This window comes from Archangium sp., from assembly GCF_036277355.1.
Taxonomy (GTDB): domain Bacteria; phylum Myxococcota; class Myxococcia; order Myxococcales; family Myxococcaceae; genus Archangium.
On sequence record NZ_DASUNC010000096.1, the window covers coordinates 1 to 57,671 of the forward strand.

At 69.5% G+C, this 57,671-nt stretch carries 41 protein-coding genes and 1 pseudogene (1 of these 42 running past the window's edge); 16 read left to right on the top strand and 26 right to left on the bottom strand.

Translation table 11 applies throughout. The features are described 5' to 3' along the window. The 3 genes and pseudogenes from VFZ09_RS24735 to VFZ09_RS24745 form a co-directional block, all read right to left on the bottom strand. A pseudogene (locus VFZ09_RS24735) lies at positions 1-891 on the bottom strand (DUF2380 domain-containing protein); the annotation flags it as partial. Positions 892-1,195: 304 nt separating this feature from the next. Then, entirely contained in the window at positions 1,196-1,690 is a 495-nt protein-coding gene (locus VFZ09_RS24740; protein WP_414640739.1) for a CinA family protein, read from the bottom strand. 189 nt (positions 1,691-1,879) lie between these two features. Continuing rightward, entirely contained in the window at positions 1,880-2,107 is a 228-nt protein-coding gene (locus tag VFZ09_RS24745; protein ID WP_329730110.1) for a DUF3185 family protein, read from the bottom strand. Between the two features lie 74 nt (positions 2,108-2,181). Here VFZ09_RS24745 and VFZ09_RS24750 point away from each other — a divergent pair, with 74 nt between their 5' ends. The 3 genes from VFZ09_RS24750 (at position 2,182) to VFZ09_RS24760 (ending at position 5,740) form a co-directional block, all read left to right on the top strand. Further along, positions 2,182-3,765, top strand: coding sequence for a class I adenylate-forming enzyme family protein (locus VFZ09_RS24750; protein WP_329730111.1), 1,584 nt, complete (start codon positions 2,182-2,184; stop codon positions 3,763-3,765). 92 nt (positions 3,766-3,857) lie between these two features. Further along, on the top strand, positions 3,858-5,387 hold the full coding sequence (locus VFZ09_RS24755) for an RAD55 family ATPase (protein ID WP_414640740.1): 1,530 nt from the start codon (positions 3,858-3,860) through the stop codon (positions 5,385-5,387). Beyond that, positions 5,384-5,740, top strand: a complete 357-nt coding sequence (locus VFZ09_RS24760; protein ID WP_329730113.1) for a response regulator — start codon at positions 5,384-5,386, stop codon at positions 5,738-5,740. The genes VFZ09_RS24755 and VFZ09_RS24760 overlap by 4 nt, the downstream gene beginning before the upstream one ends. A 52-nt stretch (positions 5,741-5,792) precedes the next feature. Here the strand turns inward: VFZ09_RS24760 and orn are convergent, their stop codons facing one another. The 3 genes from orn to VFZ09_RS24775 are packed head-to-tail and all read right to left on the bottom strand — an operon-like array spanning position 5,793 to position 7,792. Beyond that, a complete protein-coding gene (orn, locus tag VFZ09_RS24765; RefSeq protein WP_329730114.1) occupies positions 5,793-6,362 on the bottom strand; it encodes an oligoribonuclease in 570 nt (189 codons plus the stop codon). Positions 6,363-6,414: 52 nt separating this feature from the next. Beyond that, on the bottom strand, positions 6,415-7,089 hold the full coding sequence (locus VFZ09_RS24770) for a dienelactone hydrolase family protein (RefSeq protein WP_329730115.1): 675 nt from the start codon (positions 7,087-7,089) through the stop codon (positions 6,415-6,417). 19 nt (positions 7,090-7,108) lie between these two features. Continuing rightward, complete coding sequence (locus tag VFZ09_RS24775) at positions 7,109-7,792, bottom strand: phosphoribosyltransferase (protein WP_329730116.1); 684 nt, start codon at positions 7,790-7,792, stop codon at positions 7,109-7,111. A gap of 194 nt (positions 7,793-7,986) precedes the next feature. Here VFZ09_RS24775 and VFZ09_RS24780 point away from each other — a divergent pair, with 194 nt between their 5' ends. Beyond that, positions 7,987-8,907: a ribose-phosphate pyrophosphokinase gene (locus tag VFZ09_RS24780; protein ID WP_329730117.1), complete on the top strand. Its 921-nt coding sequence runs from the start codon at positions 7,987-7,989 to the stop codon at positions 8,905-8,907. Positions 8,908-8,930: 23 nt separating this feature from the next. Here VFZ09_RS24780 and VFZ09_RS24785 read toward each other — a convergent pair whose 3' ends face one another. Both VFZ09_RS24785 and VFZ09_RS24790 read right to left on the bottom strand, forming a co-directional pair. Beyond that, positions 8,931-9,146 carry a hypothetical protein gene (locus VFZ09_RS24785; RefSeq protein ID WP_329730118.1) on the bottom strand — a complete coding sequence of 72 codons (216 nt, stop codon included), beginning with the start codon at positions 9,144-9,146 and terminating at the stop codon, positions 8,931-8,933. Continuing rightward, positions 9,125-10,033: an ATP-binding protein gene (locus VFZ09_RS24790; protein WP_329730119.1), complete on the bottom strand. Its 909-nt coding sequence runs from the start codon at positions 10,031-10,033 to the stop codon at positions 9,125-9,127. The genes VFZ09_RS24785 and VFZ09_RS24790 overlap by 22 nt, the downstream gene beginning before the upstream one ends. Before the next feature lie 171 nt (positions 10,034-10,204). On the opposite strand from VFZ09_RS24790, the gene VFZ09_RS24795 reads away from it, so the two are divergent. From VFZ09_RS24795 to VFZ09_RS24805, 3 genes are read left to right on the top strand one after another with little or no spacing between them, the layout of a single operon-like run. Then, a complete protein-coding gene (locus VFZ09_RS24795) occupies positions 10,205-11,938 on the top strand; it encodes a DUF262 domain-containing protein (protein WP_329730120.1) in 1,734 nt (577 codons plus the stop codon). Then, complete coding sequence (locus VFZ09_RS24800; RefSeq protein ID WP_329730121.1) at positions 11,935-13,053, top strand: AAA family ATPase; 1,119 nt, start codon at positions 11,935-11,937, stop codon at positions 13,051-13,053. Before VFZ09_RS24795 ends, VFZ09_RS24800 begins: the two co-directional genes overlap by 4 nt. Further along, the gene (locus VFZ09_RS24805; protein WP_329730122.1) at positions 13,050-13,976 is read left to right on the top strand and encodes a hypothetical protein; all 927 of its coding nucleotides are present in this window, start codon (positions 13,050-13,052) and stop codon (positions 13,974-13,976) included. The genes VFZ09_RS24800 and VFZ09_RS24805 overlap by 4 nt, the downstream gene beginning before the upstream one ends. A gap of 20 nt (positions 13,977-13,996) precedes the next feature. Here the strand turns inward: VFZ09_RS24805 and VFZ09_RS51720 are convergent, their stop codons facing one another. Beyond that, a complete protein-coding gene (locus VFZ09_RS51720; RefSeq protein ID WP_414640741.1) occupies positions 13,997-14,221 on the bottom strand; it encodes a DUF1778 domain-containing protein in 225 nt (74 codons plus the stop codon). A gap of 84 nt (positions 14,222-14,305) precedes the next feature. After that, positions 14,306-15,001: a DUF1361 domain-containing protein gene (locus VFZ09_RS24810; protein ID WP_329730123.1), complete on the bottom strand. Its 696-nt coding sequence runs from the start codon at positions 14,999-15,001 to the stop codon at positions 14,306-14,308. Positions 15,002-15,189: 188 nt separating this feature from the next. Between VFZ09_RS24810 and VFZ09_RS24815 the strand changes: the two genes are divergently transcribed. Continuing rightward, on the top strand, positions 15,190-15,939 hold the full coding sequence (locus tag VFZ09_RS24815; protein WP_329730124.1) for an enoyl-CoA hydratase: 750 nt from the start codon (positions 15,190-15,192) through the stop codon (positions 15,937-15,939). A 24-nt stretch (positions 15,940-15,963) separates the two neighbouring features. On the opposite strand, the gene VFZ09_RS24820 is transcribed toward VFZ09_RS24815, so the two are convergent. Together VFZ09_RS24820 and VFZ09_RS24825 are read right to left on the bottom strand one after the other, a co-directional pair. Next, positions 15,964-16,191, bottom strand: a complete 228-nt coding sequence (locus VFZ09_RS24820; protein ID WP_329730125.1) for a hypothetical protein — start codon at positions 16,189-16,191, stop codon at positions 15,964-15,966. 162 nt (positions 16,192-16,353) lie between these two features. Continuing rightward, positions 16,354-19,098, bottom strand: coding sequence for a M1 family metallopeptidase (locus tag VFZ09_RS24825; protein ID WP_329730126.1), 2,745 nt, complete (start codon positions 19,096-19,098; stop codon positions 16,354-16,356). A 95-nt stretch (positions 19,099-19,193) separates the two neighbouring features. Between VFZ09_RS24825 and VFZ09_RS24830 the strand changes: the two genes are divergently transcribed. Both VFZ09_RS24830 and VFZ09_RS24835 read left to right on the top strand, forming a co-directional pair. Beyond that, positions 19,194-20,186, top strand: a complete 993-nt coding sequence (locus tag VFZ09_RS24830; RefSeq protein ID WP_329730127.1) for a lysophospholipid acyltransferase family protein — start codon at positions 19,194-19,196, stop codon at positions 20,184-20,186. 13 nt (positions 20,187-20,199) lie between these two features. Continuing rightward, positions 20,200-20,871 (top strand): metallophosphoesterase, encoded by a 672-nt coding sequence (locus tag VFZ09_RS24835; RefSeq protein ID WP_329730128.1) that lies wholly within the window; start codon positions 20,200-20,202, stop codon positions 20,869-20,871. Positions 20,872-20,875: 4 nt separating this feature from the next. Here the strand turns inward: VFZ09_RS24835 and VFZ09_RS24840 are convergent, their stop codons facing one another. Further along, a complete protein-coding gene (locus VFZ09_RS24840) occupies positions 20,876-22,177 on the bottom strand; it encodes a universal stress protein (protein WP_329730129.1) in 1,302 nt (433 codons plus the stop codon). A gap of 240 nt (positions 22,178-22,417) precedes the next feature. Between VFZ09_RS24840 and VFZ09_RS24845 the strand changes: the two genes are divergently transcribed. Then, the gene (locus VFZ09_RS24845) at positions 22,418-22,867 is read left to right on the top strand and encodes a thioredoxin family protein (protein ID WP_329730130.1); all 450 of its coding nucleotides are present in this window, start codon (positions 22,418-22,420) and stop codon (positions 22,865-22,867) included. Between the two features lie 150 nt (positions 22,868-23,017). Next, positions 23,018-23,683, top strand: a complete 666-nt coding sequence (locus VFZ09_RS24850; RefSeq protein WP_329730131.1) for a phosphoribosyltransferase — start codon at positions 23,018-23,020, stop codon at positions 23,681-23,683. Positions 23,684-23,695: 12 nt separating this feature from the next. Here VFZ09_RS24850 and VFZ09_RS24855 read toward each other — a convergent pair whose 3' ends face one another. Together VFZ09_RS24855 and VFZ09_RS24860 are read right to left on the bottom strand one after the other, a co-directional pair. Then, entirely contained in the window at positions 23,696-24,460 is a 765-nt protein-coding gene (locus tag VFZ09_RS24855) for an SDR family oxidoreductase (protein ID WP_329730132.1), read from the bottom strand. Positions 24,461-24,463: 3 nt separating this feature from the next. Further along, the gene (locus tag VFZ09_RS24860) at positions 24,464-25,471 is read right to left on the bottom strand and encodes an isoaspartyl peptidase/L-asparaginase family protein (protein ID WP_414640742.1); all 1,008 of its coding nucleotides are present in this window, start codon (positions 25,469-25,471) and stop codon (positions 24,464-24,466) included. Between the two features lie 323 nt (positions 25,472-25,794). Between VFZ09_RS24860 and VFZ09_RS24865 the strand changes: the two genes are divergently transcribed. Further along, positions 25,795-30,048: an OmpA family protein gene (locus VFZ09_RS24865; RefSeq protein ID WP_329730134.1), complete on the top strand. Its 4,254-nt coding sequence runs from the start codon at positions 25,795-25,797 to the stop codon at positions 30,046-30,048. 103 nt (positions 30,049-30,151) lie between these two features. Continuing rightward, complete coding sequence (locus tag VFZ09_RS24870) at positions 30,152-30,631, top strand: GFA family protein (protein WP_329730135.1); 480 nt, start codon at positions 30,152-30,154, stop codon at positions 30,629-30,631. A 14-nt stretch (positions 30,632-30,645) separates the two neighbouring features. Here the strand turns inward: VFZ09_RS24870 and VFZ09_RS24875 are convergent, their stop codons facing one another. Then, complete coding sequence (locus tag VFZ09_RS24875; protein WP_329730136.1) at positions 30,646-31,638, bottom strand: nucleoside hydrolase; 993 nt, start codon at positions 31,636-31,638, stop codon at positions 30,646-30,648. A 345-nt stretch (positions 31,639-31,983) separates the two neighbouring features. Here VFZ09_RS24875 and VFZ09_RS24880 point away from each other — a divergent pair, with 345 nt between their 5' ends. After that, on the top strand, positions 31,984-33,483 hold the full coding sequence (locus tag VFZ09_RS24880) for a hypothetical protein (protein WP_329730137.1): 1,500 nt from the start codon (positions 31,984-31,986) through the stop codon (positions 33,481-33,483). 69 nt (positions 33,484-33,552) lie between these two features. Here the strand turns inward: VFZ09_RS24880 and VFZ09_RS24885 are convergent, their stop codons facing one another. The 8 genes from VFZ09_RS24885 to VFZ09_RS24920 all read right to left on the bottom strand — a co-directional run bounded on the left by VFZ09_RS24885 (position 33,553) and on the right by VFZ09_RS24920 (position 51,778). Continuing rightward, a complete protein-coding gene (locus tag VFZ09_RS24885; RefSeq protein ID WP_329730138.1) occupies positions 33,553-34,509 on the bottom strand; it encodes a hypothetical protein in 957 nt (318 codons plus the stop codon). Positions 34,510-34,668: 159 nt separating this feature from the next. Continuing rightward, the gene (locus VFZ09_RS24890) at positions 34,669-36,378 is read right to left on the bottom strand and encodes an esterase/lipase family protein (RefSeq protein WP_329730139.1); all 1,710 of its coding nucleotides are present in this window, start codon (positions 36,376-36,378) and stop codon (positions 34,669-34,671) included. A 17-nt stretch (positions 36,379-36,395) separates the two neighbouring features. Beyond that, positions 36,396-37,082 carry an FKBP-type peptidyl-prolyl cis-trans isomerase gene (locus VFZ09_RS24895; protein WP_329730140.1) on the bottom strand — a complete coding sequence of 229 codons (687 nt, stop codon included), beginning with the start codon at positions 37,080-37,082 and terminating at the stop codon, positions 36,396-36,398. A 409-nt stretch (positions 37,083-37,491) separates the two neighbouring features. Continuing rightward, on the bottom strand, positions 37,492-44,250 hold the full coding sequence (locus tag VFZ09_RS24900) for a hypothetical protein (protein WP_329730141.1): 6,759 nt from the start codon (positions 44,248-44,250) through the stop codon (positions 37,492-37,494). A gap of 29 nt (positions 44,251-44,279) precedes the next feature. Then, a complete protein-coding gene (locus tag VFZ09_RS24905; protein WP_329730142.1) occupies positions 44,280-49,583 on the bottom strand; it encodes a hypothetical protein in 5,304 nt (1,767 codons plus the stop codon). Further along, on the bottom strand, positions 49,573-50,550 hold the full coding sequence (locus VFZ09_RS24910) for a hypothetical protein (protein ID WP_329730143.1): 978 nt from the start codon (positions 50,548-50,550) through the stop codon (positions 49,573-49,575). Before VFZ09_RS24910 ends, VFZ09_RS24905 begins: the two co-directional genes overlap by 11 nt. Next, complete coding sequence (locus VFZ09_RS24915; RefSeq protein WP_329730144.1) at positions 50,547-51,092, bottom strand: hypothetical protein; 546 nt, start codon at positions 51,090-51,092, stop codon at positions 50,547-50,549. Before VFZ09_RS24915 ends, VFZ09_RS24910 begins: the two co-directional genes overlap by 4 nt. Then, entirely contained in the window at positions 51,089-51,778 is a 690-nt protein-coding gene (locus VFZ09_RS24920; RefSeq protein ID WP_329730145.1) for a hypothetical protein, read from the bottom strand. The genes VFZ09_RS24915 and VFZ09_RS24920 overlap by 4 nt, the downstream gene beginning before the upstream one ends. 294 nt (positions 51,779-52,072) lie before the next feature. On the opposite strand from VFZ09_RS24920, the gene VFZ09_RS24925 reads away from it, so the two are divergent. Further along, a complete protein-coding gene (locus tag VFZ09_RS24925; protein WP_329730146.1) occupies positions 52,073-55,777 on the top strand; it encodes a protein kinase domain-containing protein in 3,705 nt (1,234 codons plus the stop codon). Here VFZ09_RS24925 and VFZ09_RS24930 read toward each other — a convergent pair. Together VFZ09_RS24930 and VFZ09_RS24935 are read right to left on the bottom strand one after the other, a co-directional pair. Then, positions 55,774-56,133: a hypothetical protein gene (locus VFZ09_RS24930; protein ID WP_329730147.1), complete on the bottom strand. Its 360-nt coding sequence runs from the start codon at positions 56,131-56,133 to the stop codon at positions 55,774-55,776. The genes VFZ09_RS24925 and VFZ09_RS24930 overlap by 4 nt on opposite strands. A 186-nt stretch (positions 56,134-56,319) precedes the next feature. Beyond that, positions 56,320-57,671: the 3' portion of a sigma 54-interacting transcriptional regulator gene (locus VFZ09_RS24935; protein WP_329730148.1), read on the bottom strand. The gene runs 289 nt beyond the window's last position; 1,352 of the gene's 1,641 nt are visible here — the last part of the coding sequence; the start codon falls outside the window, past its right edge — the gene reads right to left on this strand; it ends in the stop codon at positions 56,320-56,322.

Consider the following 57,671-nt stretch of genomic DNA (forward strand, 5'->3'; position numbering starts at 1 on the left):
CAGGGTGAACTTCAGCGCCGACACGAGGGTGAGCGCCTCCATGGACTCCTTCAACAGCAGCGCCGCCTCGAGGACCTTCACCCCCTTGTTCATGGTCTCGAGGAGCTCGGCGAGCTCGCGCGTGAGGTGGCCCACCAGGGCAGGCATGTCCCGCGCCGCTGCCTCCACCTGCTCCGGCTCCAACGAGGAGAGCGCCGTCATGGCGGGCTCCAGCATCTTCTGCCAGCCATCCATCCTCATGAAGAGCACCTCCACGCTGTTGAGGCGCCGGGAGAGTGCCGCATCGGTGAGGGTGAGGAAGTCGACCCATACGGCCAGCAGCAGGGAGCCCATCATCGCGGCCTCCAGCCGTGGGCCCGCCATGCGCAGCAGGGCGAGCTGCATGTCCGGGTCCTCCACCTGCGACGCCTCGGCGGCGAGCTTCGTGGCGGCGGCGAGCTCGGCGTCAATCCACCGCAGCTGAGCTTCGCCATGGTCGACGTAGCGGACGAAGATGCCGTTGCCCACGCGGGCAATGCCCGAGTAGCTGGCCTCGAGTCTGGAGAGCTCGCCGGAGAGGCGGCGGGTGGAGCCGGATACCTCGCCCACGCCCTTGCGAAAGGCCAGGTGGGCAGCGAGGGCGCTCCGCCACCCAGTCGCGTCGGAGTTGCCAGGGCCCACCGCCGTCACGGCTTCCCGGGGGCCCCGGCGACGGTGCAGCCGCTCAGGTGTCTCGGAAGCAGGAGAGGGTGGCGCCCCTCCGGCCACTGCGGTCCCGGTGGCGCCGTGCGGGGTGTAGTGCAGGCTCCGCCCCCGCACTGGCGGTGACGTCAGCGACACACAGGCGTTGGACAGCAGGGCCAGGACGAGCAGCAGTCCCGTCCCCCTCGCCCCTGACGAGTCAGCGCGCATGATCCACCTCCAGCCCATGGAAGCCGAAGGAGGCGTGAAGTTCAACGCGGTTTAGAGGAGCGAGCCTACGCGGAGAGCGCTTCCTCGTCCCCGTGGATGAGCCAGCGCCGCGCCGACTGGTCGTCCGTGAAGCGGCGGAGGATCTTGTCCGTCCCGCTCTCGCGCGCCACCCGGGCGGATGCGCCCGTCCAGGACGAGCTCGATGATGGCGTGCTGTTGGTCGACGTCGATCCGATACACGGCCACTCTCCTCGAGCCTAACATTCGTCTCCCGGGAGGTGGGATCTCCCCCCATGCCGGGGAGTCAGCTTCTCTCCAGCAAGGAGAGCAACAGCTCCAACCCTCGCGCCGCCGCCGCCCGGCGGATCTCCTTCCGGTCCCCCGTGAAGACGTGGCGCTCACCCACGTGCGTCCCATCCCGCCGGGCCACCGCGAGGTGGACGAGCCCCACGGGCTTCGCCTCCGTGCCTCCCGAGGGACCGGCGATCCCCGTCTCCGCGAGCGCCAGCGTGGCATGCGAGCGGACCAGCGCCCCCTGTGCAAGCGCCAGGGCCACCTGCTCGCTGACCGCTCCGTGAGCCACCATCAGCTCCACCGGCACGCCGAGCAGCTCCGTCTTCGCCTCGTTCGAGTAGGGCACGAAGCCGCGCTCCACCACGGCCGATGCCCCGGCGATGTCCGTGAGGCTCGCGCACACGAGTCCTCCCGTACTCGCCTCGGCCAGCACCAGCCGCTCACCCGCGCGCCGGCAGGCCTCCAACACCCGCCGCGCCCGCTCCTCCAACGAGGACTCCTCCATGGCTCAGCAGCTCGCTTCCGTCGTGGCGCACAGGACCGTCACCAGCGTCTCCTCCTTGTAGCCCACGCCCACATACCTGTCCTCCCGGGTCTGTACGAGCCCCCGGGTTTCCCGCTTCTTGAAAGGGAATTGAATTCAAGGGATCCGAGCGGGATGGGGGGGCGGGCCGGGAGATGTGACGGAGGTGCGCTAGCGGCGCCGGCGCCCGCCGCCCCCACCGCCGAAGGCGATGAGCAGCACGCCACCCACCACGCCCGCGGCGCCCAGGACCAGGTCCCGCTGGGTGCGCTCGCTGTAGCGGCCGGTGAACGTCTCCACGGCGCGCTCCGACAGCGAGCCGGTGGCACGGTAGGCGGTCACCAGGAAGACGGTACCGGCGACGACGAGCATGAATCCCACGATTCGGGCGATCCCCACGGCGTTTCCCCTCGAAAGTGTTGAGTCACGCAGGTTAGTGCGGAACGGGCTCCCCGGGGGTAGCTTCCGCGCCCATGGCGACCTCCCTCCTCGAGCTCTTCCTCTCCCGCGCCCGTCAGGCTCCCGAGCGGCCCGTCCTGGACTTCGAGCAGCGGCGCTTCACCGCCGGCCCGCTCGCCGGCCAGGTCACCGCCTTCGCCAGCGCCCTCCAGCGCCGGGGGCTGAAGTCCGGCGAGCGCGTGGCCCTCTTCCTGGAGAACAGCCCCGCCTTCGTCATCGCCTACCTGGGCACCCAAGCCGCCGGGGGCGTCGTCGTCCTCGTCAACACGCAGTACCGGCAGGTGGAGCTGGGCCACATCCTCTCCGACTCCGGCGCGCGCGCCTGTGTCACCGGGGCCGCCGGGGCCGCCGAGCTCGCCCCACTCAAGGCGCAGCTGCCCGCGCTGGAGTGGCTCGTCACCGAGCAGCAACCCGACGGGCCGCCGGGCGCGCCCGGGCCCTGGCCCACGGTGGACTTCGACGCGCTGCTCGCCGAGGGAGATGCCCACGCCTCGCTGCCCCTGCCCCGGGGCGAGCAGCTCGCCGTGCTCGGCTACACCTCCGGCACCACCGGCCGCTCCAAGGGCGCCATGCTGCTGCACCGCAACCTGCTCGCCAACGTGCGCGCCGTCGCCGAGGCCTGGCGCTGGACGGAGCACGACAGGCTCCTGCTCACCCTCCCGCTCTTCCACACCCACGGCCTCATGGTGGGCCTGCACGGCACGCTCTACTCCGGTGGCAGCGTGGACCTGCGCCGCCGCTTCGCCGCCCCCGAGGTCCTCTCCGCCCTCCAGGAGGACAGCTCCCTCACGATGTTCTTCGGCGTGCCCACCATGTACGGCCGGCTCGTCGAGGAGGCCCGCCGCACCGGGCTGCGTCCCCGTCCCCTCCGGCTGCTCGTCTCCGGCTCCGCGCCGCTCAGCCCCCAGCTCTTCCACGACGTGGAGGAGACGTTCGGCCAGCGCATCCTCGAGCGCTACGGCATGACGGAGACCCTCATGAACACCACCAACCCCTACGAGGGCGAGCGCCGCCCCGGCACCGTGGGCATGCCCTACCCCGGCCAGGAGGCGCGCGTGGTGGACGTGCGTACCCGCCAGCCGCTCCCGGACGGCGAGACGGGCGAAATCGAGGTGCGCGGCCCCCACGTCTTCGCCGGCTACTGGCAGCGCCCGGACGCCACCGCCGAGTCCTTCGACGCCGAGGGCTGGTTCCGTACCGGCGACCTCGGCCTGCGGGACAGGGACGGCTACTTCCAGATTACGGGCCGCGCGCGCGAGCTCATCATCAGCGGCGGCTTCAACGTGTACCCGCGCGAGGTGGAGGAGGTGCTCGCCACGCACCCGGGCGTCGCCGAGGTGGCGGTGCTCGGCCTGCCGGACCCGGACTTCGGCGAGCAGGTGGTGGCCGTCGTCGTCCCGCGCTCGCCCGCGCCCACGGCCCAGGCGCTGGCCGACTACTGCAAGGACCGGCTCGCCAGCTTCAAGAAGCCCCGCCGCGTCGACTTCGTGGACGCCCTGCCCCGCAACGCGCTCGGCAAGGTGCAGAAGCACCTGCTGCGCGAGCGCCTCCAGACACACGCCGCGCCCTCGAGCGTTCAGAAGCCAACAGAGCCGTGAGCGTTCGGACACAGGCAGACACTCGCAGCGGAATTCTCCTCGGGACGTAAGCGGGGTCAGTAGTGTCCACTGGGCGAGAGGAGATGGGGAGCGTGAGCGAAGCCGAGCAGCCCGAGGAGTCCACGCGGCGGGTGTCCACCGGGTCCCCCGGTCTGGACGCCTTGCTCAGGGGTGGGTGGCTCCACGGGGGCACCTATATGGTCACCGGCGCGCCCGGCACGGGGAAGACCATCCTGGGCAACCAGCTCTGCTTCTCGCACGTGGCCAACGGCGGGCGGGCGGTGTTCGTCACCATGCTGTCCGAGTCCCACGGGCGGATGACGACGCACCTGCGCCGCATGCACTTCTTCCGGCGGGACGTCATCGGCCAGGCGCTGCACTACGTGAGCGGCTACGCCACGCTCAAGGCCGAGGGCCTGGAGGGACTGGCGAAGCTGCTGTACCGCGCGGTGCGCGAGCACGAGGCCACGGTGCTGGTGGTGGACGGGCTGCTGGCGGCGCAGGAGAGCGCCGGCTCGGTGCTGGCCTTCCGCGAGTTCCTCCACGGGCTGGGCGTGCACAACGCGCTGGCCGGCTGCACCACGCTGGTGCTCACCAACCGGCAGGAGAACGCGGCGGACCCGCAGTTCGCCATGGTGGATGGGGTGGTGGTGCTCGAGCTGCAGCAGCGGGGACTGCGGGCGGTGCGCACCGTGGAGGTGACGAAGCTGCGCGGCGAGTCCCAGCTGCTCGGCCGGCACACCTTCGACATCACCGAGCAGGGGCTGAGCGTCTACCCGCGCCTGGAGAGCCTGCACCGCGAGCCACCCCAGGAGGAGCTGGAGTTGGAGCGGCGGCAGGGCTTCGGTCTGCCTCACCTGGACGAGATGATGCAGGGCGGGGTGCGGCCCCACTCGTCCACGCTGTTGCTCGGCTCGCCGGGCAGCGGCAAGACGCTGCTGGGGCTGCACTTCCTGGAGAGCGGCGCGCGCCAGGGCGAGCCCGGCCTCTACTTCGGCTTCATGGAGACGCCCCCCCGGCTGCTGGCGAAGGCCGACGGCGTGGGCCTGCGGCTGCGGCCCTGGGTGGACTCGGGCCGGCTGGTGGTGGAGACACGGGCGGCGGTGGAGACGCTCCCGGACGCGCTGGCGCACGAGCTGCTGGACCTGGTGGAGCGCCACGGCATCCAGCGGCTGGTGCTCGACGGCCTGGAGCCCCTGATGCAGGAGCCGCTGGAGCCCAGCCGGGCCCCGGGCTTCCTCACCGCGCTGCTCAACGTGCTGCGCTCCCGGGGCGTCACCTCGGTGATGACCCAGCAGACCCAGGTGCTCTTCGGCCCCCGGCTGGAAGCAAGGCTGGAGGGCGTGGAAGCCATCGTCGACAACATCGTCTTCCTCCGGTATGTGGAGTTCCGCGCCCAGCTGTACCGGATGCTGTCCATCCTCAAGATGCGCGAGAGCGACTATCAGCCCTCGCTGCGTGAATTCTCCATCTCGACTCGGGGCATCGACGTGGCCGAGACCTTCGAGAGCGCCGAGGCCATCCTCACCGGACTGGCCCGGCCGCTGAATGTGAAGACGAAGCGCTCCCGTCTCAAGAAGGCGGTCCGGCGCCAGCCCTCCCGGAAGCGGAGCCGCGCATGAGCAAGCTCCTCATCGTGGATGACGAGGTGGCCATCCTGGAGGCCCTCACGGACATTCTCTCCGTGGAGGGGTACGAGGTGTCCACCGCCGCCAACGGGGCCGAGGGACTCGACCACGTGCGCAAGGACCGCCCGGACCTCATCCTGCTGGATTTGATGATGCCGGTGATGGACGGGCAGGAGATGCTGCGCCGGCTCAAGGAGGACCCGGAGCTGCGCACCACCCCCGTGGTGGTGATGAGCGCCGGGCGCGTCTCCAAGTCGGAGCTGCAGGGCAGCCGCTTCCTCGCCAAGCCCTTCGAGCTCGATGACCTGCTGGACACCGTGGCCGCCGAGCTGAACAAGGCGCACTGAGGCGCACTCCCTCTCCCCCCGGGCGGGGTGGGGGTCTACACCCCGGGCACCCTCAGGTCCCGCTCCCGCCCGTGGCCGCGCGGAACAGGTGCGTGCGGTAGTGCGTCAGCTCGGCGATGCTCGCGCGCAGGTCCGCCAGCGCCGTGTGCCCCGACGACGTCTTCTTGAGCGGCACCATGTCCGGGAACCACGCGTTGCCCAGCACCTTGATGCTCGTCACGTCCACCTGCCGGTAGTGCAGGTAGCGGTCCAGCATCGGCATGTACTTCGCCAGGAAGCGCCGGTCCGTGTGGATGGAGTTGCCACACAGGATGCCCTCGTTCATCCCACAGTGCTTCATCACCAGCTCGGTGATTTCCCGCTCGGCCACGCGCAGCGACGTCGAGGACTCGCGCACCTTCTTGAGCAGCCCGTTGCGCGTGTGCATCTCCTTCACCACCGGCTCCATCCGGCCCAGCGCCTCGTCCGGCTGCCAGATGACCCGCTCCATCTCCGCCTTCGGCACCAGGTCCGGCCCCGTGATGATGACCCCGATCTCGATGATGACCGATTCATCGGGGTCCAGTCCGGTCATCTCCAGATCGAGCCAGACGAAACACGGGGGCGAGGTCGGTGCGGGCATGGGACGCGCAGTCTACCCCGGGTTTCCAGAACGGGGACGGATACCCGCACCTTCAGGGTCTCGCCTCGACCTCCAGCGTCCCGCCCAGGAAGCGCGTGAACCAGCCCGCCGCCAGCTCCGCCACCCGCTCCAGCGCTCCTCGCTCCTCGAACAGGTGCGTCGCCCCCGGAATCACCTCCAGCGCCTTCGGCGCAATCATCTGCTCCAGCGCCCGCTCGTTCAGGTCCAGCACGATGTCATCCGCCCCTCCCACGATGAGCAGCGTCGGCGCCCTCACCCGCTGCAGCGCGCCCCCCGCCAGGTCCGCCCTCCCTCCCCGCGACACCACCGCGCCGATCGCCTCCGGCTTCTCCGCCGCCGCCACCAGCGCCGCCGCCGCCCCCGTGCTCGAGCCGAAGTAGCCCACCCTCAGCCGGCTCAACTCCGGATTCGCGAACACCCAGTCCGTCACCTGCCCCAACCGCCTCGCCAGGAAGTCGATGTCGAAGCGCAATTCCCCCGTCACCTCGTCCTCCGCTTCCTCGTCCTCCGTCAGCAGGTCGAACAGCAGCGTCCCCAACCCCGCCGTCCTCAGCGTGTACGCCACGTACCGGTTGCGCGGGCTGTGCCGGCTGCTCCCACTGCCGTGCGCGAAGATGACCAGCCCCCGCGCCCCATCCGGCACCGCGAGCGTCCCCCCGAGCCGCGCTCCTCCCGCCACCACCTCGACTTCCCGTTCCACCGCCATGTCGCTCCTCCTCTGAAGCTCACACCCACCACGCATCCCCGGCGTTCATCGCCGACTCGGGCCCCTGCTCCCTCCGCATCCGCGCCAGCACCGCCTGCACCTCCTCGTCCGTCGTCTGCCGGAAGTCGTCGTAGAACTCGCCCACCGAGCTCATGAACTCGGCCGGGTGCACGCACACCACCTCGTCCGCCTCCGCGCTCAGCGCGTCCAGCGACTCCACCGCTCCCACCGGTACCGCGAGGATGATTCTGCGCGGACGCCGCGTCCTCAGCGCCCGGAGGGCCGCTCGCACCGTGCCGCCCGTGGCCACGCCATCGTCCACCAGGATGACCGTGCGGCCCTCGAGCACGGGCGCCGGCCGCACGCCCCGGAACCGGGCAATACGGGCCGCCACCTCCCGCGCCTCCCGCTCGGCCGTCTGCATCACCTCCGTCTCGGAGAAGCCCAGCGAGCGCATCATCTCCCGGTCCAGGAAGAGCGCCCCGCCCTCGGCCACCGCCCCCAGGCCCAGCTCCGGCTGCCCCGGCGCCCCCACCTTGCGCACCACCCATACGTCCAGCGGCGCCCCGAGCGCCCGGGCCACCTCGTTCGCCACCGGAATCCCGCCGCGCGGCAGGCCGAGCACCAGGGGCGACTCGGCCGCGTATCCCGTCAACAGGGCCGCCAGCTGCCGGCCCGCGTCCGTCCTGTCTCGAAAGCGCATGGCTCCTCCCGGGGGCGAGGGTCTCCCCTCTAGGAGAAGCACGGCGCGCGCCATTGGCTCCCGGCACGCCTCCGAGGGCCGGGACGCCCTCTCGGCACGGGTGCGCGAATCCCGCGACCCGGGAGGCCCGGAATGAGGGATGATGCGCCCCACCCGCCCCGGCCAGTCCGGCCCCGCGGGATGCGGAGGGGACCATGGACCTGACCGTCTTCAGCGGCACCGCGAACCGCCCCCTGGGCGAGGCCCTCGCCTGGGCACTCGGCAGCCCCCTCGGCGGCTGCAAGCTCGAGCGCTTCCCGGATGGCGAGCAGCATGTGGAGCTCGGCGAGGACGTGCGCGGGCGCAACGTGTGCATCATCCAGCCCACCGCGCCGCCGGTGGGGGAGAACCTGCTGGAGCTGCTGCTGATGGCGGACGCGTGCTGGCGCGCGGGCGCGGCGCGCATCATGGCGGTACTGCCCTACTTCGGCTACGCGCGGCAGGACCGGCGCACCAACCCCGGCGAGGCGCTCGGCGGCAAGCTGGTGGCGGACCTGCTGGTGCGCGGGCACTTCGACCGGCTGATGGCGGTGAACCTGCACACGGCCTCGCTGGAGGGGTGCTTCACCGTGCCGCTGGAGCACCTCAACGCGGGCACGCTGCTGGCCGAGGCCGTGCGGCCCTACGCGGGCCCGGGCGCGGTGGTGGTGTCCCCGGACCTGGGCGCGGTGAAGCTGGCCGAGCGGTATGCGCGGCAGCTCGGACTGCCCATGGCCATCGTGCACAAGAGCCGGACGAGTGGCTCCGAGGTGAACGTCCGGGGACTGGTGGGCGAGGTGCGCGGACTGCGGCCCATCATCGTGGATGACCTCATCTCCACCGCGGGCACCATCGCGGCGACGGCGGAAGCGGTGCTCGAGGCGGGCAGCGCCGACGACATCACCGTGGTGGCCACACACGCGCTGCTGGTGGGCCCCGCGGTGGAGCGGCTGAGCAAGGTGCCCATCCGCCGCCTCCTCTCCACCGACAGCCTGGTGCCGCCCAAGGGGCTGCCCTTCCAGCACGAGGTGGTGAGCCTCGCCCCGCTGCTCGCCGACGCCATCTGCCGCGTCACGGCCCACGTGCGCCCGCGCTGAGAGAGACCTCCCGGGCGCGCGAGTCAGCAACTGGTCCGATGGTCGGACCAGTTGGCGCCGCTCGCCGCCGGAGGGTGCTCAGGCGCGCAGCACATCTCCCGGTAGAGCGGGTTGGAGAACTCCTGGCCCCCCGCTCGCGCCATGCGCACCAGCCCCAGGTCCTGGACGAAGCGCAGATCATCCTCGGGCACATTACCCAGGGCGAGACCCGCGAGAATCAGATCAAGGATGCAACGCACACGCGGCTTTCGCAGGTGCTGAGCGAGGTGATGAAGGTGGGTGCCCTGGCACTGGAGGAGAATGTTCTTGGCAGCGTCCACATCAGTGGCTGTGAGCGCTTGACTCCGGTCGGGTACCAACTGCTCCACCACAGGGCGTTGACCAGCCAGGGCTGGCCTTGCGTCCAATAGAACGCCCGGTCGATGGCCTCTGGGAGGAACATCTGCCCGGTGTCATCTGTGTGTTGCTGGTACAACTCGGCGACCTCGTCGCGCGTGAAGTTGCGCAGGGTGAGCGACTCCGCCGTGATGTTGAAGAAGCTGGCGGCGCTCATACGGTCTTGAGCCCCGGAGGTCACCTTGTAGTCACGCATCTCATGAAGGCCGCACAAGACAACAGAGGAGGGGAAGGCCACGGGGCGGTCAGGAAAGCCAGCGCGCAACTGGCGCAGCACGCTCAAGAGGCTCAGGCCGCTCAGGGCATCGATTTCGTCGAAGAAGAGCACCAGAGGCCGGGGGCAGGTACGCGCCCAGCTGGAAAGAGCCGAGTCCAGGAGCGTGCTCTCGGGTGCCTTGGGAAAGGGCGGCGGACACAATTCCGCAGGCAGATGGAGTCTGGCTCCGTGGTGTATGCGCGAGAGGATGGCCCGCTGGACCTCGGCGAAATCGTCCCCGGCCACCGCACCCTCATTGAAGGAGACGTAAAGCGCGGCGTAGCAGTTAGAGGCAGTAAGCTCTGCCGCCAACGCCCGCAGCACCGTCGTTTTGCCCACCAACCTCGGGGAATGGAGGACCCAGAAGCACTGCTGCTCGATGAGCCGGTGCACCTCGGGCAAACGCCGCAGTGGCGGCAGCAGGTAATGGGTGGCCGCATGGCACGGGCCATCGGTGTTGAAACAGCGAGGCATGCAGGCACGGTAGCAGGAGCAAGAACATGTTGGGCCATGCACGCCAGAGCAACTCGCTGGCTCCACAGGCCCATTGCCTACGAGCGTTCATCCCGTGGGCTTGACCTTGTTTTCCGAGCCCTACAACGATAGCAGAGTCTTGAACACGACGACGCAAAGACGAGGGACACAGTGGCGCCACCTTTTGAGGGGAACACCCGACAGTTACTGGACACGGTGACGCACCACTTTCTTGAGACCGGCGAACAGATCTCTGGGAAGCGGCTCCGCAAAGCACACCGCATGGAACGTGAACCGTTCAATGCAGCGATGGCGGCGCTTGTTCCGATTTATGTGGAGCAGGTTAATTCGCAGCACAATGACCTGTACTCGCCCACGCTCCGCGGCATGCTTGAGTCCAGCTCTGCGGTCCGCTCGATGCGGCTTGTTGAATCCGTGCTCAAGCGTCTGCGACACGAGTTTGAAGAGGACCCAGACGTACGTTGGTTTACGTGGGCAAAGATGCGGGAAAGTGACGCAACTCTCACAAACGCTGATTACCAAGCGGTCTTGTCACTCCTTAGCTGTGCTCGTCTGAGCAACGGAATTAATTCAGATGCCCCATCTAGGGCTTTCAGATGCCACGTACCCAACGACATCGAAGACCTTGTCAAACTCGACACCGCAAGGTTGCTCGCTTCTCGTATCCAAGAGTTAGAGCGCAAACATCTAAGCGATGTACCAAATCTGCCGCTCCCCACGGTGTTATTGCGCAATGACATCCCGGAAAAGGACAAGCCAGCAGCCCCGCACTCGGGCCTTCTCGAATCCGCTCCACAACCTCTCGACGATGACGACACCAGCACACTCGACCTCATCGAGCCCTTCGACCCAGCGAAGATCCGCATCGAAACGAAGGTGATGACCGTCGATCTACTGCTCAAGCGTTTGAAGGAGCAGGAAATCGACCTCATGCCCGACTTTCAGCGAGAGGGAGGTCTGTGGAAGGAACGAGAGCAGAGCCGCCTTATCGAGTCGCTACTCGTGCGCATTCCGATTCCAGCATTCTACATGGATGCCACCAATGAAGAGCGGTGGCTCGTCGTTGACGGCCTGCAACGGTTGACGGTTTTCAAGCGGTTCATCTTGGATGGCACGCTAGAGCTTTCCCAGCTCGAGTTCCTCCGCCAGTTTGAAGGCATGAAGTTCCAGCAGCTCCCCCGCCCAATGCAGCGGCGCATCGAGGAGACCCAGGTCACGGTGTCCCTCATCCAGCCTGGAACGCCGGAAGACGTGCGCTACTACCTCTTCAAGCGCATCAACACCGGCGGGCTCCCGCTCACCCCGCAGGAAATTCGGCATGCCTTGAACCAAGGGCCTGCCTCAAAGCTCCTCGCTGAACTCGCCCGCGAGGAGGTGTTCATCCAAGCCACCGGAGGCAGCCTGCGCGCACAACGGATGGCAGACCGCGAGTGCATACTCCGTTTCTTCGCCTTCCGCCTGACGAGCATTGAGCACTACCGCAGCCAGGATCTCGATGGCTTCCTGAACGATGCCATGCGGCAGATGAACAAGATGGAGTCCGCCAGCCTTGAGGAGCTCTCACGTTCCTTCCTGCGAGCAATGAAGGCTGCGCACGAAATCCTTGGTCGTTACGCCTTCAGGAAACGGACGCAGGCAAACGACCGGATGAACCCGATCAACAAGGCGCTTTTCGAAACCTGGTCGGTGAACCTCTCCCTCCACTCCGACGACGAACTCGCTCGCTTGACCGAAAGACGCGAGCAAGTGAACCAGGCTTCGATGAAGCTCCTCTCGGAGGATTCGGAGTTCGCCCTATCGGTGACACAGGCCACGGGCGACGCCAAGCGCGTGCGCATCCGGTTCGAGCGTGTTGCCGAGTTGCTGCGAGGTGTACTGAAATGATCACCGGAATTACCCTGACGAACCTGAAGTGCTTCGCGCAGCAGAACGTTCCACTGGGAGCGCTGACCTTGTTGACTGGAATCAACGGGACAGGGAAATCTACAGTCATCCAGTCGTTACTGCTGCTCCGGCAATCGTGGCTCCGCGAGCTCCTGCCAAAAGGTGCTCTGGCGCTCAACGGCGAACTTGTAGAGATGGGAACGGGGCGAGATGCCCTCTACGAGGGCGCCGCCAAGGACGAAATCGGCATCGGCCTGCAGTGGGATGACAGCAAGGCGAAGTGGTTTTTCAATGTGAGCCCGGAACTCGACGTGCTCACCATGAAATCCGACCCAATCCCAGAACAGGCGTACCAACAGAGCCCATTTCGGGATGGGTTCCAGTACCTCACCGCGGAGCGAATCGGTCCTCGAGTCGCCTTTCCAACCTCCACCCATGCGGTCCGCGAGCAGCGGCAGCTCGGGCGAAGCGGCGAGTACGCAGCCCACTATCTAGCCATCTTCGGCACGGAGAAAGTCCAGCTTCCCGCGCTCATTCGCGAGGACGCTGCCTCCTCGTCGCTCCTCAACCAGGTGGAGGCATGGCTGAGCGTGGTCAGTCCCGGCACCCAGCTCCGGATCCAGGAGTTTGCAAACCTCAATCTGGCCGAACTCCGCTATGCCTTCTCCGGTGGCGACGTCGCCAGCCGCAGCTATCGGTCAACGAATGTCGGCTTTGGTCTCACTTATGCACTGCCAATCCTCGTGGCGGTGCTCGGAGCCAGACCGGGGTCACTCGTCATCATCGAGAACCCCGAAGCGCATCTGCACCCGCGCGGACAGGAAGCACTGGGTGAGTTCCTCGTGCGTGCGGCGAAAGAGGGTGTGCAGGTTGTAGTGGAGACCCACAGCGACCACGTGCTGAATGGAGTACGACTCGCGATAGCGAAAAAGCTCATCCAGCCAGAGTTGGTACGAACCCACTTCTTCCATCGTCGTGCCGGAGAAGGCGCACGAGGAATGGTGTCGCCGCAGATAGACGCAGATGGACGGCTATCCGACTGGCCTCGCGACTTCTTCGACCAATGGGATCGGAGCCTGGAGGAACTGCTCAGTATCAATGAGGCTACTCGATGAGCAGGGAACTCTTCTTCAACGAGCTGTCCGCTACGCCCGTCGCCAATCGCCATGCTGCACGGGAGATGATGAAGGCGCTCGTCGACACGATACAGGCCTCGTGGCGCGCTGGCGGGAAGAACTTCCGTGCCGAACGGGAACTTGGACTGCTAGAGATCAGCGAAGGATATTCGGTGCGCGATTGGCGCAACGATGATGACGTCCCGCGTGAACTCCGGAGTGCATGGCGCAGCATACAGACCAAATCACCCTTGGTGCGACCAGACACGGCTCCAGAGGAACGGAGTCGACTGCTGGGCGGAGAATGCACGTTCGAGGGGACCTCCGCATACGGACTCGCAGCGGCAGTGCAACTCGGAGGACTGGCGATCAGCATGCCCAGCCACGAGAAATGGCAGCGTGCACTCCTGAAGGCCACACTGACAGAGCTGAGCGAAGACGATGTCACCCCAACTGAAGTGGAGATCCGGCACGCAGCAGTGGAAGCCCACGTCGCAGCGCACCGCGAGTGGCTGAAACCACCGCTGAATGAACCAACCGACGCGAGAGACCTGTGGAAGAGACGTGCTGAACTCTACCCAGCGCTTGAGTTCTGCGCACACGTGGAGAATGCACTCGAAGCGTTCGGCTCAGGAACGGATCTCTTCAAGCAGGTCAAAGCGCGGCTGCGCGACTTGCAAGACTTCTTTTCGGCGTGGGATGGCAAGGTATTCGACCCGGACAAAGTCCCGTTCAAAGTCACGCCGGACAGCCCGACGCAACTGAGGGAGTATCCAGGCGAGCGGACATTCCTGTGTCCAGACGGCGTCACGCGTCTTTTTCGGTGGAAAACGAAGCTGCCGGATGGACACCGGCTCTATTTCGACCCTCAGGAATCAACGTGCAAGGCAATCATCGGCGACGTGGGACCGCACAAGCACTGAAGTAGTCAGTGAGAAGCAACTCAATCCCGCCCCGAGCGCACTTCCACAACTCGCTGATTGGCCTCACTCCTGCGCCTCCGCCTGTTTCGCCTCGCGACGGCTTCTTTCAAATTTGGAGTCGGTCCAGGCGGTTTCTCCAAAATCTTCTGCACGTGCTCGAAGTCCGCATCCGACAGAACGATGCGTTCACGCTGAGCGAGCCATTCCACGTACTCTTCTGAATCAGTCGCTCCGGGCTGAATCATGCTCTTCTCCCAAGAGCCGAAAGTGGTCTCGATAGGACCCTCTCGGGTGCGCTCTCCTGAAACTCGTCCAACTGTTGAACAAGTTCAAGCACCGGCCCGCTCCGTCCGGCGCCGCTGCACCAGTGTCTCGAACACGAGATACGAGAGCAGCACCAGCCCCGCGAACACCCCCGTCGTCCCCACCAGCCACCGGTACTCCAGCGGCTCGCTCACGTGCCCCAGCACCGCCTCCAGCAACGAGCCGGGCCGGTTCAGCACGTTCCAGCTGTTCCACCGCTCGAAGCGCCCCAGGTAGATGCCGTAGCCGCACAACACCGACACCGCCAGCACCCCTCCCCACGCCGCCACCCGCCCCCACCGCTCCTCCAACAGCCGCTTCCACACCTCCAGCGACAACAACCCCAACAGCCACCCCGTCGCCGCGAAGCTCGCCAGCATCGCCGCGTCGAACCACAGCGGCACCCCAGGCCTCGGCTTCAGGTGGATGAAGTCCGTCAGCAGGTACGGCGCGTTCGGAAACGCCAGCAGCCACGCCCCTCCCAGGGGCAACAGGTTCCACGCCCTCGCCTCACCCCGCGCCTGCAGCAGCCTCGCCAGCAGCGCGATCCCGTACGGCACCCACGCCAGGAACAGGTTCCACACCAGGAAGATGAAGCTCCTCCTCCCACTCCACTCCAGCCGCAGGCAGAGCATCACCACCGCCACCGCGCTGCTCCACAGCACCGGCGGCAATCCGTGGTGACGCAGGAGGGACAGCACTCGGGCACGTGAGGTCATCATGATTCACCGGGGTGTGGCCCCGAGGCCACGGTCAGTTCCGCCCCTCCGCGTCCCCCGCTGACACGAAGGCACGGCAACCGTGGCCACTCGGAGACAGCGCGACACGTGGGCGGGGCGGGAAGGCATCCACCCGGGGGACAGAGCAAGCCCCGGGCCATTCCCCCGGCCTCCGGTTAATCTCCCCTCCCATGTCCGACACGCTGCTCACCCACCTCGAAGCCGGAGTCCTCTCCCTCACCTTCAACCGGCCCCAGAAGAAGAACGCCTTCACCGGCGAGATGTACGACGCGGCCGCCCGCGCCCTCGTCGAGGCCGACGCCAATGACGCCGTGCGCGTGGTGGTCCTCACCGGCTCGGGCGGCACCTTCACCGCGGGCAATGACTTGAAGGACTTCCTCGAGCACCCGCCCACCGGCGAGAGCAGCCCCGTCTTCCGCTTCCTGGCCGCCCTGGCCCACCTCTCGCGCCCCGTGGTGGCCGGCGTGGATGGCGTGGCCGTGGGCATCGGCACCACCCTGCTGCTGCACTGTGACTACGTCGCCGCCTCCGAGCGCGCCGTCTTCAGCATGCCCTTCGTCAACCTCGGCCTCAGCCCCGAGGGCGCCTCCAGCGTGCTGCTGCCCCGCGTGGCCGGCATGGCGCTCGCCTCCGAGCTGCTCATGTTCGGCGACCCCTTCGACGCGCCCACCGCCCTGCGCGCCGGCATCATCAACCAGGTGGTGCCCGAGGCCAGCCTCGCCGAGGTGGTCCAGAAGCGCGCCGCCGCGCTCGCCGCCAAGCCCCTCGAGTCCCTGCGCCTCACCAAACGCCTGCTGCGCGAGCCCCTGCGCGCCACCGTGGACGACGCCCTCTCGCGCGAGGGCGCACTCTTCATCCAACGGCTCGGCTCCGCCGAGGCCCGCGAGGCCTTCAACGCCTTCCTGTCCAAGAAGAAGTAGCGGACGCAGTCGCTCCGCAGGGGCCTACGCCGCCCCCTCCAGCAGCGGCGCCTCGCCCCGCAGCCGCTCGGCCGTCAGCTTCAGCCTCCGCACCACCCGCCCCATGTCCGCCGGCGACACCGGCGGCCACACCCGCGGTGGAGTCCTCGGCAGGCTGGGTCGCTGCGGACCCTCCCCGGACGTCGTCTCCTCCGAGGGCGACGACTGGGGAACCACCAGGGGAGACAGGCCGTCGTCCGTCGCGTGCGCCATCGTCGCCTCCAAGGGGGGGAGACCTCCACTCCGGGAACCGCCACTCCGGGTGAAGAGGCTAGGCACCCCCTCTGGGAGCGTCAAGGCAGCCGGGCTCTGGCGGGAGAATCTGTTTTCCAGCCAAAGCCCGGAAAGCCCTGAGTGTCCTGGGGACGACAGGACTCAGCGGCCGGGGCGCGTCGGCACCTTCTTCGGCGAGGCGAGGAAGGACTCGACGCTGGAGCCCTGCGCCGCCTTGAAGGCGATGCACAGGTCCATGCGCTCCAACGCCTGAGCCAGCGAGCGGGTTCCACCCGGGGCGCGCTCCATGCGCTCGGTGAAGAAGGCGGCGGCCTCCTGGCGGTGCACCGGGTCGCAGTAGGCGGCCACCGTCCACACCAGCGCCCCCAGCCGCTCCTCCGGCAGCCGCGCGGCGAGCGCGTCGTAGTTCTCCTTCACGAAGGCGTAGGCCACGTCCCGCGAGCGCAGGTCCTGGCCCGCGGCGAAGAGCAGCCGCGCCACCTCGCGCATGTCCACCGAGCTGTCCAGCAGCAGCTTCAGGTTCTCCTCCACCAGCGCCGGCTCGCGGAAGCCCGAGAGCGCGCTCACCAGGTGCTCGCGCTTGCGGCGATCCTTCTCCGAGCGCATGGCCGTCATCAGCCTGCCATGCAGCGCCGCGTCCCCGTGCGCCGAGGCGATGCCCAGCGCCGTGCGCAGCAGCTCCGGAGACACCGCCTTGCCGTCCGTCAGCCACTGCTGCGTCAGCTGCTTCGCCTCGGCCACCAGCTTCGGGTCCCCGCCCTGCTCGCCGGCAATCTCGAGCAGCAGGGGCCGCAGGAGCCGCGTGTCCTCGTCCTCGTTGGCGCGCGGGGTGAAGCCGAGCGCCCGGGCCCGCGCCCCATACGTGTCGCGCAGGAAGCGCTCCCGGTCCGCCTGGCGCGCGTCGGACAGCAGCGAGGGCCGGAGCATGCCCAGCAGCTCCAGCGACGCCTGGAACACCTGGCGGTCCCGCTCCCCGGCCAGCCCCGGCAGCAGGCCGAGCGCGTCCGCGGCCGGCATCGCCCCGGCGTTCACCAGCGCCTGCACGTCACCCAGGAGGGCCACGCGCTCGGCGCGCGAGAGGTGGCGGCTCTCGGTGGAGAGCAGCCGGCCCAGCATCTGCGTGTCCAGGGCGGAGCGGTAGTAGCCCGCGCCGTCCGCGTTGGGCATCACCCAGGTGGGGCACGTCTTCGCCTCGGGCAGGGGCAGCTCGGCGGACTCGCCCTGGAGCACCGTGCAGGCGCGGCCGGACCCCTTGCCCGAGCCGTAGCGCACGCACAGGGGCACCTTCCACTCCTGCTTCGCGTCCCCCGCGGAGCCCAGCGGCAGGAAGCGGCTCTGCGACAGCCGCACCACCGGCACCTTGCCCGAGCAGTCCAGCCGCGTGGTGACGAGCGGCGCGCCGCCCTGGTCCAGGAAGGAGCCGAGCACACCGGACACGTCCTGGCCCGCCTCGGCCGAGAGCGCGTCGAGGAAGTCCTTCGCGGTGGCGTTGCCGTGGGCATGGGCCCGCATGTGGCGCTGCACCCCGCGCTGGAAGACGTCCCGGCCCAGCCACCCCTCCACCATGGTCAGCACCGCCGCGCCCTTGCCGTAGGTGATGCCGTCGAAGGCGCCGAGGATGTCATCCGGCCGCTGGATGGGCTGGCGGATGCGGCGCGCCGTCACCAGGCTGTCCGTGCCCAACGCGTAGGAGCGGCCCCGCACCCGCTCGACGGGGGCGTCCCACGTGGGCTGGGCGGACTCGACCATGCGCGGCGTCGCCCAGGTGGCGAAGGACTCGTTGAGCCACAGGTCATCCCACCACGCCATCGTCACCAGGTCGCCGAACCACTGGTGCGCCAGCTCGTGCATCTGCGTGTTGTAGAAGCCGCGCTGCCGGCCCACCGAGTCCTCGCCCGGTCTGGCGAGCACGGACCCCGAGTTGAACGTCACCAGGCCCGGGTGCTCCATGGCCCCGCCGAACAGCGGCACCGCCAGCACGTCCAGCTTCTCGTACGGGAAGGGCATGCCGAAGTAGTCCTCCAGCCGGGCGAGAATCTCCGGCGTCACCTTCGCGGCATAGGTGCCCTCCACGCTGCGGCCCCTGGGCGTGACGATGCGGGTGCGCACCCCCTTCTGCCCCGAGGGCGCCGCCTCGAGGAAGTCGAACGGGCCCACGCCAAAGGCGATGAGGTAGCTGGGCAGCGGCTGCGTCCGCGCGAAGCGGAAGGTGGTGCCCCCCGAGGCGCGCGGCTCCTCGTTCACCAGCGGCGTGTTGGTGACGGCCACGTTGCCCGCGGGCACGTGGAAGGTGAGCTGCCAGGGCACCTTGAAGCCCGGCTCGTCGAAGCACGGGAAGACGCGCCGCGCCCCCACGGGCTCGAACTGGGTGTAGGCGTACCACGCGCCATCGTCCTTCGCGCGGAAGGCGCCCGTCGTCTCGCGCTCGGAGAGCTGGCCCTCGTAGGCGATGCGCAGGTGCGCGGCGCCGGGCTTCAGCGGGCGCGCCGGGACGAAGCCGAGGAAGTCCTCCTTGCCCTTCACCCGCGTGAGGACCTCGGAGACGCCGTCCACGGTGAGCGTGGCCTCGCGCACGGTGAGGTAGCGGCCGTGGAGCCAGAGGGCGTCCGTGGCCTCCTTCACCTCCAGGTCCATGTCCACCACGCCCTGGAAGACGGGGGCCGCGGGGTCCACGGTGAGCTCCACCGTGTAGCCGGTGGGGCGCACCTGGGTGGGCAGGCGCAGGGCGGGCGAGACCGGCTCGGGCCGGTTCGTGGCCACCACCTGCGCCGCGGGGCTCGACGAGGCGGGAGGGCTGGCCTCCGGCGTGGGAACGGGCTGACGGGCACCACAGGCCGTCAGGGCGGCCAGGAGGGCGAACGAAGCGCGTCGGGAGAGTCTGGGCATGGCGCACGGTCTAGCCCAGGACGGGCAGGCGGGGTAGCGACGGGCAGTGGGAGCCCCCTTGCCTGCCACCCCACTTCCAGGTGGAGTGCGCCGCCGTGTCCGCCCCCGCTCCGTCCCCCGACTCCCCCCGCCTCCCCCTCCCGCTCCCGCCCGCACGGCTCGTCCAGGTGCTCGGCGAGCGCCCGTCTCCCGTGGTGGGGTGGCTCGCCAACCGGGTGATGGACGCGGTGTGCGCGCTGCCCGCCTCCTGGAAGGATGGGCTCGCCCGCTTCGTCGGCTGGCTGGCGTTCACCCTCGGCATCCGCCTGCGCGTGGCCCTGGAGAACCTCACGCACGCCTACCCGGAGATGAGTGACGCGGAGCGGCGCCGGATTGCCCTCGGGGCCTACATCACCATGGCCCGCGTGGTGCTCGAGTCCATCGACGAGAAGGACCACGTGGACCCCCACTGGGAGATTCCCGAGGTGAAGGGCGAGGCCTGGGAGGCGCTCAAGGCCAACATCGCCAGGGGCCAGGGCGCGCTGCTGGTGACGGCGCACTTCGGCAACTGGGAGCGCGCGGGGAAGATGTTGCTGCGGCGCGGGATTCCGCTCAACGCCCTGGTGCGGCCCCTGAAGGGCGCGCTCAACATGCGCATCGTGGACAACCGCATCGCCGCGGGCGCGGGGCTCATCTACCCCAAGGGCGCCATCGCCGAGGCGTCGGAGGCGGTGAAGCTGGGCGAGACGGTGCTGATGCTGCTGGACCAGTCGCTGCCGGCGAAGGCGGCGGTGTTCGTGCCCTTCTTCGGCCGGCCCGCGTCCACCACGCCGGCCATGGCGGTGGTGGCCCGGCGCACGGGCGCGCCCGTGTTCGTGGTGATGGGGATTCGCGACGAGAGCGGGCAGAAGCTGCGGCTGGAAGTGGAGGGGCCGATTCCGGTCCCCGAGGGCCTGGGCGAGCAGGACGCCACCACGGCGCACACGGCGGCGGTGACGGCGGTGCTGGAGAAGTACGTGCGGCGCTACCCGGACCAGTGGCTGTGGCTGCACCGGCGCTGGAAGGTGCAGCCGCCGTCGCCGGAAGCCCCGGCCGCCCTCCCGGGTTGACTCCACGAGGACGATGGCGCGGACCCTCTTCATCGGAGACGTGCACGGCTGCGCGGAGGAGCTCGACGCGCTGCTGCACGCGTGCGGCCACCGGCGGGGAGACCGGGTGGTGCTGGTGGGGGACCTGGTGGCGAAGGGCCCGGACTCGGCGGGCGTGGTGCGCCGGGCGAGGGAGCGTGGGTTTCTCGCGGTACGGGGCAACCACGACGAGCACGTGCTGCGCTGGCGCGCGGGGAAGATGCCCGAGGGCAAGAAGCTCAAGCGTGAGCACAGGCAGGTGCTGGACACGCTGGAGGACGCGGACTGGGCGTACCTCGAGTCGCTGCCCGTGCACCGCCACTTCCCCGAGCTGAACGTGCGCGTGGTGCACGGGGGCCTGGTGCCCGGCGTGCCGCTGGAGGCGCAGAAGCCGGAGCTGATGCTCAACCTGCGCAGCATCACGCCGGAGGGAGAGCCCTCGAAGAAGATGGACGCCGGAGTTCCCTGGGCGAGCCTGTGGAAGGGGCCCGAGCTCGTCATCTTCGGCCACGACGCGCTGCGAGGCGTGCAGCGCCACCCGTATGCCATTGGCCTGGACTCGGGCTGCGTGTACGGCCACGAGCTCACCGCCTACGTGCTGCCCGAGGCCCGCTTCTACTCGGTGAAGGCGAAGCGGACGTACATGGACCTCGACGGGCCTGCGTGAACCATCAGCCCTCGGGCGGACGGACCACCAGCACGGGCCGGCCGGCGCGCGACATGACTTCCTTGGCCACCGAGCCCATCAGCGTCTTCTTCAGCCCCCCACGGCCGTGGGTGCCCACACAGATGACATCCGCGGACAGGCGCTCGGCGGCCTTGAGCAGCGCCGTCGCCACGTCCTGGCCCGACAGCACCTCCACCTGCACCTTGCGCCCCTGCGAATCCGCGTCCCGCGGCAGCAACTGATGCAGCCGCTGCCTCAAATCCCGCTCCTGCTCGATCGCCTGCTGCGGGTTGTCCGCCACCGTCACCACGTGCACCGTGCCCCCGTTGGGCAACAGCGAGAAGGCATACGGAATGGCCCGGTTCGCCGCGTCCGAGAAGTCCGTGGCCACCAGCACCGAGCCCAGCGCCGGAATGGGCACCGCCGAGCCCCTCGCCGACACCTCCACCGGCACGCTCGTCACCGACATCTTCGCCAGCCGCAGCGCGTGGTGCGACACGCTCCACAGCTTGCCCAGCGCGCGCCGCTGGTGCGTGCCCACCACCAGCAGGTCCACCTGCTCCTCCGCCGCCAACGCCACCAGGTGGTCCGCGATACGCCCCACCCCCGGCTCCAGCCGCAGCCGCGCCGGTGCCTGCCCCATCGCCTCCAGCGGCGACACCAACGAGCGCACCTCCTGCTCCAGCGCGCGCTTCAACTCGGGCGTCACGTCCTGAAAGGACTGCGGCTGCGCCAGCCCCATCCGCTGGTACTCCTCGTGCGGCCAGTAGATGCGCCCGGCCACCACCTCCACCGGGCCGTACTTCCGCAGCCCCTGCAGCCAGTCCCGCGCCGCCTCGAAGGGCAGCGAGCGGTCCACCCCCAACATCACCTTCAGCGGGCGCGACCCCTTCACCCATGCCTCGAAGGGCTCCGCCTCGCGCACCACCAGCAGCGGCACCGGCAGCGCCGTGGCCAGCCGGTCCACCGTGCCCCCCACCCCCAGGAAGGGCGAGGCGCTCGTCGGCCCCGCCGTCACCACCAGCCCCGCTCCCTTCTCCTGGGCGAAGCGCGCCAGCTCCTCGGCCGGCTCGCCCGTCAGCAACTGGTGGCTCACCCGCGCCCCCAGCTTCTCCAACCGCTTCACCTCGTCCAGCAGCGCCGACGTCGCCGTGTCCCGCAGCGTCTGCCCGAAGGCCCTCGCCAGGTCGCCCGGCAGCACGTGCACCAGGAAGAGGGGCTCGTCCATCTTCCGCGCGAGCTCCGCCGCGGCCGTGGCCGCTCGCTGCGCGGCGTCCGAGAAATGGGTGGCACAAAGGATGGTCATGGCTGCTCCCGCACAGGCCCGAGGGCCCGGGTCTCAATGAGTCGATTCACGTCCCGTGCCGGGCACTCTAGCCACCCGCGCCTCCCGGGAGCGGGACAATTCGCTCCCCCTGGCCCCTGTAAATGCTGCGCACCCGGTGGACCCCACCGCAAAGCCTGCGTGCCCGCCCTCGGAGCGCACGGGCGGACGGCGTTGGCACCCGGCTCGCACTACCTTCACCAGAGAGCCCTGGAGGTCCCCATGTTCCGCTGCGCGTCCTGTGGTGCCTTCAACCGAGTGCGAGAGCCCCGCCCCCCCGGCGAGCCCACGTGCGGCCGGTGTCAGCGTCCGCTCGACCTGTCGGGCCAGCCCCAGGAGGTGGATGGGGAGGCCCTGTGGCGCGCCGTGCGGGCCTCGCCCGTGCCCGTGCTGCTGGACTTGTGGGCCCCCTGGTGTGGACCGTGCCGCACCGCCGCCCCCATCCTCGACGCCGTGGGCCGCGCCCAGGCGGGCCGCCTGCTCGTCCTCAAGCTGAACACCGAGGAGCAACCCCAGGCCGCCAGTCAGCTCGGCGTGCGGGGCATTCCCACCTTCGTCGTCTTCTCCGGTGGCCGCGAGGTGGCCCGCCGCAGTGGCCTCATGCCTCGGCCCGAGCTGGAACGGTGGGCTTTGGCCTCGGCCCAGGGCGGAGGTCCGTGGGCCTCCGCGTGAGCAACCCGGGGCCCGTGGCACCCTCACCCCGGGGGGCTTGCCCCCCCTTTGAACGACGGGGGGCTCCTCTCCCGGAGGGCGAGGGGCAAGGGGCTCGGGCGGGAAGCCATGAGGCGGAGAGCTGAGGCGGAAAGCTGAGGAGGAGCGGCGATGAGGATGCGATTCCGGGACCGGGAAGAGGCGGGGCGGCAGCTGGCCGGGCGGTTGAGGGGCCTGCTCGATGAGACCCCGGTGGTGCTGGCGCTGCCGCGCGGCGGAGTGCCCGTGGGCTACGAGGTCGCCACGGCGCTGGGGGCCCCGCTGGAGGTGCTGGTGGTGCGCAAGCTGGGAGTGCCCTGGCGGCCGGAGCTGGGAATGGGGGCCATCGCCGAGGGCGGCGCGCTGTACGTGAACGCCGAGGTGCTGGCGTACGCGGACCTGACGAACGCGGACGTGCTCGAGGTGGCGAGGCAGGAGTCGCGCGAGCTGGCGCGGCGGGTGCGGCTGTACCGGGGCGAGCGGCCCCTGCCAGACGTGAGGGGACGCACGGTGCTGCTGGTGGACGACGGCCTGGCCACGGGAGGCACGGCGCGAGCGGCGGCGCGAGCGGTGCGCGCGCTGGGGCCCCGGCGGCTGGTGCTGGCGGTCCCGGTGGCGGTGGCGGAGACGGCGGAGGCGCTGCGCCACGAGGAGGTGGACGAGGTGGTGACGGTGCAGGAGCCACCCAGGCTGGGCGCGGTGGGCGTCTGGTACGAGGACTTCCACCAGGTGGACGACGAGGAGGTGCTCGTCCTCCTCAGACAGGCGCACCACGCTGGAGCCTCGCCGTCCCCCTGAGCCTCCGTTCCCTCAGCGTCCGGCGAAGGTGCCGCCGTCCACGTTGAGCGCGTGGCCCGTGACGAAGGACGCCGCGTCGGAGCACAGCCACACCACCGCCTCGGCCACCTCGTGCGGCTGGCCCACGCGGCCGATGGGATGCGTGGCGGCGAGCCTCTCACCCAGCTCGGGATGATCGCGGAAGATGTTCTCCACCAGCACGGTGCCGCGGATGACGGCCGGACACACGGCGTTCACGCGGATGTTCTGCTGCGCGTACTCGAGCGCCGCCGTCTTCGTGAGGCCGAGCACCCCGTGCTTGCTGGCCGTGTACGAGCCGAGTCCCTTGGTTCCAATCAGCCCGGCCATGGAGGACATGTTGACGATGGAGCCGCCGCCCTGCGCGAGCATCTGCCGCACCTGGTACTTCATGCACAGCCACACGGCCCGGAGGTTGGTGTCCAGGACGGCGTCCCACTCCTCCTCGTCATACTCGTGGAGGGCCTTGGGCGCGGTGGTGGTGCCCGCGTTGTTGAAGGCCACATCCAACCGGCCGTAGTGCTCGACGGTGCCGCGCACGAGCGACTCGACCTCCGAGGCCTTCGTCACGTCCGTGCGCAGCGCGATGGCCTCGCCGCCCTGCTGGCGGATGAGCTCCACCGTCTCCGCGTTGCCCTCCTGGCCCCGGCTCGCGATGACGAGCTTCGCACCGGCCCGCGCCATGGCGATGGCCGTGGCGCGGCCAATGCCCGAGCTCGCGCCCGTCACCAGCGCGACCTTTCCTTCCAGCTGCTTCATCTGTCACTCCTTGAAGATGGCGACCGCGGCGACCCCGTCCGGACCCATGTAGCCGCGGTACATGCCCGACGAGTTGAAGGGCATCGCCACGTTACCCTGCGCGTCCATGGCGATCACCCCGCCCTCCCCCCCGGCCTTCACCAGCACCTCCATCACCACCTGGTTGGCGGACTCGAGCAGCGGTAGGTCCAGGTACTCCATGCGGGAGCAGATGTCGCGAGCGACGGTGTAGCGGATGAAGTACTCGCCATGGCCGGTGGCCGAGACGGCGCAGCGCTCGTTGGCGTAGGTGCCGGCGCCGATGACGGGCACGTCTCCCACGCGCCCGAAGCGCTTGTTGGTCATACCGCCCGTGGAAGTGCCCGCGGCGAGGTTGCCCGCCTGATCCAACGCCACCGCGCCCACGGTGCCGAACTTGTGCTCCTTGCCCGCGGGGTGCTCCCAGAAGGTCCGCGGGCCCTGGGGCTGGCCCTGCTCGGGCGGCGTCTGCTGCTGCTGCTTCTCCGCCTCCAGCGCGCGCTGCAGCGACTGCCAGCGCTCCTCCGTGTAGAAGTAGCTCTCCGGGACGAGCTCCACGCCCTGCTGCTTCGCGAACTCCTCGGCGCCCGCGCCAATCATCATCACGTGCGGGGACTTCTCCATCACCGCCCGCGCGAGCGAGATGGGGTTCTTCACGTGGTGCAGGCCCGCCACGGAGCCGGCCTCGCGGGTGCGTCCGTTCATGATGGCGGCATCGAGCTCGTTCTTGCCGTCATGGGTGAAGACGGCGCCCTTGCCCGCGTTGAAGAGGGGCGAGTCCTCCATGACGCGCACGGCGGCGGTGACGGCGTCCAGGCTGGTGCCCCCCTTGGCGAGGATGGCGTGGCCGGCCTGGAGGGACTCGGCGAGCACGGCGCGCACGGCGGCCTCGCGCTCGGGGGAGAGGGACTCGCGCTTGATGACGCCCGCGCCGCCGTGGATGACGATGCCCCAGCGCGGGGCAGGCTTGGAGACGTCGTCGGAGGAGCTCATGCGTTTCTCATCTTCTCGTCGGGTGGTGAGGGACGTGGAGCAACCGAGGGGCAACAGCAGGGCCGCCAGCGCGGCGGCGGAGAGGGCACGGCGAAGCGGAGCGGGCATGGAACGAGGGTCTACTCCAAGTCGCTCGGGGGCTCACGGGAGCTGACGCGTCAATGCCCGTGGCAGCACGGTTCTTGACGCGTCAAAACCCCCTCGAAACCGGTCCCTCCTGACACAGTTTTCCCGCGCTCTCCTCTGAGGCACGCCTCGAGCGCCCTCCTGGCACGGCGGCTGCTCTGGGGTCCCCCGCGCACCCCGCGTCTTCAGGAGCCACCATGAATCCATCGTCCACACCCCTTCGTGCGGCGCTCGCGCTGCTCATCGCCATCGCCTCGGGCTGCACCCGCAGCGACTCCTCCGGAGAGTCCGCTCGGCCCGAGACCGCCGTGAGCGCCCAGCCCCTCTTCACCAACGGCAACTTCGAGGAGGGCACCCTCAACGGCTGGAGCGTCAGCACCTACCTCAATCGCGGCATCACCCTGCCGCCCAACAGCACCTCGGACCTCAACCTCCAGACGGGCGGTGTCGCTCGCACCGGCGCGAAACAGGCCACCGGCGGCCCCGAGACCGCCATCCCCGCCGGCCTCACCGCCGCCCAGTCGCTGCGCTGGCCCCGCTATGGCCAGTGGGCCGCGGTGGTGAACGAGCTGGGCAACAGCAACAACGTCAACCGCCTCGTGCAGTCCGCGACGCTCGCCTCCTCCGACGTGGACCCGGCCGATGGCAAGGTGCACGTGCGCTTCGCGCTCGCCCCCGTGCTCCAGAACCCGAGCCACTCCCAGGAGCAGCAGCCCTACATCTACATCACCCTGCGCAACGTGACGCGCGGCACCGTGCTGTGGAGCACCTTCAACTTCGCCAACCAGCCCGGCGTCCCCTGGAAGACCACCGCCGACAACATCCAGTACACCGACTGGCAGTCCGTCGACGTCGCCCCCGGTGACGCGCAGCTGTCCATCGGCGACACCGTGGAGCTCGATGTCATCGCCGCGGGCTGCTCGCAGGGCGGCCACTGGGGCCATGTCTACGTGGACGGCTTCGGCTCGTTCCTCCCCGGCCTCTCCATCGCCGCCACCGCCGTGAAGTCGGCCAACGCGGACTCGGACCTGACGTACACGTACCTGGTCAAGAACTCGGACACGAGCGCCGCCCGAGACACCACCGTCACCATCGTCCTCCCGGACCACACGACGTTCGTCTCGCTCGACACGCCGCCCGGCGTCACCTGCACCCACGACAGCGCCACCCGCACGGTGACGTGTGACCTGGGCACGATGAACCCCACCGCCAGCGCCTCCTTCGGCGTGAAGGTCCACATCGACCCCGGCGCCACCGGCAAGGTGGCCCACGGCAACTACTCCGTCGACGCCCAGGGCGTGTCCCCGCTCATCGGGCCCCTCGTCGAGACGGCCCTCACCGCGGGCGCCACCTACGCGGACCTCTCCGCCTCCCTCTCCGATGGCGTCGTCGGCGTCGGCTGGGACCGGCCCGTCCACTCCGTCCTCACCGTCACCAACCGCGGCCCCAACGCCGTCACCGGCGCCTCCATCGACCAGGACTTCCCCGCGGACCTCACCGGCATCTCCTGGACGTGCACCGCCACCGGTGGCGCCACCTGCCCCGCCGCCTCGGGCACCGGCAACATCCACACCACCGCGGACCTCCCCGTGGGCGGCACCGTCACCTATACCGTGGACGCGCGCGTCGTCCCCGGCTCCGGCTCCGGCTCGCTCACCCAGCGCGCCTCCGTCTCCGTCCCCGCTGGCATCCAGGACCCCGACGGCGGCAACAACACGGCCGTGGACGTCAACGGCATCGGCACCCTCCACACCGTCACGGTGCAGAAGGACCCCGAGGGCCAGGGCAGCGGCACCGTCGTCACCAGCCCCGCCGTCATCCACTGCGACCCGTCCTGCGCCTCGGCGAGCGCCGACTTCCTCGAGGGCTCCCTGGTGAGCCTCACCGCCACGGCGCAGCCGGGCAGCACCTTCGCGGGCTGGAGCGGCGGCTGCACGGGCACCACCAACCCCTGCACCCTCACCGCCAACGCGGCGGCCACCGTCACCGCGCTGTTCAACATCAACACGTACCCCATCACCACCAGCGCCAGCGAGGCGGGTGGCTCCATCACCTGCCCCTCGCCCATCACCCACGGCCAGCCCGTCACCTGCACCGTCACCGTGACGCCGGGCTACACGCTCGCCTCGCTCACGGACAACGGCACGGAGGTGACGTCCTCCGTCTCCGGCGGCACCTACGTGCTGACGAACGTCACCGGGCCGCACGACCTGCTCGCCCGCTTCACGAAGCGTCCGGGCACGGACTGGGGCGGCGCGTGCACCACCGACAGCGAGTGCTCCACCGGCTTCTGCGCCGATGGCGTGTGCTGCGACACCGCCTGCGATGGCCAGTGCGAGGCCTGCAACGCGGCCGGCAGCGTGGGCACCTGCGGCGCGGTGACGGGTGCGCCTCGGGGTGACCGTCCGGCGTGCGCTGCGGATGGCACCGAGTGCGGCGGCGTCTGCGACGGCACGAAGCGCGACACCTGCTCCTACCCCGGCGAGTCCGTGCAGTGCGGCACGCCGAGCTGCTCCGCGGGCGTGGCCACCACGTCGGGCACCTGCGACGGCGCGGGCGCCTGCGCCACCGAGACGCTGAGCTGCGGGGACTACGCCTGCGGCGAGGTGGCCTGCCTGGCCACCTGCACCACGGATGACCAGTGCGCGGACAACGCCTTCTGCCTCTCCGGCCAGTGCAAGCCGAAGGGCCAGCATGAGCAGTGGCTCGCGCAGGGCAGCGGCTGCTCCAGCACGGGGGGTGCCGGCTCCCTGCTGCCGCTGATGCTGGGCTCGCTCGCCGCCTTCCTGCGCCGCCGCCGGGGCCCGGGCGCGGTGATGGCCGCCGCCGCCGCGGTCTCCGCTCCCGCCGCCGCCCAGGCGCAGGACGACCTGAGCCGCTCCTTCCTCGTGGAGCGCTTCCAGCCCCAGCCCGGCCGCGATGACGTGCTCGGCGTGCAGTCCGCGCACGTCCCCGGCCACCTCACCTTCAGTGGCCGCCTCTTCGCCGACTACGCCCACCAGCCGCTGCGGCTCGTCTCCGTGGACAACCCGGGCTTCCAGCGCGTCCTCGTGGGCGGCCAGACGTACCTCACGCTCGCCGGCTCCGTGGCGCTGTTCGACCGCTTCGAGCTCGGCGCCGCCCTGCCCATGATGGTCTACCAGACCACCAGCGGCGCCGGCATGGTGGACCCCAAGCTCCAGGGCGCCCTCACCACCACGGCGTTCTCCGACCTGCGCGTCAACCTGAAGACGGCACTGCTGCGCTCCAAGGACTTCGGGCTCGCGGTGGCGCTGCCCGTCACCTTCCCCACCGCCCCGCCGGACTCGTACCTGGGCGGCGGCAGCGTCACCTTCAACCCCACCCTCGTGGGCGAGTGGCGCGGCCCCCGCGGCTCGGCCGTCATGGCCAACGCCGGCCTCTTCTTCGGCAAGCCCCAGCGGTTCCTCAACCTGAACCTCGGCACCTCGGTGACGTACGGCATCGGCGGCAAGGTGGACCTGGTGCCCCGCTGGAAGCTCGCCCTGATGTCCACCCTGGCCGGTGAGGTGGGGCTCAACGGCCCCTCCGTCCCCACCAGCCCCCTGGAGCTGCTGGTGGCGCTGCGCCTGGGCTACTTCAAGAACGTGGAGATGACGCTGGGCGGTGGCCCCGGCCTCACCAACGGCTTCGGCACGCCGCGCTTCCGCGTGCTCGCGGCCCTGAGCTACGCGCCCTCGGATGCGCTGAAGCGCCCGGTGCAGCCGGCTCCGGCTCCGCCCGCGCCCATCGTCACCGCTCCGCCTCCGCCGCCTCCGCCGCCCGCGCTCGTGGCGCATGACGACGAGGGCCGGGTGCTCGCGGGCCAGTCCATCACGCTGAACATCCTGCGGAACGACGAGGGCCAGCCCGGCGAGCAGCTGCGCGTGGCCGAGGTGGGGGTGACGTCCAGCGGTGGCCTCGTGGAGAGCACGCCCGAGGGCGCGCTGCGCTACACGGCGAAGGAGGGCTTCTCCGGCCGCGACACGTTCACCTACCGCGTCGCGGGTGGCCCCGAGCGCTCGGCCACGGCCAACGTGGTGGTGATGGTCGAGGCGCCTCCGCCGCCTCCGCCGCCGCCCGCTCCGGCGAAGGTGGTGGTGGAGAAGGGCAAGCTGCGCACGATGGACAAGGTGTTCTTCGCCACGGCCAAGGACAACGTGCTGCCCGAGTCCCAGAGCATCCTCGACCAGGTGGCCGCGGTGCTGGAGAGCAACCCGGACATCCAGAAGCTGCGCATCGAGGCGCACACGGACGGCGCGGGCAAGGCCACCTACAACAAGGACCTGTCGCAGCGCCGCGCGCGGTGGGTGCGCGAGTACCTGGTGCAGAAGGGGATTGCTCCGCAGCGGCTGACGTCGGAGGGCTTCGGCATGGAGAAGCCCATCGACACCAACGACACGCCCGAGGGCCGCGCCAACAACCGGCGCGTGGAGTTCGTGGTCATCGAGTAGGCCCGGCTGTGTTTCCGGCGGCACGGTGCGCGCGAAGAACGTGTGCACCGTGCCGCCCGGCATGAGAAGAAGCGCCCCACCAGAAACGGGAAGGGAGCCACTCATGAACGACTGGAAGCTGCCGTGGGAAGGAGGATGCCGCTGTGGACGGGTGAGGCTGAAGATCAGCGCACCGCCGCTGCTCACCATGGCCTGTCACTGCACGGGCTGCCAGCGGATGAGCGCCAGCGCCTTCTCCCTGAGCGCCGCCATCCCCACCCAGGGCTTCGAGGTGACTCGAGGCGAGCCCGTCATCGGTGGCCTCCACGGCGAGCACCGTCACTACTTCTGCCCGTACTGCATGAGCTGGATGTTCACCCGGCCCCACGGCATCGACACCTTCGTCAACATGCGCGCGACGATGCTCGATGACCCGAGCTGGTTCTCCCCGTTCATGGAGACGTGGACGAGCGAGAAGCTCCCCTGGGCCACCACGCCCGCGGTGCACAGCTTCGCGAAGCTGCCCGCGTTCGAGGACCTCGAGAGGATGACGGACGAGTACGCGGCGCAGGCAAAGAAACCGGGCGCGGCAAATCGAAAATAAGTGTGCTCCGGGGGCTACGCCAGGGTCTTGCCGTCGGGCAGGTTGAGGATGGAGAGGAAGAGCTCATAGAAGGCGTCCGCGTTGGCGCCCATCGCGACCGACATGCGGCTGCCCCGGGTGTCGTCCTGGAGCAGCTGTCCGGAGTGGTCCTCCTCCTCGTTCAGCTCCTGCACGACGCGGATGCCCATCTGCTGCGTGGTGACGAGGGAGGGCGCGACGAGCGCGGCGGCGGCGAGCGGATCCCAGAAATAGAAGTCGCCGCTGTTCACGAAGGGCATGTCCGCGGTGAGGGCCTGGAAGACGAAGGCCGCCGCGCGGGTGTCATGCCGGTCCTGGAGCCGGACGTAGAAGTTCATGTCGAGCGGCACGTGGTTGCTGGCGTCCAGCGGCACCAGGGTGATGGGCACACCCGAGCGGAAGACGATGTCCGCCCCGAGCGGGTCGAGGAAGATGTTCCACTCGGCCGTCTTGTTGGCGTAGTCGGGGTCCACCACGTTGACGTTGCCCGGCACGTTCACCGCCCCGCCCATCACCACGATGCGGGCGATACGCGGCGCCACCTCGGGGTGGTCGCGCAGCAGGATGCCCAGGTTGGTGAGGCCACCGATGGCGAGGATGGACACCGGCGTGGGCGAGCCGAGCAGGGTGGTCCGCAGGAAGCTGACGGCGTCCTGGGCGGAGGGCCCGTTGGGATTGGTGGGCAGCGGCAGGCCATAGACGCTGTCGATGACGGAGCGGATGGAGGTCGGAAAGACATTGCTGTAGCGCAGCGGGGCGTTGGCGCCGCGGGCCACCGGGAGGGTGGGCTGGTCCACCAGCATCAGGAGCTTGAGGGCGTTGAGCGTCCCCGGCGTGAGGTGGGCGGCGCCCGTGCCGGTGGTGGTGATGCCCAGCACGTCCACTTCGGGGTGCTTGAGCAGGAAGAGCATCGCCATCCAGTCATCGATGTCCACGTCGGTGTCGATGATGACAGGCAGGCGCGAGGCGGTCGTCTGTGGGGTGCTCATGGGGCTGGCTCTCTCTCCTTGCTGCTTGGGAGATCCACGCTAGCAGGAAGCCCCGGGCCCGCATGTAACGAAACCCACACGGGTACGGCCGAGTCCAATCCCATCTCATTATTTCCAAACACTCTCACATCATGAACAAGGTGGGCGGGGATGATGCAGAACCTGCTCATCACCCGCTGAGGGCGTCCCGGGCCACCCGCCCCGTGACGCGGCGCACGGAATTCCCGTGAGCCAATTCATGGCGTTGGTACGAACCCTCGGTGAAACTGCCGAAGCACTCCGGGTGCCAGCTCGCACCCGGGTGCACAGACGCCGTTTCCCCTCCGAGAGGACCCCATCTCCACCATGTTCCGTTCCGTCCGCTCCACCGTCGGCCTCACCCTCCTGGGACTGGGCACCGTCGCACACGCCCAGACGGCCGCTCCCGTCCGGCCTCCCAAGGTCCCCCCCATCCAGGGCCCCATGTCGCGTCCCACGGTCGCTCGCGCGGCCGAGAAGGCTGTCGCGGCCACGAAGGAGACAACCTCCGGGTTCGCCTACCGCAACGCCACCACGCCGCCGGCCCCGGGTTGGACGGGCCCGGTGTTCCAGCTCAGCCACGACTATCCCCAGAAGGACCCCGGCACCTGTCCGGCCAACGTCTGCACGTGGTTGTCCAACAAGAAGGTCACCTTCGACCAGACGCCGGGCGAGAAGACGCAGACGCAGTGGTCGCCCGAGTGGGCCCAGTACATGCAGCAGCTCCTGGACTACGTGCGCGAGGGCCAGGATCTCCAGCTCGACAACCAGGTGGGCTGGCAGGTGAAGGTGAACGGCAACACGCGCTGGTTCCACATGCCGTGGATGGCGTACGACACGAAGACGGGCCGCGAGTTCGTCCACGGGCTCACCAACGAGCGCACCGCGCAGATCTCCGACTTCCTCGGCGAGCAGCTGGTGGATGAGGGCCTGAACAAGCTGTCGCTGTCCGCCACGAAGGAGACGGCCCAGGGCTACGAGACGTGGGCGTTCGGCGTGTACAACGAGTGGGGTGGCTACGCCATCGGCCGCTCCTGGAACACGGACGGGACGCCGCGCATCGACAAGAACCACAACGGTGGACCGCAGCCGGCGGGCCTGCCCTTCCCGGAGGGCACCCTGGTGGCCAAGCTGCTCTTCACCACCGCCACGCCCAAGGACGTGCCCTACCTGGAGGGCTCGCCGGTGTGGCAGGCCGACCGGCACCAGACGAAGGGCACCCTGTTCCTGTGCGAGCGCCAGGTGCAGGAGGTGCGTCTCATCCAGCTCGACGTGGCCGTGGTGGACAAGAGTTCGCCCACGCGCTGGGTGTTCGGCACCTTCGCCTACAATGGCAAGCTGAAGGGCAAGACGGTGTGGGATCGCCTGGAGCCGGTGGGCGTGCAGTGGGGCAATGATCCCTGGTCCTCGCCCGCGGCCGCCAAGGCGGACAGCCTCCCCATCGTCCAGAGCGTGCTCAACACCAAGATTGGCACCTACCAGCACTTCGGCTGCAACAACCGCCTGGCGGGGCCGGTGGACAACAAGCTCTCGTCCTGCATGGCGTGCCACGCCAATGGGTACACGCCGCAGGCGGGCGTGGCCTCGCCCTCGGGCTCCAACACCATCCCGCCCATCTTCGGCTTCCCCGGCCAGTGCACGACGAACTCGGTGGACAACGCCAACTACTTCACCAACAACCAGTTCCCCATGGCCTACGCGGGCGGGCAGTACCCGAACCTGATGAACATGGACACGTCCCTGCAGATGTGGGTGGCCTTCCTGCAGTACGGCCAGTTCAACCAGTTCAATCAGCCCGAGGCCTGCGTGAACCCCAGCGGTACCTGAGCCGTCCCCCCCGCGCCCCCGTCCCGTTTGGAATGGGGGCGCGTCCACGAGGCCGCGCGCCGAGACCGTCTAGAACTGGCCGGCGCGGGCCTCGTCGAAGGACACCCGGTGCTTCATGTAGAGGGTGTCCAGCATGTGGTTGCTGATGGGGTTGAGGTTGCCGTCCGTGAAGCGGTGCACCACGGCGCCCTTGCCCGCGTCCTTCAGGAAGTCGAGCGGATCCACGCTGCCGCCCAGGCCCGTGAGCGTGGGCACCGGGTCCGCGTTGTTGACGTAGTGCACGTACTGGGGGCCGTCCGGGTACTTCGTCGAGGCCGCGCCGAACGTCTCCACCTTCAGGTGGCTCATCATCTGCGCCACCTGGGCCTTGGACAGCCCGTCCTCCAGGCGCAGCCGCTGCTCCACGTCGAAGAGGGCCCGCGCGGTGATGAGGCCTCCCTGGCTGTAGCCCATCAGGTGCACGTCCCGGCCCGCCTTCAGCTCCGAGTAGACGGTGTCCGCCAGGGTGTCCACGGCGGGGTTGCTGCCCTTGTCCAGCTTGTCCGTCACGCACTGGGCCAGGTCCGTCACCAGGCCCTGGGTGGCGTTGTGGATGCCCACCACCTTGGCGCCCGACGTGTCCGCGATGGACTGCATCTCCTTCAGCTGCCCGTCCAGCGGCGTCATGATGCCGTTGACGTAGAGGATGGTCTCCGAGGGGTTCGGGTTGTTCTTCGGGGTGACGCCCGGAATCTGGCCCAGCGCGGTGCCGGGCGGGAACGTCTGCCCCTGGGTCCCCACGAACTTCCCGTCGGACAGGCGGTCCGGCTTCGCGTCACCGCCGAAGAGCCGATTCAGCTCGGCCGCGTGCGAGGCCTCGAACACGTCCAGGCCCATCTTCACGAAGCGGGGCACATCCGCCAGCCCGCCCTTGGCCAGGTCCACCACCTTCTCCAGCGGATTCAAGGACTTGCGCTCGGTGGCGGTGCGGGCGGTGGCGGTGCCCGCCGGGCTGAACGCGCTGGCATTGCGATGGATGGACGTCATGGCCGGCTCCTGCTGACTCGAGAATCAATGCGTTGCCTCATTATCCGGCGCGCTGTGGGAAAAGTTGCGTGCCCGAGGCGGAACGAGAAAGACCGGGCTCCCTGAATGAGCGCCCGGCCTTCCCCTCGACTCCCGGCGGTCCTGTGGCCGCGGGCTCGCTCAGAGCGCCAGGCAGTCGAGGCGCACCGGCTTGTGCTCCAGCGCCTGCCGGATGCCGCTGTACACCACACCGTTCGACGCCAGCCCGATGTGGTCGACGAGGTTCGTCGGGCATTGCTCCGGTGCCTGCACGAGCACGTTGCACTTCAGCGCCTGACCGGCCGCGTTCGTGCGATCGCAATTGGCCATGACCCCGTACGAGGACGGATTCACGAAGAGGTCGTTCGTGGTCAGGAAGCTCGTGTAATAGATGGGGTCGCTCGCGGGCCGCTGGTTGATCTCTTGGATGAGGGCCGAGCCGTGGAGCAGCTGAGCGCAGACCGGAGGTGGAGTCGCCGCCTTGCAGCTGAACAGCACCGTCGCCACCAGCTCCAACAGGGAGCCACTCTCGATGTGGACGCCCTGGTGGGGCGAGCCCAGGGTGATGAGGCTCTCGACGGAGTGGGGGCCGTAGTCGTGGACATAGGTCCGTGACGTGATGCCGCCCTGGCTGTGGCCAATCAGGTTGACCTTCGGCGCCCCGGTCCGGAGCAGCACATCCGCCACCTTGTAGCTGAGCTGCTGCGCGCTCCTGTGGATGTCCATCAGGCCGAGCTCGGGGAGCTCGAAGAACTCGACGGTGTAACCGTCCGCCCGGAGACGCGCCTCGAGAATCCAATAGAGGATCTCTCCCGCCATGGTTCCGCCCACGATGATGACCGGATTCTTCTGGGCCACCGTCGGAGGAGGAGGAGGCGGCGGCGGGGCCGTGGTGATGTTGCAGGTCACCACACTGGCCAGCGCGGTGCCCGGGTTGGGGATGCCGGGAGGATCCGCCGCCAGGCAGGCCCAGGAGCCGTCCGCCTGGGGCCCGTGCTGCACCATGAACCCGGCGTGGGCCGAGCCATTGCCGGCATAGGAGAGCTCACACCCGCCGCCCAGCGTCTTGCCCGTCACCGGAGGGACGGCGATGGACTTGGGATAGCTCACCACCGGGGACTTCGTGCCCTGGGTCACCGAGCAGCTCAGCGCGGGCTTGCTGGGGAGCGTGGCCGCCTGCGTGGGCTCGATCGCCACCCTGCAGGCGACGAGCGAGGCCTCGACGGTGGCGTCCTGGAAATGATTCGGCGGGTCGACGGCCTGGCAGGACCAGCCCTGTCCATGGGCCGAGCGCTTGGAGATGACGACGTTCTCGGCGTGGACGGAGCCGTTGCCGAAGTGCGAGCTGTCACAGCCTCCGGAGACGACGACATAGCCGTCCGAGGCGAGGGCCGGGGGAAGTGTCACCTCCGCGGCCGGGTTGCGCGAGGGGCCCGTCTTCTTCGAGAGCGTGGTGCACTGCAGGCGCAGGCTGCTGATGCTCGGGTCACTGGCCTTGCAGTAGGTGACGGAGGCCTTGGCCCAGGCGGGGTTGGAGACGAACGCCGGATCCGCGGCCTTGCACCGCCAGCCGTGCTCTCCATCCGGGGCGTTCTGCACCATCACCCCGGCATGCACGGACTCGAAGCCGAAGCGCGACACCTCGCACCCACCGCCCACCCGGACGTAGCCCTGCTGCTGTTTGTCGAGGGGGACCGTCGCCACCGCCTTCGGGTTGGCGGCCAGTCCGGAGAGGGGGGCCCTCGCCTGTGTCGACGTCTGGCAGTCGAAGGTCACCTGCGCGGCGGCCGTCGAGCCCGCCAGCAGGAACGCGGCGGCCAGACCCAGATATGTGCTGTGTATGGATTTCATCTCGGGTCTCCCGCCTTTCACCGCAGCACTTCGCGCAGGGTGATCTCGTAGATGAGCGTGGCATTCGGCGGAACCTTGCCGGGAAGACCCTCGGCGCCGTATGCCAGCTGCGGGGGGATGACGAAGCGGTACTTGCCGCCCATGGGCATGAGCTGGAAGGCCTCGGCCAGGCCCTTGATGCCACCCGTGACACTCATGACGGCGGGCCGGCCCAGGGCCGCGGAGCTCTCGAACTCCTCACCGCCCGCGACGGAGGCCGTGTAGTCGAACACCACCCGGTTCTTGGGGCCGGGGCGCGCGTTCGGAGAGGCCGTGAGGACCACGTACTGGAGGCCACTCGGGGTGGTGACCACGCCCTTCTCCTTCTGGTTCTTCGCCAGGAAGTCCTGCCCCTCCTTGCCGTACTTCGCCCGGTCCGCCGTGAGCTTCTTCTTCTGGTTCTCGAGCGCCGCGGAACGGGCCCGGTCACGCGCCTTGAGGAGGTCCGCGGCGCTCAGCTGGGAGGGCTTTCCCTCCAGGTTGTCCCGGATGCCCTGGAGCAGGGATTTGATGTCCAGGTCCGCGCCCGTCTGCTTGAGGGAGCTCGCGATCTCCTGGCCGAGGGCGTAGCTGTTCTGCGCCTTCTCCGTTCCGATGGCCGCCGGTGTTTGCGCTGCCGCCGCGGTCGCAACGGTGCAGAGCAGAAGGAAACCAATCCGTGTCATGACGTCGAGCTCCTGGGTGGTACCGCGGTCCTCCACCACAGCAAGCCCTGAGCCAGCGTCCGCCGCGGCCGCAGGCCACCCAAGGGGGCGGAATCAGGTTCCTGGCACCCGGGAACTCGGCACCAAGGAAAGGCCTGACACGTCAGCGTGGGCGGCTGACACGCCAGAGCCAAGCCTGCTTGGAGTGCATACGGGTGCGCGGCCCTCGATGAAAGGAGCGGCAAGGACATCCGAGATTACGCCTGATACGCCTGCCGTGCGTCCTCCGGCCCTTCGGCAGCGCACCACGGCTCTCCATCAGGCGCAGGAACGGCTTGTCAGGGGTGCTTGACCGGGGCGCCTCCCACGCGCCCCCTGGCACGCCCATGCCCCACGCTGACGGTGGACGCGGGAGCACTGGAGCCCGCCCTCAGGAGTTCAGCAACGTGTCGACCGTCGAGCGCTCCATCTTCTGCCACAGCCGCAGGGTCAACCATTCCTTCGCGAGCCCCGTGACGCGCTCGTCGTTGGGCGCGAGGGTGAGCAGGTTCATGAGCTCTGCCCACTCCTGCTCGGAGAGCGGTGGTCCACCCTGGGCGCGGCGGTAGAGGGAGAGAAGGTGCGGAGTGGTGGCAGCGGCAAGTTCGGCGAGCGCCATCTCCAGCAGCCCAGGATCATCCACCTGCGAGAGCCTTGCCAATGAGCGCAGCCGGAGTGACAGGAATCTGGAGTCATCCAGCCCCCGCAGTTCTCCCGCGCCCGGGTGCCCGCTCTGGGATGCGAAGTCCGTCAGCCAGCGCTCCGCTGCCTCGCGCGCCTCCCAGCCGCCTCTCGCGATGATTCCCACCAGCAGCTTCGCGATAGCGGGAGCTGACAGCCTGGCCCGTTCAGCCAGAGCCAGCGTCGTCGCCAGCGACAGCTTCGCTCCGTATGTGGACAAGAACTCGCGGACAAGGGCGGAACGGCGCTCCAAGCCACACCCGAGACGTTCGAGGGCATCGAAAAGGTCAGGAGCCGAGAACCGCCAGCGGCTGTGGTCGGAACGGGGATGGGAATCGAGGCCGAGGCATGAGATCAACACGTCGATGCGCTCCTGCTCGGACGCTCCTGCCTTCGAGAGCGTGTCGAGCATCGTTTCGAGGCTGAGACGCTCCCAGGGGGCGAACGCGGCACGGCCGAGGGACTGCCGCAGCTTCGCGTCCGCTGGCTGGAGCATCAGCAGCGCATTCACGAGTGTGTAAGTGCGAGCGGCATGGAATTTCGCGGCCCTGTGAATGGCTTCCTCGAGGATGGGAGAGAGGTGCTCGTCCTGGTACTTCAACCCGATCAGCCGGAGCCCTACGTCCGCCTTCCGATCCAAGAGGGTCCACGAGTTGTCGTGCTCTTCATTCGCGCTCACGGTGGGGGCGAGGGCCAGCGCGGGGCGCAGGAGCTCGATGCGGCGCTCCGCGGGCAGTCTTCCCAGCGTCGCGAGGCTGTCGAACATGAGGATGGTGTCGATATCTGTGGGGGGCGCCTGCCCGTCGAGTGCTTCCCGGATCCACCCGCGCACCACCTCCGAAGAATCCGTGGGCAGTTCCTCCTCCGAAGAATCCGTGGGCAGTTCCTCCTCCAAGGAGTCCAAGAAGTCCATGGACAGTTCCTCGGGGTCTTGCTCGCGCTCCGGGCTCTGATTCGAGGGCGGCTGGCACCACTCCGTGAGCCTCTTCAACATGCGATCGCTGTCCTCATAGTGGGCAGACGCGATCGCGAAATCGACGGCGAAGAGGACGGAGTCGCGACTCACGGGCGTCCGGTTGACCAGGTGTGCGAGCCTGGCACGCCGGTCCAGAGGCTGCTGCCGGAGGACGGACCACAGCTCGGGACAAGCCCCCAGCCACCAGATGAGACAAGGCTCGACGTCATAAACTGACGGACTTGCCGGGTCGTATCGTTCAAGAACCCGCTCCTCCATTCCAGGTGAATAGAGGCCGTACTTGCTCACGAGCCTCGTGATGGCTTCGAGCTGCTTGTCAGGCGCCGAGGCCAGGCGGGCCAGGAGGGCCGCACGCACGGCTTCCCGGCAGTCGTCCCGCGCCGCAAGGACCCTCACTCCACAAGTGAAGCGCTCCCATTCTTCCGCGTGGAGCCATGCCGCCAATGGCTGTACACAGGCGTCGGGCCGGTACATGCAGAGCACACGCATCGCCTCGAAATCGACACGGTCCAGGAAGTCAGTCCTCTCGAACCGCGCTTCGCCAGCCAGACCGGAAGCGAGGGCACGCCGATCGATGGCGAGCAACAGCCAGCGGGTGTTCTCTCCTTGTTCGTATTCCTCGGACAGCTCGATACAGCCAAGCAGAGCCTCGCGGGCTTTCTCTTCGAGGATGCCGCATCCCAATGCAAGGTGTCCCGCGCCCAACCGCAGCGAGTCCTCCGGTGAATCGAGCACACGGACGAGGGGGTCCTGGATCCACGCACGGGCTTGCTCGGGATGGTGCCAGGAGAGCTGGCCAGCGGCTTGGAGCACCCGCCGCGGGTCATCCCCCTCGAGCACCCGTTGCCAGAGGCGGGTGGCCTCCTCCGCTGCTCGTGCGTCCTGTAGCCAGTCGGCGAGCGATGCAAGCTGTGCCTGCGAGAGCTGATGCGGCTCGAGCGCCCGGCTCGCCTCAAGGGCGGACCTCCGCGTGCTGTCGTGCCGAAATCCCATCGTGACGAGGCGGAACAAGATGAAGGGGTTCGTGCTACTCGCCCCACGTTCGAGGCGCTCACGAAGCGCGTCACCCACAGCGGGAGTCTCATCGGCCAGGAGGAGTTGAAGGAGCGTGTACTCGGCCACGGTGCTGGCGTAGTCCGTGCACTCCAGCGCGTGCATCAGGTAGGGGATGCTCGACAGGTCCTCTTTCACGAGCCGTGAGAGGAGGAGGGGCCACTCCAGGCTGATCCCTTCCCTGGGATTCGCGGGAGGCTTTTCCTGGGGGAGCCCCTTCAGCACGGCCCGGACGGCTTCAGCGGCGAAGGGTGTCAACCGGCCGAGCACCCGCCAGAAAGCCTCTCTCTCATTCGCCCGCGCTGCTTCCTCCGCTGCGATGGTCGCGGCGCGTACAGGGGGCTCGTCACACCAGAGCAGGTGGTCCGCTGCCCCTAGCCGCACCGCAACGTCGTTCGCGTCGAGAAGCTCGTGCAGGATCGGCAACACCTGCTCCGTGCCCTCCTGCGAGGAGGCCACGAGCTCGGCGGCCTGGAGCCGTGCCGCGGCCGGCACGCTGGGGTCCGAGGCGCAGGCCAGCCATCCATCGATCGGCTCATGCTTCAACCACCTGGTCAGTGTGGGCTTCCCCTCGTACACGGCCGCTCGTACCTCCTGCGCCGGGGAGCGCGCACACTGTTGCAGCGTCGCCAGGGCCGTGCGGGAGAGCGCGGGGTCATGGCCGAGCGCCAGGTACGCCCAGCGCACGCGCGCCAGGGCGTCGGAGGAGCGCATGCCACGCCGTAGCGCATCGTGGAGCTGTTCATTGTTCTGCTGGAGCCGGAGCAGGAGGCGTGCGGCGCACATCCTCCGCCCCTCCTGTTCAGCGGTGAGCCAGCTCCGAAGGAGTGCGGTGAGGCTCCGCTGCTGTTCCGCGATCGACCCCAGCAGTGACTCCAGCTCCGTGAGCAGCCTGCCACTGGCCTTGGCGGTCTGTTCCAGCACCGCCTCGGACAGTCCTTCGACCACGGGCGCCACGTCCTTGACGAGCTCGCGGGCGTGGTGACCCAGTGTCGAGTCGGCGCTGATCCACTCGACGAGGGCCTTCCGCACGGACGCATCGTCCGCCAGGAGCCGGAGGACCGTCTTGGCCTCCTGATCACGGGAGTAACCCTGCTGCCCCGAGAGCGCCATCTTCAGCACCTTGGCGACGTCGTCGTCCCAGGCTCCGGCGATCGCGAGCAGGCATGCCGCGGAGAGCCGCAGCTCGCTCCGCCTGTTCTCGTCGTGTCGTTCCGTGGCGGAGTCCTGCTCTGACTGGCGCTGTCCTCCCGGTGCGAAGGAAACCTCCGAGCGAAGACGCATGCGCACCAGCTCGTGCAACCGGGCCTGCAACGGAGGCCCGCCACGTTTCACCCGCTCAGCGATGTCACCCGGGGCGAGCGCCGAGGTCCTGCCAAACCGGCCCAGGGCGTCTATCACCTCGTTGCTCCAGTCACCCGCGGAGGCAAGGCCGAAGGCGCCGTGGAGCCGCAGGGTGTCGTCGCTGCGTTGCTCCAACCAACGGGCGCAGGCCTTCCGCACCTCCAGGATTTCCGCGGCGGCTGGCGCCAACAGCCGGGCAAGCCAATCCTGCACTTCGGGCACTCCCCGGCCATCGAGGCCGGCGAAGCGCTCCAGGAGCACGGGTGGAAGGGGGTGGCTCGGGAGGGCGTGCTGGGTGAGCTGGTCGAAGTCACCCCAGAGCGGCGAGGGCGGCGTGGTCTCGAGCAGCTCGGCCCAGCTCGTCCACACGCGCTCGACGATGGCCTGGCCGAAGCGCACCTTGTCACCGAGGCAGGCCGAGACGGCACGCAGGCCGGGGCGGAGCAACCGGCCCACTCCTGTCTCATCGCGTGCGAGCAATCCCTCGGCGAGTGCATCGAGCTCGGTGTAGTCGGTGGGAGGCACCAGGCAGAGCCGTGCCGCGGCGAGTTGCAGCACCAGGGGAGGAAGGTGGCGGTTCTTCAGGAGCCTCTTCGCGGCACCTCGCCTCTTGCGGGTGAGGGCATACGCGGCGAGGAACTCGGCGAACGTCCGGTGCCAGAACAGGATCGTCTTTTCTTCCCGGCGGATGAGGCCTGTCTCGAAGGCGAGCCGGAGCGCCTCCCGTGCCTCGCGGGAGGATGAGCCCCGCTCCCCTCCGGCCGCGGCGCCGAGGAGTTCGAGGAGCCGGTCCTCCTCGAGGCTGTGATGTTCCTGCTTCAGCACCAGCCTGGACGCGACGGAGGCCCAGGTGTCCAGGAGCCGGCCTGCCTCGGTCTCGGAGAGGGTGAAGCGCCACTTCCCGAGGAGTGTCTGCAGGAAGTTCTCGAAGACGAAGACCCGGTGCAGGGGAGCGCCATCCCCGTCGGTCGGGGTGAGCGCGGACAGCGTGAGCAGGAGGGGATTGCTGCTCAGCTTGAACCACTCGCTTTCGAGCGTGATGGCGCGCAGCAGGGCGCTCGTGCGGCGGCGGGCGCGCTCCACGTCCCGCGCGTTCGCGTGCCGCGAGGTCTCGATCAGGTGGTGCAGGGTCGCCACGAGGTAGCGCTGTTGCCGGTAGTGGAGTGGCGCGAGCAGGGTGTGCGGGATGTCGTGCACTCGCGGCCAGTAGCCATTGGGGCGCGAGGTCAACAGGAAGCGCACCCGCTTGTAGCGTGTGACGAGGCTCTCCACTGCATCGACCACGTGCTTGCGCTGCGCCTCCGGAACCTCGTCGAGGCCATCACACAGGAGGAAGACGTGCCCGCCGGCCAGCATCGTGTCGAGGCTCTCTCGGAGCACCGCGCGTGCTCCCAGCTCGCGGAGCTGGCGGCGGATGAATGCCTTGAGGCTCAAGGCTCCATTCTTCTCGAGGGCCTTGCCGAAATTCCCGAGCGCGAGGCGCACGGGGAGCAGCTCTCGCAGCTTCGCGATGGCCTCGCGTGCGTCCGCGTCGTACGTATCACCGCTCAGCAGTGCGCGCGCCTGGTCTCCGTCCCGTCCTTCCATGCAGGCCAGGAAGGCGAGGCGCGTGAGCACGCTCTTTCCCGCGCCCGGATCTCCGATGACGACGAACCGCCGTTGACGGAGCGCCACGGCGAACGGGATCGGCGACTTGCTCCAGCCGTGGCGCTCTCCATGGTAGCTCCATCGCTCATCCGCGAGCTGAGAGAGCTGCTCCTGGTGGGTGCGCCATTCCTCGGGCTCAAGGTCCCGCACGCCCGCTTCGCGATGGAGCCTCGCCTCGCGGCTGCCCGTCGCGTGGACTTCCTGGTACAGCGAGGGAGCCACCGCCACGGCGAGCAGCTCGAGATCCGTCTCGTGGGGGCCCTGGGGAATGCCCACGAGGCCTCGGAGGTCGAGGCGGCGGATGTCCGGCTCCCGCGCGCGGGAGCGCTTGTACTCGGCCACCGCCTTCGCCACCTCCTGGGGAGGGGGGGCGTCCACCTCTGCCTCCGTCTCCGTTGGCAGGTGCTCCCTCAGGAAGGCCAGGAGACACTCCGCGGAGGCCCGTGCGGCGAAGTGCTTGAAGTTGTCGTTCTTCGCGGGGTCGGCGAAGTCCATGACCCCCTTCATCACGATGCTGTGGCCGACCCGTCTCAGGTGTGCGAGGGCCCCGATCGCGGAGGCCTCCATCTCCAGGCCGAGCACCGTGCGCATCGTGGTGGAGAGCTTCTCGAAGATGTCCGGATCCCTCACCACCTTGCTGCCCGTGCCGATGGGCCCCACATGAACCTGGAAGGACTTGGGTTCGGGCAGGCGATTCCGGTGTTGGAGGAGCTCCCGTTGGATGTGCGTGCGCCCCTGGGGCGTGAGCTTCAGTGTTTCGCCCTGAAGCCACTCCTTCTCCCAGAGCAGCTTCAGGACCTTCTTCCAATCGACGCATCGCACCACACGGTCTGGATGCTCGATTGGGTCTTCTTCCTTCAAGCATCGCTCGAGCACCCAGTTCATCTGGTCATCGAGCGAGCGGGGACGCAGGGCCAGCCAGGAGTCGATCCCGGGCGGATGGAACGACTCCGCCTTCTGTTGCCATCTCGGGTCGAGGTTGTAGGTGATGGTGTCCCCCCGCACCCGCTCGACCCGCTGGCCCGACTCGTCCTGTTCAGGCGTGAGGCTGCCGGTGTCGTAGGTCCACAGCCGATTGGCGATGATGACGTCGCCGAGCTCCACCTTGTCCTTCCGCCCGGCACAGACGCCGCACATGGCCAGGCACCGGGGCGCATACGCGTCCACGAGCGGCGAGAGCGCACCCACGGACGCGACGCCGCCCATCTCCAGGGCGCGGGTCACCGCCACGTGAAGCCGCCCGCCCTTCGCGCCTTGGAAGGTCCGGAAGGCGACCTCCAGACCGATGGGGCCCTCCTTCCGCTGCCAGGAGCTTCCGGGCTCGGCCCCGGTCTCGACCTCCAGGACGGCGTCGTATTCTTCCTTGACTGCGGTGATGATGACGACGTCGACGGGCTCTCCCGAGCCCGCTTTGGCATGCCTTGTCGATGCTCTCGGTTTTCGAGGCATGGTGCCAAGCAGTGTAGCAACTCCGTTCCTCAGCCGGTGGCCGGTACCCACCAGGAAAAGCCCTGCTCGGACCACACGGCGGCGAGGGTCTCCTCCCCCTGGGCCGTGCCGCTGATCCACCGGAGTGCCAGCGCGTCGTCTGGCCTCTTCCGGAGTGCTTCCACCAGGAGATCCACGTTGCGCTCCTCCACATGGTCCAGGAGGTCCGCGGCGCAGAACCGGAAGGGGTGCTCGAAGCGTGAGATCCCGGGCAGCTCCCAGAAGGCGGCCTCGATGAGGACCCGGCGGGCCGCTTCTTCATCGACCCGGCCGAGGGCTTCCCTCAGGTGCTTCGGAGCGTCCCTGGCCGTGTTCGGGTCCGTGGACTTCGGAGGCGTCTGGCCGGCCGCCAGGAAGAGCAGGTGCTCGGGAAGGTGCAGGGACCGCTCGGCGAGCCGCTGGAGCGAGGCCTCGCGGCTGAGCTGCTTCGCGACCCGCTTCGCCTGCCCGCCGTCTCCGCATCGCAGGACGGCTTCGGCGATCGCCTCGCGCCAGGGAGCCGTGGCGGCGTCCGCGTCCGCGAGGCTCGGGGGCGGGGTCTCCAACAACCGGACGAGCTCTTCGACGCGGTTCCCGTTCGCGGCCTTCGCGAGCGCCTGGGCGGCCTCGCTTCCCACCTGAGACGAGTGAGACAGGAGGTTCCGGAACAGGTCGAGGTCGCTCCCGGCCGGGAATCGGCTGACGATCCGGATGGCCGCGGTGAGGCTTTGCTCCGGCAGGCCCTCCTGGGACAGGAGGGGGCGCCACCGGGCCGCATCCTCGGGAGCTCCAGCGAGGGACAACACCTCCAGGGCGATGGTCCGGACAGGCGTCTCTTCCACGAAAGCGTGGTCACGCGCCCACTGGAGGACTTCCGGCTGCATGCGTGCCGAGGTCTCGAGTTGTTCCCGGTTCGAGTGGATGAGGTGGAGGGCCTCGCTCCTCAGCCACTCCGCTGTTCCCGGCTCCAGGATGGGGAGGACGCCCCTCAGGCCATCGAGCAGCATCAACCGGCTCGTGGGGGCTTGATGAATCCGGCCCGGAGCCACGCGCAGCGCCCGGCGCTGTACCGTGCCCTCGAACAGCGCGTCGAGCCGTCCCGACAGGAGCTCCGCGCGGAGCTGGCGGGCGACCTCTTCCCCCTGTGGAGTCTCCGCCAGGATGTAGGTCGCGAAATCCGAGGCAGCCCCTTCACACCAATCCAAGGCGAGCGGGACGAGCCCGGGAACGGGAAGGTGCTCGCGGAGCAGGGGCGCGGCGAAGTCCCGTAAGTCCGTCCGTAGCCCAGCGAGCAGCAGGGATTGATGCCTTGGCTCGTAGAGCTGGAACAGCCGCTGGGTGACGGGGTGATACCAATAGTGCGTGAGGCGATTGAGATCCGATTCGCGCTCGGACTCGGAGAAGCGCCGCGGAGGCCGTCCCCCTTTGATGCGGTGGAAGGGCAGCTCGTGGTCAGGGAGCGCGTTCCAGAGCTGCTCGAACGAGGTGAACCCGATGAGGCGCTCGGAGTCGAGGACGGGCCGGGCTTTGCGTGCCTGGCGCTCCAACTCCGCCTGACGTGCCACCTCGTCCTGGGCCGTCTTGCGCGCCCGCTGCTCCTCGTCATATCGGAGCCAGCCGGCGGCGTTCCGTGCCCAGGTGGCGATCTCTGGATCCGGGTCATCGGCGTAGGGCACCAGCAAGCGGGGACTCCTCCGGAGCGCCTGGGCGGCGACCCGCCGTTGGCTCGGGCTCCCATCCTTCAGCATGGCCTGGATGAACTTCGTGGCGTCGATGCCGTTGGAGTGCAGCACGCCGCGCAGTGGGCCGTCTGACGTCCCGGCGTGTGGGAAGAGGGCGGGCCACGCACCTTCGTTGTCCTGTGCGGCCTTGAAGACGTGGAAGAACAACTCGGCCTGTCCCCGAGCCTCATGTTCCCGCATGGCATCGACCCACACGGGCCCCAGGCCATGGCGCACGCGCCGGCGTGGAGTGGGGAGCGGAGCCCGCTCCGGGAGCGCGGCCAACAGCTCCTCGAGCGGGACCTGCCGGTGAGAGGCGAGGATGCTGTAGGCCATCCAACGCTCTCGGTCATCTTGCGAGCGCAGCGGCGCGGTGAGATGTGCCGCATCGAGCCCGTGCGCGAAGGCCAGCAGCAATTTCAATCGTTCCAGTGCCTCGACACGGACAGCCGGAAAACCGTCGCGAAGCCGGGCCTCGTATTCCGCATACGAGGCCTGATCGAAAAAGGACAGGGCGGTGAGCGCCCGCCAGCGTGCGGGTCCATACTCATCGTCGAGGAAGGTCGCATACAGGCGCGAGAGTCCCTGGGCACGAGAGAACCCCCTCTGCCCCAGCAGGCCGAGGTCCCAGAGCAGCTTCCAGCGCCGCAGCAGCTTCACGCGGCTCATGCGCGTGTAACGGCGGAGCATGCGTCCATCCACGCCCTCGCGCTGGCCGGTGTCCGCGTCGTGCTCCAGATCCTTCAGGGCCGCGCGGATGAGCGCCTCGCGCCGCTGGTGCTGGGTTCCGCGTTCGCTCACTGTGTCGACGACGGGCTGTACCGCGTCCAGCGGGAACACGGAGAGGACGTCGAGCCGCTTCAGTCTCCGCTCGGGAGTGGCCCGGTGGGCCCAGACCGTCGCCGCCGTCACGGCGGGGGCCGTGCGCCCCACGTCCTCCGGCATGTCGAAGAGCTCCTCGAGCTGCTCGATCCACGGGCCTGGCGTACGGGCCTCGAGCAGCTCGCGGCCCTGGCGGAAGCGGACCAGCACGCGAGGGGACAGGCCGCGCTCCATCCCAAGCGCGAGCGCCAGCCGCTCCGCGAAGTCACAGGCCGCATGCGGATTCTCCTCCTGGACGGAAGGCCCTGGGGGAGGAGGGGCGGACAAGGGGGGGTGCTGTCCTTCCAGGAACCGGGCCACCGCGGGTGGGCACGCGGCGATCAGCCGCGCGGCATGGGGACGGAGCGCCTCCGCCCAGAGCTCGAGCGCACGCCACAGCTCGGTGTTCTCGTGGAGCCCGCCAGGAAGGCGGGAGATGTCGCCAGGTCCCATGGCCAGCCGGCTGGCCAGGCGCAACCGGCGGACCAGGATCTCCATCGCGGCATCGATGCCGGCTCGCTCCAGGCCGTTCGCCAACAGCAGCCGGGTGGCGAGCGCGAGGGAGGACATCGGGCGGCACTCGTTGTTCGCGAGCGCGTGGAGCAAGGGTCCGAGCCGCCTGGGTTCGACGAGGGCTCCGAAATGGAAGGCCACGGCCTCCACGCCTGGATCTCCCAGGGAGACCAGCAGTTCGCGCTCGGACTCGCGTTGGGACTTCAGGTGCAGGGCCGCGCACAGCTCCGCGAAGCTCTTGTGCGAGAACTGGTACGTCAGGGGCGCGACGCGCTGGACCAGATCGCAGTTGTCGAGGACCTCGTGCACCGCGTCCACGAGTTCGAGGTCTCCCCGCATGCACTCCAGGTCGGCCGGTTCGAGCGCCGAACCTCCGCGCTGGATCATCGCCCAGGCCGCCGCGCCGAGGACTGGCAGCCCCTGCCGGCTGACGTACCGCAGGACCTTCTCGGAGAAGCGTCCCGCCTTCTGCGCGCGCTCGAGAAGGCTGTACAGGCCGTTCTGGAGGACCCTCTGGACGTTCAGCGAGGGGCCCAGCTCCTCTTCGGGAAGCATGGCGAGCAGGGAGAGCCCCAGCGGGGTGGCGCACAGGTCGGCCAGCATCTCCTTGCGCCGGTCAGGGATGCCTCGGACCTCCTGGCGCCCCTCGGTGAGCACCTGCCAATGGCCAGGCCTTCCCAGCAGTTGAAAGAGGCTCTCGCGTTGTTCGGGCTCCAGGGGGAGCAGGCGGAGGTGATGCGGGCCCGGCTCCTCGTTCGGGAGCGGCCGGGCGCCGATGATCGCGGGGCCGGGCCACTCATCCACGAGTCTCCGCAGGCGGGTGCGCTCGTCCGGGTTGACCTCATCGAGCCCATCGAGCAGAAGCCAGACACCGCCGGACAGGAGACGGGAGCGCGCCAGCGTCACGAGTTCCTGGCATTCCTGGTGGTTCAGGGACCGCCGGGAGTATGCCAGGGCCCTGGCAATATCCAGGTCGTAACGGACGAGCGTGCGCGCGCTCACGCCGATCGCGGGCCCGAGTGGAAGGTAGAAGGCGGGCAGCATGGCCGCGAGACGTTGGAGGGCAATGGACTTCCCGCTGCCCGGTCCCCCCTCGATGAAGGCCAGCCGGGAGTGTCCCAGCAGCGAAGCCTCGTGGAAGTCCTCGAGTAGTTCCTCATCCCTCATGGGCTCCGTCCGTGACTCGTCCGGGGGCCCGGCCCGGACGTAGCGCGGGGCCACGGTCTTCCGGGCATCTAACGACATGCCGTTCCAGAACGTCACGCGCTGGGAGGACTCGTGGAGCTTCTCGAAGAGCCGTGTCTCGGGACTTGAATCGGTCGAGATGCCGAGGCGCAGCAGCAGGTCGAGTGCGCTTCGCAGGGGCTGCAGGCGCCATCTGCGCTTGCGGCGCGTCCACCACGGGTCGGGGTCATGCCGCGCGTCCAGGGCGTCCGCAGCCTCACGGGCCTCGCGCCATTGGGCCGCGGGGACAAAGAGCCTCCCCTCGGGGAACCGCTGGAAGAATCCACGAACCTTTTCCTGGATTCCGTCGACTGGCAGCACGAGCCCCTGCTCATCGAGCTCTCCGGTCACCCCGAAGCAGGTGCGTTCCATCCACGGTCCGGAGCCCGAGCCCGCGCCGAGGTTCTTGATCTTCTCGGGCCACTGCTCCAGGACGGCGCGCAGGAAGAGGGCCGCCATCTTCGACCGTCCTGGAGCCCTCCGCTCCAGGGCCCAGCGGGGGCTCCCGACGTCGAGCAGCCGCTGGACGAGGCCGCGTGTGTCGCGGATGGCATCATCCTCGGGGAGGAGTGCCATGGATGACCCGCATACATGGAAGACGCGCGCGGGCTCCTCGTTCAGGAGCGGTGCATGCACGAGGGGCCGTAGCAGGAACGGCCACTCCGTGTAGAGGCGGGTGGTGGACAGGGGGTTCTCTTCCGTTCCCCTGGCGGATGGGAGCTGGACCCCAAGCAGGGAGGCGGCCTCCCAGCAGCCCAGCGCGAGGTGCTGCGTCCCGAAGAAGGGGGACGCGAGCTCGTCTGGCTCCAGGCTCTTCCACAACGCCTCCAGCCCTCGCGCCGCGACCGCACGGTCCTCCGTGTCCGCCGAGCACTGGAACTCCTCGATGAGCCGTGGCAGCTCCCGGGCGAGCGCGATGCGGCCGGGCTTGAACGCGGGAGGAGGCCGCTCTCCGCGAAGCACGGCGAGCGCGAGGGTCCTGACGTCAGTGCCCATCCCCGGTCTCCTTCAGCGGGAGCGCGGCCTGGATCCGGGCGCCCTCCAGGGATGCGGGGAGCCCCTGTTCGCGCAGGCGCCGGCCTGTCTCTTCCAGGGAGTCGAGCCGGGCGATGGCGGCGCGTTTGGAGTGTTGCCAGATGGGCAGCTTCAGCACCGCGGTCTTCTCGCCGGCGCTCACGTACAGCTCCAGCTCTCCTGCGGGCTCGCGGCCTGGAGGCAGCTCGACCTGGATGAACACCTTGCCCTCTTCCTCGTAGAGGCCCACCCTGTCCCCCTCGATGGGCTCCAGGGGTCCCTGGACATCCCTGGCCGCCGGGGCGAGCAGCCTTTCCAGGAGGGGGGCCCCGGACAGGTCCCCGACGACGGCGGTGCCGAGGCGGGCCTCGATGCGCCGGGCCAGCCTCCGCCGGGTGAGGGCCTCCCGGGCGCTCACGGCGGGGGGCAGCGCCTCCAGGGTGGCCTCCACGACCGAGCGGGCGACGCTCTCCCAGAGCACGCGGATGACGGCGGACGCGGGCAGCGTGCCCAGGCGGCGTTCCGCCAAGTCACCCAGGGGCCCTACCCGCTCTGGCGCGAGCGCCACGTGGGCGGTGGCCAAGCGGACCCAATCGGCCGCTCCGGCATGGCCGAGCGTCTCTCCCACGGAGACCGCGTCGTCCACCTGGAGCAGTACATCCAGCAGCTCTCCGAAGGGGTCCTCGTCCGCCGCGAGCGTCTCCTCCAGCCTCGCGAGCAGCTGCGCCGGCGAGGGCTCCTGGGCGCCCGGCCTGACTCGGGCATCCAGCTGGCGGAGCGGCTCCGGCACCTCCACCTCGAGACCCGCGGAGCGCGCTTGCGCCAGCCGCGTCAGCAGCACGAGCACCCGGTATGCGCCGGCCGCGTCCAGCCCAGGCCCCGCATGACGCCGCTCGAGTCTTCCGAGCTCCTCCAGCGCGGAGACCACCCAGGGGTTGTGTGTGCTCATGGCTCCTCCGTGTCCTCGGGCAGGGGGGCTCCGGCCAGGGCCGTCTTGTCGCTCCACAGCTGGAAGGCGGCTTCCCGGATCTCCTCGGCGGTCCGTGTCTCGGGGTGGCCCAGGATGGGCCGGTAGGCACTAAGGACCCGGTCGGGGCGGCCGTCAGAACCATCACTGGCGATGACCAGGACCCCATTGTCTCCAACGAGGGCACGCCGGCCGTTGCCGAGCACCCCATCACGCTGCCCGGCGAGCGAGGTCTCGGCCGCGTGCATGTACGCGGGCGCGTAGTACGCCTCGTGGTCGGCCTGAACGAGCCGTGCGCAGGGGGAGGACAGGCGCTCGGGACGATCCGAGCCATTCTGGATGCGTTGGAGGCAGGAGCAGCCCGCGGCGAGCGCGCGCTCGCGCAGTCCGGTGGGAAGCCCGGGGACGAGGAGGTCCCAGCGCTCGCCCGGGCGGTACAGGTGCTTGATGACATGCTTCGCACGCGGCCACCCCCCGCGCATTCGCAGGAGAAGCGGAGCGGAGCGGACGCGAGGGGCGCTCATGGCTGCTCCTCTCCGAGGGACTCTCGGGCGCGGGCGAGGGCCTCCCGGAGCTTGCGCTCCGTTCTCTGGATGAGCTTGGTGACGCGCTCGCGCGCCGTTTCCGGGGGCTCACCTGGGAAGAGCAGGTGCGCGATGGCGCTCCGATCGAGCGTCTCCGCGGGACGTGAAGGCGGTGGAGGGGGGTGGCGCTGTCCCACGGTGTTCCAGTCCTCGGGAGTCACCCGGTCCGGGGCGTACAGCAGGAGCAGGGCGACGCGCTCCTCCAGCCGGAGCGCCTCCAGGACATGGAGCAGGACCATCATCCGCTGCTCCCGCTCCAGCAGGGTTGTGGCATCCGGCTCCGCTTGGGAGTGCAAGGCAGTGGCGGCTTCCGCGGCGCGCCCTGTATGGGCCCAGAGCGCCTGGCGCGATTTCGCGCGGAGCTCATCCCGATACTTGTTCGCCAACACGGCCCGGGCATAGCCGCGTGGACTGCTGGCCTGGGAGAGCCGCGCCGGGTCCTTCAGGAGCAGCGTCTCGACCACCTGCATCCGCATGTCCTCGGCCACTGCCTGCCCGAGCGCGTGGACGAGGGGTGGGCGGATGGGAAGCCAGCAGAGGAGGGTGTCCAGCAGTCCGCCGAGCACCTGGGAATCCTTGGTTGCCCGCCAGGCTTCGAGCTGCCGGATGAAGGTGATTTCGTCCATTTCCAATCGCTTCCTGGTTCTTCAGCTCCAGAGGCGGTGGTGCGTTCACCCGGGGGACGAATGGGCCCGATTTCGGCGGACAACCGGGGTTCGTTTTCTCCGGTTCCAGGGCGCCGGCCCACGTGCAGTTGGTGCGCATGGAGAGGCGAGGTATCTCGGAAGGAGGGTATCCGAGTGAGCGAGCAGGAGACAGGGGAGACCCCTCGCCGCTCCACGTCAGAAGCGAGCGCGGGAACTTGCCACACGGCATCCACGCCCCCCGCGGGAGTTACCGGAAGGCGCGGGTCTACCGGTATGCTGCTCCGCGTGAGTTCCCCCGGGGCAAAGCGTGAGGCGTACGAGGAGGAGTTGCTCCTCGCGTTGGACGAAGGACTGCTCTCCCACGAGGAGGCAGGGGCCCTGCGCGAGGAGGCACTCCGCCTGGAGCGCGGCCCATTCGAGCTGCTGAGGGAACGGGGCCTGCTGTCCGAGGACACGCTGCTCATGCTCCGCGAGGAGCTCTCCGGCGAGGACACGGGCCGGCACGACTCCCAACCCGAGCAGGCCGCCACCCTCGCGCCCGTCTCCCCCTCCCCCGCGCCCTCGGGCCCACCCTCTCCCTCCGGCAGTGGCTCCGCCTCCAGCGAGCCCCGCGCGCCCGCCTTCCCCGTCCCGGGTTGGGACCGCTACCAGCCCGTGCGCTTCCTCGGCCAGGGCGGCATGGGGCTCGTCTTCCTCGCGTATGATCCGCTGCTGCGCCGCAACGTGGCGCTCAAGTTCGTGCGCGGCGAGGACCCCGAGCTCGCCCGCCGCTTCCTCGCCGAGGCTCGCGCCCAGGCCCGCGTCCGCCACGAGCGCGTGTGCGAAGTCTACGAGGTAGGCGAGGTGCAGGGCCGCGGCTTCATCGCCATGCGGTACGTGGACGGGCAACCGCTGGGCCAGCTCGCGGACACGCTCACGCTGGAGCAGAAGGTGCTGCTGCTGCGCCAGGCCGCCGAGGGCGTTCACGCCGCCCACCGCGCCGGGCTCGTCCACCGCGACATCAAGCCCGCCAACATCGTCGTCGAGCGCACGCAGGACGGGAGCCTCTCCCCCTTCGTCATGGACTTCGGCCTGGCGCGCGACTGGAAGGAGGAGGGCACCGCCTCGGGCGAGGTGCTCGGCACGCCGCACTACATGGCCCCCGAGCAGGCCCGCGGCGAGGCCTCCCAGCTCGACCGGCGCGTGGATGTCTACGCCCTCGGCGCCTCGCTCTACGCGCTGCTCACCGGCGAGCCCCCCTTCACCGGCGCCAATGCCCTCGAGGTCATCAACCGCCTCCAGTCCGAGGAGCCCCGGCCCCCGCGCGCGCTGGACAAGGACATCCCCGCGGACCTCGAGGCCATCGTCCTCAAGTGCCTCGAGAAGGAGCGCCCGGCCCGCTACGACTCGGCGCGCGCCCTCGCCGAGGATCTGGACCGCTTCCTCTCCGGCGAGCCCGTGCTCGCACGCCAGGGCCTGGGCTACCGGCTGCGCAAGAAGGCGCGCAAGCACCGGGTGCTGCTCTCCCTCTCCTCCGCCGCGCTGCTGGTGGTGATGCTGGCGCTCGGACAGGCCGTGCTCGCCCGCCGCGAGGTGGCCGAGCGCGAGCGCCTCTCCCGCCGCTTCACCGAGCGCGTGGAGCGCATGGAGGCCGCGGCGCGCTACTCCGCCCTCTCCCGGCTGCACGACACGCGCGAGGACCGTGAGGCCCTGCGCGCGGAGATGGCCGCGCTGGAGGCCGAGGTGCGTCAGGCCGGCGAGCACGCCGTGGGCCCAGGAGAGTACGCCCTGGGCCGCGCGCTGCTCGCCCTCGAGGACATGGAGGGCGCGCGCGAGCGGCTCGAGTCCGCCTGGGCGCACGGCTACCGCGAGCCGCGCGTGGCCTGGGCGCTCGCGCTGGTGCTCGGCCACCTCTACCAGGAGCAGCTGGTGGAGGTGGAGCGCCGCGGCCCCGAGCAGCGCGAGGCCCGCCGCCGTGAGATACAGCAGCGCTACCGGGACCCGGCCCTCGCGTACCTCCGCCAGGCCGAGGGCCCCGACATCCCCGCCCCTCCTTTGTATGTGAAGGCACTCCTCGCCTTCTTCGAGGAGCACCACGAGGAGGCGCTGGCCCACCTGGACGGCATGGGCCACACGCAACCCTGGTTCCACGAGGGGCCGCTGCTCCGGGGCAACATCCTCCTGGCCCGGGCCAACCAACGCTGGAGCCAGGGAGAGCGCGACGGCGCCCAGGCGGACCTCGACGCCGCCCGCCGGGCCTATGCCTCCGCCATCGCCACCGCCGAGAGCGCTCCCGCCGTGCACTTCTCCCTGGGCCGGCTGGAGCTCGCCGCGCTCATCATGGAGCTGTATGGCCAGGGCAACGTCCTGCCCCACTACGAGCGCGCCCTGGAGTCCTTCTCCCGCGCGCTCACCGCCGCGCCCGGCCACGCCCCCACCCACCTGTCCCTGGGGCGCCTGCACCGCCGGCTCGCCGAGCATCGCGGCCAGAAGGGCGGCGACGGCGTGGAGCCCCTGTTGGAGAAGTCCCTCGCCTCCACCCGCGCCGCTCAACAGGGCGAGCCTCCGGACGTCATCCACCGGGAGCTGGCCTTCACCTGGCGGCAGTGGGCCCGCTACCTGCAACAGCAGGGGAAGGATCCGCGCGAGCAGCTCCGCCTGGCCCTCGAGTCCTTCGAGCGCGTCCGCCCCGAGGCCCGCGACTACCCCTTCTTCATCCACCTCGGCGTCACCTGGCGGGTGTGGGCCGATGACGAGAGCGAGCACGGGGGCGAGCCGCTCGCCCCACAGGGCAAGGCCATCGACGCGTACCTCGCGGCCATCCGCCTGGACGCGCGGCAGGCGGAGGCGTGGATCAACCTGGGCGGCGTGTACCGCAAGCGGGCCACCACCCAGGGCGCCCTGGACAAGGCAGGGGACCTGGAGCGGGCCCGGGACGCGCTGGAGCGGGCGCTGACGCTCAACCCCGCCAATGCCGTGGCCTGCTTCCAGGGGGCCTATGCCTCCGAGCTGCTCGCCCGCCATCACCGCGAGCGCGGCGAGGAGTACGGGCCCCACCTGGAGAAGGCCCTGGCGCTCTACCGGCGGGGGTTGGGCATCAACCCCAAGCTGCTGCAGCTCCACAACGGCGTGGGCGCGGCGCTCCTGTGGCAGGCCGAGCAGGTCTGGGACGACGGGGGAGACCCGGAGCCCCTGCTCGCCGGGGCGTGGAAGGCCTTCGAGCAGGCCCGGGACGTGGCGCCCCAGCAGGCCTACGCGTACCACAACCTCGGCGAGGTGCGGGTGACGCGGGCCCTCTTCCAGCTCGCCCAACGGGAGGACCCGGGCCCGGGCCTGCGCGCGGCCCTGGAGTCCTATGGCCAGGCGCTCGCGCTGCTGCCCGGGGATGCGGACCTCTGGGCCAACCAGGCCCGGGCGCACGTGCTGCGGGCCACCTGGGCGCTGGAGCAGGGGGGAGATCCGAGGCCGGAGCTCGGCGAGGCCGAGAAGGCGCTGGCGAAGGCGCGCGAGCTCAACCCCCGGCTGGGCAACGCGTGGCGCTACCTCGGGGAGTCGCTCGGGGTGCGGGCCCGTTGGCTGGCCCGTCAGGACAAGGCCCGGGACGAGGACTTCGAGCAGGCGGCGAAGGCCTGGCGACAGGCGCTGGAGCTGGAGCCCCAACACCAGGAGTACCGGCTCGCCGCGGGCGAGTTCCTCCGCGACCGGGGCGAGTGGAAGGAGCGCCGGGGCCTGGACAGCGCCCCGGAGCTGAAGCGGGCCCTGGAGCTGGTGGAGCAACCCCTGGCCAGCCGGCCCCGGTGGGCCCGTGCCCGGGTGCTGCGCGCCAGCGTGCTGCTGGCCATGGCCGGGCACGCCACCGCCGAGCGGCAACAGGCCTGGCGCCACGAGGCCCGGGAGGAGCTGGAGCAGGCGTTGGCCCACAATCCCCACCTCGGGCCAGCGTGGCGCCAGCGGCTCACCGCGTCGCACGAGCCGGTGGCCGGGTCCTCCGTGCCCTAACGCGGCTTCCTGGCGTCCTCCTCGGGTTCATCCGTCGTCACATCCAGGTCGCCCCGCTTGGCCTCCCAGTTGGGGAACTTCTTGCGGGCCGCGTCGGGGATGTCCGCCGTGAAGTGGTAATTGCCCGCGCTGGCGGAGGAGGACACCGTCTCCACCTGAAGGGCCGACGACGCGAGGGTGAGCCCGGTGAACAGGAGGGGGTCGGGCGAGGTGAAGCAGCAGGGCGTGTCGAACGTCACCGTGACATCACCGGCGATGCCCATCACACGGAAGTTCACCGTGTCGCCCCGGTGGACCCTGTTGCCATCGGGGTAGAGGATCTCACGCTCGGTGATATCGACGTTGATGGTGGCCATGGACTCGGACTCCTTGTGTCCCGCGTGGGGACGTCGAATGAACGTTGCCAGCGGGAGATTGCAGGCCCCGTACCAGCGGGCCTGACATGTCCAATTCCCTCGGGAGCCCGCGCACCCGGCCTCGAGAGAGCCCCTGCCCCCGCCTCCCGGACACGTCACGGACGCGTCAGGCCGGGAGCTGACGTGTCAGTCCGCGCCGAGGCCCAGCTCGCGCACGCGGCGCTGGAGGGCGCGCTTGGAGACCTCGAGCTTGCGCACCATCTGGTCCAGGTCGCCCTGGCACTCCTGGAAGCAGCGGGAGATCTCCTCCGGGCTCAAGTCGCGGGCGGTGCGGATGAGGGAGCTCTTGTCGATGAGCACGTAGACGGAGGAGCGGGGAATGCCCAGCCGGTCCGCGGTGGCCTTGAGGTCCCACGAGCTGGCGCGCAGTGCCTCCAGCAGCTCCTGCTCGCCCACGTCCGAGGGCCTGCGCCGGGCGGCCTTGTCCTCGCCGGACTCCGGCTCCTCTGCGTGGGTGGAGGCGGCGGACGGGGCCCGGGTGGACACCGTCTGTCCGGGGACGGCGGCGGCGGCGGAGTCCAGCTCCTGCTCCAGCCGCGCATCCACGCGCAGGGAGGGCAGGCCGCGGCTGCCGATGACGAGCTGGCGGGCCACGTTGCGCAGGTGGCGGATGTTGCCGGGCCACGCGTAGCGCACCAGGAGCACGGCCAGCGGCGCGGGCAGCCAAGGCTCGGCGCGCGGATCCTCGGACGACAGCCGCTGCGCCTCGCCCGTGCTCTCCAGCTCCTGGCGGACGAAGTGCATGAAGAGCGGGCCGATGTCCTCGCGGCGCTCGCGCAGCGGCGGCACCTGAATCTCGAAGCCCGCCAGCCGGTGCAGCAGGGGCGCCTTGAAGATGCCCTGGCGGATGCGCTCCTCCAGGTTGGCGTCCGTGGCGGTGACGAGCCGCACGTCCACGCGCACCGGGGCACTGCTGCCCACGGGGAACACCTCGCCCGTCTCCAGCACGCGCAGCAGCGCCACCTGCACCTCGGGCGGGGCCTCGCCCACCTCGTCCAGGAAGAGCGTGCCCCCGTGGGCGGTGCGGAAGAAGCCCTCGCGGTCCCCGGCGGCCCCCGTGTACGCGCCCTTGCGCGAGCCGAAGAGCTCGGCGGACACCAGCTCCTTGGAGAGCGCCCCCAGGTTGACGCTGATGAAGGGCCCGTCGCGGCGCTTGCTGTGCTGGTGGATGGCGCGCGCCACCAGCTCCTTGCCCGAGCCCGTCTCGCCGCGGATGAGCACCGGCACGTCCAGGTCCGCCACGCGCACCACGTCCTCGCGCACCCGGCGCACGCCCTCGCCCTGGCCCACCATGCCCAGGTCCCCCGGGCCCGTCTCCGGCGCGGAGGACGCATGGTGCAGCAGCAGCACCACCCGCTCGGCGAGCTCCAGCGGCACGCCCACCGACAGCTCCTCGGGAGAGAACTCGCGGCAGCCCACCAGCGGCTGGCCCGCCACCTTCACCTCCGTCCCATCCTCCGGCACCCGCACCCGCACCC

Coding starts and splice junctions, on each gene's coding strand:
- VFZ09_RS24740 (WP_414640739.1), bottom strand. CDS start 1,690: ATGGAGGAGTCCTCGTTGGAGGAGCGGGCGCGGCGGGTGTTGGAGGCC.
- VFZ09_RS24805 (WP_329730122.1), top strand. CDS start 13,050: ATGAGCAGGGAACTCTTCTTCAACGAGCTGTCCGCTACGCCCGTCGCC.
- VFZ09_RS24890 (WP_329730139.1), bottom strand. CDS start 36,378: ATGAAATCCATACACAGCACATATCTGGGTCTGGCCGCCGCGTTCCTG.
- VFZ09_RS24875 (WP_329730136.1), bottom strand. CDS start 31,638: ATGAGCACCCCACAGACGACCGCCTCGCGCCTGCCTGTCATCATCGAC.
- VFZ09_RS24885 (WP_329730138.1), bottom strand. CDS start 34,509: ATGACGTCCATCCATCGCAATGCCAGCGCGTTCAGCCCGGCGGGCACC.
- VFZ09_RS24760 (WP_329730113.1), top strand. CDS start 5,384: ATGAGCAAGCTCCTCATCGTGGATGACGAGGTGGCCATCCTGGAGGCC.
- VFZ09_RS24840 (WP_329730129.1), bottom strand. CDS start 22,177: ATGACCATCCTTTGTGCCACCCATTTCTCGGACGCCGCGCAGCGAGCG.
- VFZ09_RS24825 (WP_329730126.1), bottom strand. CDS start 19,098: ATGCCCAGACTCTCCCGACGCGCTTCGTTCGCCCTCCTGGCCGCCCTG.
- VFZ09_RS24770 (WP_329730115.1), bottom strand. CDS start 7,089: ATGGCGGTGGAACGGGAAGTCGAGGTGGTGGCGGGAGGAGCGCGGCTC.
- VFZ09_RS24880 (WP_329730137.1), top strand. CDS start 31,984: ATGTTCCGTTCCGTCCGCTCCACCGTCGGCCTCACCCTCCTGGGACTG.
- VFZ09_RS24925 (WP_329730146.1), top strand. CDS start 52,073: ATGCTGCTCCGCGTGAGTTCCCCCGGGGCAAAGCGTGAGGCGTACGAG.
- VFZ09_RS24845 (WP_329730130.1), top strand. CDS start 22,418: ATGTTCCGCTGCGCGTCCTGTGGTGCCTTCAACCGAGTGCGAGAGCCC.
- VFZ09_RS24790 (WP_329730119.1), bottom strand. CDS start 10,033: ATGCCTCGCTGTTTCAACACCGATGGCCCGTGCCATGCGGCCACCCAT.
- VFZ09_RS24850 (WP_329730131.1), top strand. CDS start 23,018: ATGAGGATGCGATTCCGGGACCGGGAAGAGGCGGGGCGGCAGCTGGCC.
- VFZ09_RS24910 (WP_329730143.1), bottom strand. CDS start 50,550: ATGAGCACACACAACCCCTGGGTGGTCTCCGCGCTGGAGGAGCTCGGA.
- VFZ09_RS24865 (WP_329730134.1), top strand. CDS start 25,795: ATGAATCCATCGTCCACACCCCTTCGTGCGGCGCTCGCGCTGCTCATC.
- VFZ09_RS24915 (WP_329730144.1), bottom strand. CDS start 51,092: ATGAGCGCCCCTCGCGTCCGCTCCGCTCCGCTTCTCCTGCGAATGCGC.
- VFZ09_RS24800 (WP_329730121.1), top strand. CDS start 11,935: ATGATCACCGGAATTACCCTGACGAACCTGAAGTGCTTCGCGCAGCAG.
- VFZ09_RS24750 (WP_329730111.1), top strand. CDS start 2,182: ATGGCGACCTCCCTCCTCGAGCTCTTCCTCTCCCGCGCCCGTCAGGCT.
- VFZ09_RS24820 (WP_329730125.1), bottom strand. CDS start 16,191: ATGGCGCACGCGACGGACGACGGCCTGTCTCCCCTGGTGGTTCCCCAG.
- VFZ09_RS24920 (WP_329730145.1), bottom strand. CDS start 51,778: ATGGACGAAATCACCTTCATCCGGCAGCTCGAAGCCTGGCGGGCAACC.
- VFZ09_RS24775 (WP_329730116.1), bottom strand. CDS start 7,792: ATGCGCTTTCGAGACAGGACGGACGCGGGCCGGCAGCTGGCGGCCCTG.
- VFZ09_RS24780 (WP_329730117.1), top strand. CDS start 7,987: ATGGACCTGACCGTCTTCAGCGGCACCGCGAACCGCCCCCTGGGCGAG.
- VFZ09_RS24855 (WP_329730132.1), bottom strand. CDS start 24,460: ATGAAGCAGCTGGAAGGAAAGGTCGCGCTGGTGACGGGCGCGAGCTCG.
- VFZ09_RS24905 (WP_329730142.1), bottom strand. CDS start 49,583: ATGGGCACTGACGTCAGGACCCTCGCGCTCGCCGTGCTTCGCGGAGAG.
- VFZ09_RS51720 (WP_414640741.1), bottom strand. CDS start 14,221: ATGATTCAGCCCGGAGCGACTGATTCAGAAGAGTACGTGGAATGGCTC.
- VFZ09_RS24900 (WP_329730141.1), bottom strand. CDS start 44,250: ATGCCTCGAAAACCGAGAGCATCGACAAGGCATGCCAAAGCGGGCTCG.
- VFZ09_RS24835 (WP_329730128.1), top strand. CDS start 20,200: ATGGCGCGGACCCTCTTCATCGGAGACGTGCACGGCTGCGCGGAGGAG.
- VFZ09_RS24860 (WP_414640742.1), bottom strand. CDS start 25,471: ATGAGCTCCTCCGACGACGTCTCCAAGCCTGCCCCGCGCTGGGGCATC.
- VFZ09_RS24930 (WP_329730147.1), bottom strand. CDS start 56,133: ATGGCCACCATCAACGTCGATATCACCGAGCGTGAGATCCTCTACCCC.
- VFZ09_RS24810 (WP_329730123.1), bottom strand. CDS start 15,001: ATGATGACCTCACGTGCCCGAGTGCTGTCCCTCCTGCGTCACCACGGA.
- VFZ09_RS24895 (WP_329730140.1), bottom strand. CDS start 37,082: ATGACACGGATTGGTTTCCTTCTGCTCTGCACCGTTGCGACCGCGGCG.
- VFZ09_RS24815 (WP_329730124.1), top strand. CDS start 15,190: ATGTCCGACACGCTGCTCACCCACCTCGAAGCCGGAGTCCTCTCCCTC.
- orn (WP_329730114.1), bottom strand. CDS start 6,362: ATGCCCGCACCGACCTCGCCCCCGTGTTTCGTCTGGCTCGATCTGGAG.
- VFZ09_RS24870 (WP_329730135.1), top strand. CDS start 30,152: ATGAACGACTGGAAGCTGCCGTGGGAAGGAGGATGCCGCTGTGGACGG.